The following is a 56,077-nucleotide window of genomic DNA, read 5'->3' as shown; positions in this document are numbered from 1 at the left end:
CCGATCACGTCGAGTCAAAATGGCAAGCGGATCGGCTACGTGCAGATCACGGACCACATGACCGCCTTTTACGCGACCATGCAGCGCATTTGGGAGCTGGTCGGTGCGCTGGCGGCGGCCGCCTTGCTGGTCTCCATGGCGCTGGGCTTCTTCTTGGCGTCGCGGTTCCTCAAGCCGATTCGCTCGATTACCAAGACCATTAACCAGATCAATGAAGAGCCGCAAAGCAGTGCGCGCATTCCTTCGCTGCACCGTAATGATGAACTGTCCGACTTGGTGGACGAATTTAACGACATGTTGGATCGCATCCAGCGGTTCATCGACCAGCAGGGCGAGTTCACCCAGGACGTGTCGCATGAGCTGCGGACGCCGGTTGCCGTGCTCGAAGGTCACCTGCAGCTGCTGAACCGGTGGGGTAAGGATGACCCCGAGGTGCTCAATGAGTCACTGGCGGCGAGCCTGCAGGAAGTGCAGCGGATGAAGAGCTTGATCCAGGAAATGCTGGAGCTGACCCGTGCGGATGCCGTTGATGTCCAGTTTCCCAATGCGACCGTGGATATCTGCGAAGTGATTGAGCAAGTTGTCAACGACATGCGGATGATCCATCCCGACTTTGCCATCACGCTCGATAACGACCTGGAAGGGCCAGTCTACGTGCGCATGTACCGGAACCACTTGGAGCAGATCCTGATCATTTTGCTGGATAACGGGGTCAAGTACTCGACCAAGCGCAAGGAGCTGCACGTTTCTGCTGCGCTGGATTCTGATGGCGTGGCGCTGGCGGTCCAAGACTTCGGTGAAGGCATCGCCCCCAAGGACCGGGAGCGGGTCTTCAACCGCTTCTACCGGGTCGATAAGGCCCGTAGCCGAGAAAAAGGGGGCAACGGTCTGGGGCTGTCGATTGCCCAACAGCTGATTGAGAATTATCACGGGACCATTTCGGTGGACTCGGCGCTGGGCTCAGGCTCGGTGTTTCGCATTCAGCTGCCGACCATCACGGCTGAGGCTGCGACCCGGCTTCAGGCGCAAGAAGCCGCGCGCACCCAGGATGCGCAAAGCAGCACCGAAATCAACAGCAATCTTTGAGGTTAGCCGTCGCGAGCAGTTCGCGGCGGCTGTTTTTTTTCAGGCAAATTGGTTGACATCCTGAGGCAAGTCGGGCAAAATGGCCATTATGTTAATGGCATTGACATTCATGGCTGTTAACAAAACTATTTTTTGGGGAAGTGGCTATTTGTGCTATCAGTCAAAAAACATGCACGATTTATCACTTTGATCGGGCTCGTCGTGGCGATCCCGCTGTTGTTGCTCTTTATTGCACTGCATTTTGTCAATTACGAGCAGGCGAACACCACGCGGCACATCAAGGTCGCGGTCGTTGATCAAGATCAGCCGGCCAAATTTCAAGGCGTAGCGGTTCACGCCGGCCGGGACGTCACGCAGAAGCTGCGGGAAAATCACGACGTGGACTGGCAGTTTGTTTCCGCTAAAACGGCGCGCAGTGGGCTGGCCAAGGGCACCTATCTCATGGCGGTGACCCTGCCGCAAGACTTTTCTGCGAATGTGACGACCGCGCTCAGTCCCGCACCAAAGCACAGCACACTGAAAGTGGCGCTGTCGCCGCACAACAATTTTGCCTCTCACCTCATCAACACGACGGTGGTGACAAAGTTGCAGTCGCAGGTCGTGCAGAATGTGCAGCAAGCGTATGACGGGGCGGCGCTGACGGCACTGAACTCGCTGGGCGACGGGGTCAGTCAGGCCCACGCCGCCACAGCGCAACTGGCTGACGGCTCCGGCCAAGTCCAGGACGGGCTGGTTCAACTCACCGCCAACAACCAGAAACTGACCAGTGGGGCAACGCAGGTTCAAGGCGCCATCGGCAAGCTGGTCGCTGGCAACGCGCAACTGCTGGCCGGCAATCGGCAGGTGACAAGCGGTGCCACGACGCTTGCCAATAGCCTGCAACAGGCGGCCGCGGAGATCCAGCAGCAGCTGAGCGCCGGCGCACCGGACCTGGCGCGGCTGGACCAGGCCCTGACGACCCTGACCAATGGGGTCAATGCGCTAGCCGCTGGCGTCAACGCGCCGGCAATGGTGACCTTGAACACCAATATTTCGACCAATGCGAAAAAGCTGGGAACCGATGCGTCTGCGATGCAGTCGGCGCTGGTCGCGATGAACGGTCAGCTGTTTGATAAGACCAACAGCAAATCCACCGCGGCTCAGTTGGCAAGCGCCGGCGCGAACTTCACCACCGCGGGCGACACGTTAAAGCAGTTGCAAAGCCAGCTGATGAAAGAACCCGCCGTGCTGGCGCTGGCGGCGAAGAATCCGGCACTCCTGCAGGAACTGCTGACGATTCAAAAAACCATGACGGCAGGCGGCGCAGCGCTGCAGGGCGCCGGCGATTCGCTGGCCCAAGGTGGGGCGTCTGCGACGAAGTTAAAGGTGGCGCTGACTGACACTGGCGCCACGCTGCCGAAACTGGGTAACGACCTGACGACGCTCAGCGGCAAGATGACTGACCTGAAAAACGGGGTCAACCAGCTTGCAAACAAAAAGCAAGGCGCACCGGCCTTGGCTGTTGGCGTTCGCCAGGCCATTGGCACGCTGCAAGGCGGTCTGAAGACGGTCCAAGCTGGTCTTACCCGCACCGGCAACACGCCTAGCACGATGGGCGCAGTTCAAGGCGCCGGCCAGCTGGCAAACGGTTCTGGACAGGTGCAAAGCGGGCTTGATCAGGTGCATTCCGGGTTGCAACAGGTGTACACCGGCCTAGCCGGCACGGCTCAAAATCCTGGCCTGATTGCTGGGCTCACCCAGTACACAGATGGAACCGCCAAGCTGGCCGATGGGAATCAGCAGGTGGCCGATGGCATGAGCAAGCTGAACGTGAAGCTGGGCAGTGGCGCCGGCCAAGTCGTCAACCTGAGCACCGGCAAGGCCAACGTGGCGCAGTTTGTCACCCCGGTCGCGACGCAGACCGCCAGCGATCCGCTGGCAATGCCGTTGGCCAACGTTCTGGCGCCGCTGGTGCTGCTGATGGTCAGCTTCATTGCCTCCTTGCTGACAGAGCTGGGCTTCGGCCGATACTCCAAGAGCTTCGCGGCGCAAAAATTGATCACCCGGATTGGGGTCGTTGGCCTCACGGTGGCCCTGCAGGCCGTTGGCATTGCACTCGTGGCCACGGGGCTGGGCGTTTCGATCACGCACCCGTTTACCTTGTTCCTGACGCTGCTGTCTTCAGGGGCGATCTTCACCATGATCATTTTTGCTTTCGATCGGTTCCTGGGCACCCTGGGCGTGCTTGCAACCCTCGCGATTCTGTTCGTTCAGCTGATTGTCTCCGGTGGGCTGCTGCCCAACGCGATGCTCTCTGGCTTCTATCAGGTAGTCGCGCACCTGGTGCCAGGCACCTATCTGATTGATCTGCTGAACCAAAGCCTGAATGGACTTCAGACCGGCAGTGTGCTGGATGTTCTCGCGCTTGTGCTCTTCGCTGTCCTCTTTGGTGCGCTGCTTTGGGCACCGCGTCACGCCAAGACACCCTCAGATGTGGTAGAGTAAAGTTAACAACATTTTGAGGAGGGCTTTTTGTGGCGGAGCGAGACTTGTTGGATGATTACATCGATGTGTACCTTTCCGGGTTCAAGTACGTCAGCGAACTTGTCTCGGTGCCGACCATGACCTATCACTTGTCCTTTGAACAGTTCTTGATCATGCGCGACGTGGCGGCAGGCAAACGGCTGTCACTGTCCGAGGTGGCTAAGCACCGGCACGTGACCCGCGCGGCAATTTCTCGTCAGCTCAAGTCCCTGCTGGAGGCCGGGTACATCATCCAGACCCCGGACCCGAAAGACCGGCGTCGTCTGTACCTTGACCTGACCGCTAGCGGCGAACAGGTGACGCTGAAAATCAACCAGGCGATCCACAAGCGCTTTTATGGCTGGGTCCAGGTGATTGGCGAAAAGGATGCGCGCGAGCTGCTGCGCATCATGCGCCGCGTGAGCGATGAAGTGATCAAAAACGACCGGTCCTCAGACTGAGTCAGCAATCAATGACGTCCCGGTGCAGCGTACCTGCCCCGGGACGTTTTGCGTCTCGAGGCCCCAGATGGGTGTCCGCAAGCGCAAAAAAATCCCCCAGCCAAAGCTGGGGGAGTCTGTCACTTAATGATCATCGCGGTGGTGCCGCTGCTTACCGGCGTTTCGGTTCTGTTTCGCCGTTGACGCTGGCGCCGGTTGGTCGTCGCCGGTCAGTTCAGCCACGGTCGTTGTCGTTTCGGTTTCCGGGGCTTGTTCATCGAAGGTGTGCTCGTCAACCACGATGACTGGTGGATTTTCGGCAATTTCAGCATCCATCCGCTTGCGGATGTTCGGCGTGATGATGTAAGTCACGATTGCCTGCTGGATCAGGACAATGATCCCACCGGCAAGGAAGTACAGCCCCAGGCCGGCGTTGTAAAACATACAGAAGAAGAACGTCATGATCGGGTTCAGCATGGCCGAGGTCTGCATCTGCTTGCGCTGCGCTTTCGGATACGCTTGCAGCATGATCATGCTTTGGGCAAAGTAGAGTAGCGTCGCGGCAATGGTGATCACCATGCTCGACTGGCCCAGGGCGATGCCGAAGAACTTGGAGCTGGAGATTTCAGGCGAGTAGGCGACCGCCTGGTACAGGCCAGAAAAGATCGGCAGCTGGATCAGCATCGTCAAACAGCCCATTGACGGGATCATTGACGTGCCGTTCTTCTTGTAGACTTCCTGCATCATCGCGTTGAGCCGCAGCGTTTCTTCCTGAGTGATGCCAGGCTTTTTCATCTGCTTTTGGATGATGTCCAATTGCGGCTTCAGGACACGCTGCTTTTCCTGCGACTCGGTCATGTTCTTCTGCTGGTTCAGCATTAGCGGGAGCAGGATCAGCCGCACCGCCAGTGTGATGACGATGATGGCGATACCGAAACCCGAGGCCGTTGACCCCCCGAAGAAGCCGGCGATCCAAACCATCAAGTGCTGAAGCGGTTTGCCGATCACGTTATAGAAGGCGCCGAAGAAACCAGTTGGCGGCTTCATTTGTGACGTTGTGGCTTGCCGTTTGCAGGCGGCCAAGAAAAGTGGGATCAGGGCTACACCGCTGAGGGCGAGCCACCGTTTGGTTTTGTGCATGAGTGAATTCCTTCCTAAACTTACTGCCGACTATCTTACTTGACCGCTAGTCGGCTTTCAACCAGTAACTCTGAACTTGTCATACGCCGGGATCGGGTCGAGCAGTTTTTCTTCATAAGAAGTGACTTTGCCGCTCGGCGTCGGGCTGGCCTTGACGGCGGCAGTGAAACGGGCCATCTCAGCCGGCGTACCGACCGCCTCGATGTAGACCGAGCCGTCCGCGTTGTTCTCGACTTTGCCCACGATGTGCAGCTGCTGGGCCACCATCTGCGTCATCCAGCGGAAGCCAACGCCTTGGACGCGGCCGTTGACCGTGATGCTTTTGGCAATTTTAACCATAGTATCCCCTCCGCAAAGTAAGATATCTCTATTAGTTTAGCATAAAAGGCGGGCCGGATATGTTAGACTTAAGCCCGAGGAGGATGATCATGGAATATATCTCATCTGCAAAAAACGACCACATTAAGGCCGCCAAGAAACTGACGGTCAAAAAATATCAAAAACAAGCCGGGGCTTACCTGCTGGAAGGGTGGCACTTGGTGCAAGAGGCCATCAACGCGGGTCAGCAGCCGCGGCGTATTTACGCGACCGAAAAATTCCTGAACGAGCGGGAGCTCAAGCCGTTTTACGACCAGACCACCGAAATCTCCCCGGACGTTGCCAAGCACCTGGCGGAAACCGAAACGCCGCAGGGCATTTTTGCGGTGCTACCCCTGGAAGAAGACAAACTGAGCGAGCCGCTGAGTGGCCAGTACCTGCTGCTGGACGCGATTCAAGATCCCGGCAATGTTGGCACCCTGGTGCGGACGGCTGATGCGGCGGGCGTTAAAACCGTCGTGTTTGGCGGCGGCACCGCCGATCCGTTTAACCCGAAAGTCCTGCGTGCGATGCAGGGCAGTCAGTTCCATGTCAAGATTGTGTCTACGCCTTTGCCGCGCTTGGTCGAGAACCTGAAGAAAGCCGGCATTCCAGTTTACGGTTCCGAGCTGAACGATGCGGCCAAGCCTTATCGGGAGGTCGCGCCCAGTGATCAGTTCGCGCTGATCGTGGGCAACGAAGGCAACGGCATGAGCCAGGACCTGCTTGCCGCGACTGACCAGAACTTGTACATTCCAATCAAGGGCCGCGCGGAATCTTTGAACGTCGCCATCGCCGCGGCGGTCATCCTGTTTCACCTGACCGCTTAAGAATGGGTTAATGCGCGCAATTTCCTTTTGGGACCTGTTATAATATAAGTGTGTTGGACAACAACACCATTATGGCGAGCGAAAAGGGGCCACTGAATGAGTCATCAAAAATGGTCGGACGATCAGGAGTATTTGAGCTACGTGCAGGATCTGCTGGATCAGCCGGCGGTGCAAAAGCTGGCGAACTACACGCAGCATCACCACTCGACGCGTCTTGATCACAGCATCAGTGTTTCTTACCGCAGCTACCTACTGGGTAAGAAATGGCATCTGAACGTTCGTGCCTTGGCACGAGCCGGTCTGTTGCACGACTTGTTCTACTACGACTGGCGGGTGACGAAGTTTTCACTGGGCACGCATGCCTATGTGCACCCGCGGATTGCTTTGCGCAATGCAGAGAAACTCACCGACTTGTCCGCAATGGAAAAAGACATCATCATCAAGCACATGTGGGGGGCGACCCTCGGCATGCCGAAATACAAGGAAACTGTGGTGGTGTCCCTAGTCGATGATTACGCCGCGGTGGATGAATACTTGATGCCCCAGTTGCACAAACTCGCGCATCCGTTTCACCGTTTAGAACACGCACATGAATAGGGAAGTCCGGCGCGCCTCCGGGCTTCTTTTTTTGTGGTCGCGCCTGGCGAGTAAAAAACTTGTAATTGATGGTAGATGGGTTATACTAATACTATCAATTTGTAAGCGTGAAAATACATATGAGGTGATTACATGGGAGAACAGGTAGCGGTGAAAGAGCCGAGTAAATCTGACTTAAGTTTGTGTCCGAAATTTACTCAGACCTTTGTCATTTTGGGTAAGAAATGGAACGGGCTGATTTTGGAGACTCTGCTTGAGCACGGGCCTTCCCGGTTCAAGGTCATCGCCGGCACCATCAAGAAGTGCTCCGACCGTGTCCTGGTTGAGCGCCTGAAGGAACTGGAGAGCCAGGGCCTGGTCGATCGGATCACGCATCCTGATTCCAGCCTGATCGAGTACGCGCTGACCGCCAAAGGCGCGGCGCTTTCGCCAGTCATGGCGGCAGCGCACACCTGGGGCGACACCTGGATCTCTGACGCTGAGTGCCAAAATTAACGCCGCGGTTTTCGGCGCACCTTGACGAATCGCAGTTTTTTGCTACACTTGAAGCATATATGACGCAAATACAGTGAGAGAAGCGCGAACCGGCGGCCCAGTCAGGAAAGGTGTTCAGTGACTGAAAGACACCGCAACGGCCAAAGGTTGGTTTTCACTTCTTGAGTAGACAGTCGAAAGGCTGCTCCGGTCCTGCCGTTATGAAGTTGAGTGCATGCCTATTTGGCGTGAACAAGGGTGGTACCGCGACGCTTCGTCCCTTTTAGGGGGCGAGGCGTTTTTGTATGCCCAGGCTAGATAATCGGGCGGGGCCTCGCCGAGCGCGACTAGGCCCCGCCAACCCATTAACCAGTAGTGACAGTGTTTGAAACGATTTGAAGGAGGATAATCATGGATCTTAAAACCAGGCTGGAACAGCTTCGGAGAGAGAACCAAAAGCGCATCAAGGACACCAATGACTTGGACGCACTGAATCAGATCCGCGTGAACCTGCTTGGGAAGAAAGGCCCAATCACGGAAGTTTTGCGCGGCATGAAGGACCTGAAGCCGGAAGAGCGGCCCAAGGTGGGGGCTTACGCCAACGAGATCAAGGCGGATCTGCAGGAAAACCTGCAAAACCGCAAAGACGCGCTTGAGCAGGCCGCGCTCACGGCCAAACTGGCAACAGAGACCATCGATGTCACGCTGCCAGGCGATCAGGTTGTCCAAGGCACACCGCATATTATCGACCAAATCATGGACGACATTGAGGAATTCTTTATCGGCCAGGGGTACCAAGTTGTGGACGGGCCCGAAGTCGAAGAAGATCACTACAACTTTGAAATGATGAACATCCCCAAGGACCATCCGGCCCGCGACATGCAAGACACCTTTTACATCGATGATCAGTTGCTGATGCGGTCTCAGACCAGTCCGGTCCAGGCCCGCACGCTTGAGGTGCACGACTTTAGCAAGGGTCCGCTGAAAATGATCAGCCCGGGCCGCGTTTACCGCCGCGACACGGATGATGCGACGCACTCTCACCAGTTCAACCAGATCGAGGGCTTGGTGATCGACAAGCACATCACCATGGCCGACTTGAAGGGCACGCTGCTTGCGCTGGCCCAGCACGTCTTCGGTAAGGATCGGCAGATTCGGCTACGGCCGAGTTACTTCCCGTTCACCGAACCCAGCGTTGAAGTTGATGTGTCCTGCTTCCGGTGCAACGGCAAGGGCTGCGCGATCTGCAAGTACAGCGGCTGGATTGAGGTGCTCGGCGCCGGCATGGTGCACCCGAACGTGCTGACGAACGCCGGCGTTGACGCCGACGTGTACGGCGGCTTTGCGTTTGGCCTGGGCCCGGATCGGTTTGCCATGCTCAAGTACGGCATCGACGACATCCGGAGCTTTTACCAAGGCGACGTCCGGTTCCTGTCACAGTTCAAGGAGGAGGGTTAAGCAATGAATGTTTCTTATGATTGGTTGAAAGAACTGGTCGACGTGCCCGCCACTCCCGAAGAATTGATGGACAAGGTGTCCCGGACCGGGATCGAAGTCGACTCCGTCTCGCGGATGGCAGACGGTCTGAAAAAGGTCGTGGTCGGCCGCGTGGTCACTTTGAAGATGCATCCGGATTCTGACCACCTGCGTGTGGCCATGGTCGACACCGGCGACGATGAGCCGCGGCAAATCGTTTGCGGCGCCCCCAACATTGAGCAAGGCCAAACGGTCATTGTGGCGCTGCCTGGTGCCCGGATCGGCGATAACGTCAAAATCAAGCGCGGCAAAATGCGCGGGGTCGAATCCGACGGCATGATCTGTGCGCTGCAGGAGCTCGGTTTTTCCAACGACATTGCGCCCAAGGCCTACGACGCCGGCATTTATGTCTTCGACCAGCCGCTTGAGCCAGGCAGCAACGCGCTCAAGGCGCTGGGCATGGAAGACGCTGTGCTGGACTTCGAAATCACGCCTAACCGCGCTGATGCGCTCGGCATGCGCGGCGTGGCCTGGGAAGTCGGCGCGACCTACGGCAACAAGCCGCACTTTGAGGACAAGCCAGTCGTTGAGACCGGCAAGCCGGTCGCGGACTATCTGAGTGCTCAGGTGGCCGACGAAAAGGATGCGCCGTCCTACCAGATGCGCGTTGTGGACAACATCACCATTAAGGACAGCCCGCTATGGCTGCAGCGGCGCCTGTGGAATGCAGGCATTCGCCCTATTAACAACATTGTCGACGTCACCAACCTGATCATGCTTGGCTACGGTCAGCCTCTTCACGCGTTTGACTACGCCAAGCTGGGCAGCAAGCAGATCTTGGTGCGGCGGGCCACTCAGGGTGAGCCACTGACGACGCTGGACGGGAATGCGCATGAGCTGACCCCGGACGACATTGTCATCACTAACGGGCAGAAGCCAATCGCTTTGGCCGGGGTGATGGGCGGTTTGAACTCGGAAATCACTCGTGGGACCACCACGGTGGCCATCGAGGCCGCGATGTTTGCGCGCACGCCGATCCGCAAGACGGCGCTGCGTTACAACCTTCGCTCGGAGGCATCGTCCCGCTTCGAAAAGGGCATCGACGTTGGCAGCATCAACAAGGCGCTCGATGAGGCCGCCCGGCTGATGGCCGAACTCGGCGGTGGCGAAGTGGCCACTGGGACGATCAGCGCCAGCCACGTTGACCCTGAACCGGTGGAGGTTGACATTTCACTGGACCGCATCAACCACATCCTTGGGACTGACCTGGATGCCGACACTGTGACTGGCCTGTTCGACCGCCTGGGTTTTGGCGTTTCAGAAGCGGATGGCTTGTTCTCTGTACTGGTGCCAACGCGGCGCTGGGACATTCACATCGAGGCGGACCTGATCGAAGAAGTGGCCCGCCTGTACGGCTTTGACAACCTGCCAAGCACGCTGCCGACAACCACCATGACGGTGGGTGAATTCACCGCGAGCCAGGCACGCCGCAAGCGCAGTCGCAAGCTGCTGGAAGGCCTGGGGCTGACCCAGATCATCTCGTACGCGCTGACGACGCCGGCCAAGGCCAAAGCATTTGCTCTGGAGACCTGCGAAGAGACGCACGTGGCCTTCCCAATGACGGAAGACCACCAGACGCTCCGGCGCAACCTAGTTTCCGGCTTGGTGGACGCGGTGGCCTACAACGTCGCGCGCAAGCAAACCGACCTCGCACTGTATGAGCAGGGCCGCATTTTCCCTCGCAGTGCGGGCCACACTCGGCCGCAGGAAGTCGAGTACATCGCCGGTGCTTTGAGCGGCAATGTGATTCAGGCCGGCTGGCACCAGCAGGCCAAACCCGTTGATTTTTATTACGTGAAGGGCATCGTTGACAGTCTGATTGCGGACTACCGGCTGGCCGGGCACGTTGAGTACCAGGCGCTGGTCGATGAGCCGGCGCTGCATCCGGGGCAAAGTGCCAAGCTGGTGCTCGATGGTGAAGTGATTGGCCTGATTGGGCGGTTGCACCCACAGTTTGAACGGACGCAAAAGATCAACGAAACGTTTGTGTTCGAACTGAACTTGGACGCGCTACTATCCGCCACGCGCACGACGATGACCGCTGTGCCGGCGCCGAAGTTCCCGGCGGTCACGCGCGACATTGCGATTCAAGTGACACGCAACATCACGAACGCCGAGATTCAGGCCGTGATCACCAATAACGGGGGTAAGTTCCTGCGCGACGCCCACCTGTTCGACGTATACAGTGGCAAGAAGCTGGCGCCGGGGCTGAAGAGTCTGGCCTACACGCTGACTTACCAGCGCAAGGACGCCACCCTCACTGACGACGAGGTCAACAAGGCCTTCGACAAGGTGGAAGCGGCACTGAAGTCGGAGCTTGGTGCGGTCATTCGTTAAATCCCGGTTACATTCTTGTAGTGAAGGCGAAAACCTGTCGCATTTTGCGGCGGGCTTTTGTATAATTCACTTAGTTTTCGGGCGTAAGCCGCTGCGATGAAGCAGCCCGGTTCTGGGCTGTTTTTTGTTGCGTGAGGCCAGACTGCTTTGGCCGAGCGTCCGGATTGGAGGAGAAACGTGGATCAACAGCCAAGTTCCAACCAGAGAAGGCGCCGCGATCAGCAAGTCGAGGCGGCTTCCAAGCACGTGGTCCGCTGGGTGATCGGGGTGGGGCTCACCCTCCTGATCCTAGCCGCTTTGATGGCCGGGGTGTTCGTGCACTCAGCACTGCAGCCCACGGATGTGAACGCGAAAGCACCCATTGTGGTGACGGTCAAAAGCGGTGAGACGACAGACGAAATCGGGGCCGTGCTGCAGCAAAAAGGGCTGATCAAGTCGGCCACAGTGTTCAAGTTTTATGTGAAGTTCCACAACGTGCCCAGCTATGAGGCCGGCCAGTACAGCTTCACCAAGGCAAACACCATGCAGGAGATGCTGGACACCCTGCGCGGCGGCAGCAGCACCACCGGCATTGGCACGGTGCTGGTCAAGGAAGGCGAAGGCGCTGAGGACGTGGCGGCTGCGGCGGCCAAACTGCGCAAGAAGGACCCGAAGCTGAGCCGCGCCAACTTCATGGCGGCGCTCAAGGACGAAGCTTTCTTCAAGCGCCTGCAGCAGGCATACCCACAGCTGCTGGGCAGTGCCGCGAAGGCCAAAGGCGTGCGCTACCGTCTGGAAGGGTACCTCTTCCCAGCGACTTACACCGTGACCGAAAACCAGTCCGCGGAGGCGCTGATCGCGCAGATGGTGGCCAAGACGAATGCGGTGATGACGCCGTACATGGCCACCATTCAAAAGCAAAAGCTCAGCGTGCAGGAGGTCCTCACCCTGGCCAGTCTGGTCGAGCGTGAAGGCGTCACCGATACGGACCGCGGTAAAATTGCCGGTGTCTTCTTTAACCGCCTTGACGCGGGGATGCCGCTGCAAACAGACGTCGCGGTCATGTACGCACTCAACACACACAAGACGCACCTGAGCAACAAGGATACCAGCGTGGATTCGCCGTATAACCTGTATCGTAACAAGGGTTATGGACCGGGGCCGGTCAACTCGCCTTCGGAGTCGGCCATCAAGGCAGTTTTGGCGCCGCTTCAGCGCTCGGCCGACTACCTGTACTTCGTGGCCAATCTGAAAACTGGTGAGATTCGCTACGCCCGCACGCTGGCGGAGCAAAATGTGAACACGGCGGCGTTTGCCGCGGACAACGGGCAGGGGGCCAAGTGATGAAGCAAAAACCAATTGTGATTGGGGTCACCGGCGGCTCTGCGAGCGGCAAGACCAGTGTCTCCCGGGCCATCTTCGACCAATTTTCCGGCCACTCGCTTCTGCTCCTGGCGCAGGACGCCTATTACAAGAAAAGCGACCTGCCGTTTGAGCAGCGCCGGAAGATCAATTACGACAACCCACTGGCCTTTGATACGCCGCTGCTCCATGATCAGCTTGAAGCGCTGATCGAAGGTCACGCCATCGACCGGCCGGTGTACGATTATAAGATCCACAATCGCGCCGAAGAAGTTGTGCACATGGAACCCAAGGACGTTATTATTGTTGAAGGCATCCTGATCCTGGCCGACGAAGAACTGCGCAAGTTGATGGACATTAAGGTGTACGTCGACACGGATGATGACATTCGCGTGATTCGCCGCATTCGCCGCGACATGCGCGAGCGCGGCCGGTCGCTGGATGACATCATCGACCAGTACTTGAAAACAGTGAAACCGTCTTACCACCAGTTCATCGAGCCGACCAAGCGCTACGCCGATATTGTGGTACCAGAAGGGGGCCACAACGCAGTGGCCATCGATTTGCTCACCACCAAGATCCGAGCGATCTTGGCTGCGCGCGGCCTGAGCGAGTGAATTGACAAATCCGCTAAATCCGTTACTATCAGCTTAGACAAAAGAATTGAGGAAAAAATATGGCAGACAAAACATATCCAATGACCAGTGAGGGCAAGAAAAAACTTGAGGACGAGCTGGAACGGCTGAAGACCGTCGAACGCCCGAAGGTGGTCCAGCGCATTAAGGTCGCCCGTGGCTTCGGCGACCTGTCCGAAAACTCGGAATACAGTGCGGCCAAGGACGAGCAGGCCACGCTTGAGACGCGAATCGTTCAAGTGCAGACCATGCTTCACTACGCCGAGATCATCGATTCCAACGAAGTGCCACAGGATGAGGTATCCCTGGGTAAGAAGGTCACGTTCGTGGAGGACGGCGACGACGAAGAAGAGACTTATGAAATCGTTGGCGAGGCTGAAGCAGACGCGTTCAATGGCAAGATTTCAAACGATAGTCCCATTGTGCAGGGCCTGATTGGCAAAAAGGTCGGCGACGAGGTCTCCATTGCCACCCCAGGCGGTTCCATGAAGGTCAAGATCGTCAAAGTTGAAGGGTAAACCCTCATTTTAAGTGCGGCGACGCACTTTTTTTTTGCTCAAATCGGCCTCGGGGCGGACTGCCGGGGCAAGAATATTGAGTATACTGAAGGGAAACAGAGGAGGTGGCACCGTGAAGCGACGCTGGCAATTATTTTGGATCATTGAGATTGCACTGACGATGGTGTTGGGCTATCAAATCGTGACCAACCCGGCCAGCTGGATCGGTGTTGTCACTGGGCTGGTCGCGCTGTTCATCGGTATCAAGGGGCATTTCTGGCGCAGTTTCTGGCTGGTGATCGGCGGGGTGCTGCTCGCGGTCGGGATTTTTATCAACCCGATGGTGTGGCTGATTTTGTTTGTGGGGTTGGTCGGCGCCTTGTTTGCCCTTTCCGGCAAGCATGGCGGTCGGCTGCCTTGGCAGCAGAAGCATTACACCGCCGTTCACGTGGTTGCGCCGACGCCCAAAAGCGGGACCACGACCCGGCATCCCTGGTTTGGGGATGCGACCATTGGGAGTTCGACCTACGAGTGGGACGATATCAACTTGACGGTCGCCGCTGGGGACACCATCATCGACTTGGGCAACACACTGCTGCCAGAGGGTGATTCCACCATTGTCGTGCGCAAAGGGGTCGGCAAGACGCGGATCCTGGTGCCGATTGGAGTCGGGGTCATGGTCGATCACTCGGCGTTGGCCGGGGTGTTGTCAGTTGACGGTGCAGAATGCGGCCTGCATAACCAAACGGTGCGGCAGTACAGCGATGATTACGACACGGCCACGAGGCGGGTGCACATCCTCACCAATGTCTTGATCGGTGATTTGGAGGTGCTCTCAGTATGAGGTTGAAGCAGATGAGCTGGACGTTTGCGACGCTCACGCTGGCGACTGGGGCCCTGGAGCTCGGGCTGGTCTTTCTGGTGAGCGTGGCGGCTGGCGGGCAATTTTTGACGCTGCTTTTCACCCAGGCCATGGGCATGCCGCTGTCGGCGTTTCTCATCACCGGTGCGGTGCTGATTGGTTTGATTGCGACCACGCTGCTGTCGGCCATTGATCAGTACCAGCACCGGCAGTTGACGCGGCGGCTGACCCAGCTGGTGGCCGGGCAAACGGATGCGCCGGTCCTGGCGCGGCAAAGCCAGGCCAAAGCCGCACTGGGCGAAGACGTTGCCGGTGAGCTTGAAGCGTTGCGGCAAAAAATGATACGCTTACAGCAGGAAATCGAACGGTATTCCAACGCGCCGGTGGTCCTTGACGGCCAAACGAAGGAGCAGATCCTGACTGAGGAGCGGCATCGTCTGGCGCGGGAGCTGCACGATTCCGTGTCTCAGCAGCTATTTGCTGCGATGATGATGCTGTCGGCGCTGCGCAGCGTGGTGGACCGCGATAATCCGGACGCACCGGAAGCCAAGCAAATCGAAACCATCGAAGGCGTGATCAACGAGGCGCAGTCCGAAATGCGGGCCTTGTTGCTGCACCTGCGGCCGACCAACCTGGCGGGCAAATCGCTCAAAGAGGGCATTATCAGCCTGCTTCAGGAGCTGCAAACCAAGATCAAAATCGCTATTTCCTGGGACCTGCAGGATATTCATTTGTCTCGCGGCAGTGAGGACAACCTTTTTCGCATTGTCCAGGAGCTACTGTCGAACACCCTGCGGCACGCGAAGGCCAAGCACTTGGAAGTGTACCTGAAGCAGGTCGAAGCCACTGTGGTGCTGCGGGTGGTGGATGATGGCGTCGGGTTCGACCCGAAGACAGAAAATACGACCGGCAGCTACGGGCTGTCGAACATCTCGGAACGCGCGGCCGCCATTGGGGGGACCGCCAAGGTGATCAGCGTGCCCAAGCAGGGCACCAGCGTTGAGATCCGCGTGCCGTTAACAAAGGAAGAAGCTCATGATTAAAGTATTGATCGTAGATGATCACGAAATGGTGCGCCTGGGAGTCTCCACGTACCTCGGCGTGCAAGATGACATTGAAGTCGTCGGTGAGGCCGCTGATGGCAAAGAAGGTTTGGATAAGGCGTTGGCGCTGCGGCCCGATGTCATTTTGATGGATCTAGTCATGCCGAACATGGACGGCATCGAGTCGACCAAGCGGATTTTAGCCGCTTGGCCAGAGGCTCGGATCATCATCCTGACCTCGTTCATCGACGACGAAAAGGTGTACCCGGCAATCGAGGCGGGGGCGGCCAGTTACATCCTGAAAACGGCGACGGCGGAAGAAATTGCCGCGGCGATCCGCAAAACCGCGGCCGGCGATTCCGCACTGGACCCGCAGGTGACCACCAAGATGATGAACCGCCTGACCAAGAAGCAGGAGCCGGAGCTGGCGGATGAGTTGACGAACCGCGAGCGGGAGGTGCTCATGCTGATCGCGCAGGGTAAGTCCAATCAGGAAATCGCAGATGAGCTGTTCATCACGCTGAAAACGGTGAAGACGCATGTCTCGAACATTCTGGCCAAGCTGGAAGTCGAGGACCGCACCCAGGCCGCGATTTATGCGTTTAAGCACGGATTGGTCAAGCAAAACGGTGAAGAAAATAATTGATCCGTTGTTTCCCGCGATCACACGAAAAATGCGTTGCTCAGGTTGTCAATGAGCAGCGCATTTTTAACGTCTTGAACGCAGCCGGCCCGGGTCAACGAGTTTGCCGCGAGGCGGGAACCGGACCCAGAGCAGCGTCAGCGCAAGCGCGAAAACGCTGATCAGCACCCCTGGCCAGAAGTACGGCGGGGTGTAAGCCATGGTGATGGTGTGTTCGCCCTTGCTCAGCGGAATCGCCATCAGAAAGCCCAAGGCCTTGCTTGGCTGGACCGCTTTGCCGTCCACTTTGGCGTGCCAGCCGGCTGCGTAAGGAATCGAAGTCATCAGGACCTGATGCTTCTTTGTCGCTGTGGCTTCTGCAGTCAGGCTGCGGTCACCGCGCTTGGTCAGGTGCCAAGAATTGGCCTTCAGCGCGTTGAGGCGGACGGCCGTGGCCGACATGTCCAGGGTGAACAGGCGAAGCTCCCCGAAGTCGGCGGAATCCTTGTTCAGCGTGAAGGTCAGGGTCTGCTTTTTTCCAGGGGCGCTTGGGGTCACATTCAGTAGCTCGCGGTCGCGGAAGGTGTCGTAAATTGGCACGTTGCGGCCGTTTTGCGTCAGGCTGACCAGGTTATCCGTGAAGTTCGCACCGATTTGCAGATAATACGGATCTGTCGTTTTCGCCGTGAAGGTGTAGGTGACCGTGGTCTGCTTAGCCACCGGCTTTTTCGTCACAATATTACCTGCCGCACTGCCGCCCTTCACGACCATGGGGCTGAGCGCAGCCGCCGCAAACAGGGTCGGTGCGCTTGAGTCCCCAGTCAGCCCGGCCATGATGCGCTCCTGATTGATCACCGGTTCTGAGGCCATCAGCTTGGTGTTTAGAATTTTGTTGGAGGAAACAAAGCCCAGGCCCAACGCGTAAGGATTATCATATAGCGTAAAAGCTTTAGTTTGGCCAATTTGGTTGTAGTTGAAAAGGTCAGGTCTTGCGGACACTTGCGGCAAAAAGGTATTCAGCGGCGCATCCAGGCGCGGCGTGATGAACCCCTTCAGGTCCAGCAGCGCATCGGTGATCACGGTGCCGTCGGTATAGGCGACAAAGCCGTCGCCTGCGCTTTGCCCAATTGCCCCAAAGAAGCGCGGCGCGGCCGGCTCCATCATCGAGGTGAACTGATCAGTGCCCAGGTAGCCGACCTGCATGGGGTCATTTTTCGAGCGCAGGGTGGTTTTCCCAATGCGGTCGTTTTCACCGATGTGCGCCTGCGTCGCGCTGATGCCGTCGCGCAGCGCCTCCGTGTAGGTGTGGTAATCGGAGTGGCTGATGTAGGACAGCTGGTTCAGGGTGAGCACGGCGTTGCTGCCGGCATCGACCACCATCAGGAGGCCGACACCGATGGCAAACGCGCGGCGGCCCTCCGAAAGCATCGCTAAGCCCACGAGGGCCAGCGCATCAAGGACGATAGTCAAACAAATGGTATTGGTCGTCAGGTAGGCGTACTGCGCGCGGCGCAGAAAGACGGTCAGATCCAGCGCAGCGAAGACGCTCACGCTGAGCAGCAGCTGAGGCACGGTGATGCCGTTTGGCCGCAGCCGCAGCGCGCGCCAGGCCAGCGCCATCAGCCAAAAACAGACGACAAACGAGAAGCGGTAAGGGTACCAAACGGGGTACTGCATGCCGTGCCACAGCAGGTCCAGCGGGGACCAGCTGAGCGACACCGCCAGAAAGGCTGAAAACACGAGCGCGTAAAGTTTTTCCTGCCACCGGATCTCCTTAGTGAAGAAGTACAGCAGGAATCCAATCAGCGCGACGCTGCCGACAAAAATGTTTGCCTGGCCGGATGGCATCTGGCCGTATGAAAAGGACCCGGCGAAAAACTTGCCGAGCTGCTGCAGCGGCGTGGTTTCGAAGTGCGTCCAGCGGATGTGCGTTTCCGTGTAGGTGCCCTTGCTTTGACCCAGCTGAAACAGCGTTGGCAGCAGGAGCCAGGCGGACAGGCCGCCAGCAAGCAGCCCGGCGCCGGCAAAGCGGCCGATGGCCCGCAGCGCCTGGCGCCACGGCAGCCGCGCCTCGACCAGCCGCAGCCCGAAGTATCCAACAATAAACAGCACGGTCATGTAAGCCATGTAGTAATTGCTGATGATGGCGAGCAGCAGCCAGCCCAGAAACGGCCACGGGCGCCGGCGCGCGATCAGGGTGTCGACCCCCAGCGCGATCAGCGGTAAAAATACGGCCGCGTCCAGCCACATCAAGTTGAGCTGATTGGCCAAGGCCCAGCCGGACAGGGCGTAGGCGGTGCCAAAGCCGACGATCCAAGGCAGGCTGCCGCGGTAGCGCTTGACGTACAGACCCATCGTGGCCCCGGCTGCGGCGTATTTGAGCAGTGTCATCACGGTGATAGCCAGGTCGAGCGCAGACTGTGGGAACAGCAGCAGGATCAGGTTGAAGGGACTCATCAGGTAATAGGCCCAGGTGCCCAGCGCATCCCCGCCAAGGTCCTTGTTGAACGTGAAGAAGAACTGACCAGGGTGGCCAAAAAGGGTCTGGCGATAATAGCTGTAAAAGTCAATGTATTGCTGGCCCATGTCAACAGTCATGATCGAGTTATTGCCGAACGGCCAGACCTTAGTGGCGATGTAGTAGCCGGCCATGATCAACGCCGGCACCGCGGCGGCCAGGACCAGTGGGTGTTTTTGCAGCCAGTGAATGAGGCGCATGGCAGGCTCCCTTCTTGCGCGCTTACAAAAGAGTAAACTTTGGCGGGTTCGGCGCGCGAATTTGCTTGTTCCATAGTAACATGAAAGCCAGCAAGGCGTGGCAGAGCCGGCTGGTTTTTGCTACACTTGAAGGGTTACTTAAAGGAGAGAGACCGTGAAATACATTCGTACGCCAAAGCCGAAGCGGGAGCGCTCGCACATTCCCGCGCGGCTCAACATATTATTCTTCTTCGTGTTCTTGCTGCTGGCAGCGCTGGTGGCGCAGCTGGCCTACCTGCAAATCATGAACGGGTCGAAGTTTCGCGCGGATGTCGACTCGACGGATTCAGCCGTGGTCACCAGCGCGGTGCCACGTGGCCAGATCTATGACTCCGAAGGCCGACTGCTGGTGGCCAATTCCGCCAACAGTGCCATTGTGTACACCAAGAGTGTTGGCGTGGCGGCGGCCACCATGCGCAAGACGGCCGACGAGCTGGCGAAGTACGTCACGATCGACGAGTCGGGGATGCGCAAACGTGATTATGCGGATTATTACCTTGCCGACAAGGATAACGAAAAGGCGGTGATCGCTCAGCTGCCCAAGGCCCTGCAAACCACGACCGATACCAGCAAGCAGTACAAGGCGGAAGTCGCGTATGCGGTCAAGCACCTGCCGGACTACTCCGACCGGGAGAAAACGGCGGCGGCCTTTTACAAGAAAATGAACGGCGCCGCGCAGCTGACCACCGTGTACCTGAAGGACCGCGACGTGACGCGGGACGAGGTGGCGCAGGTCGGTGAGCACCTGACTTCGATGCCTGGGATCAACCTTGGCACTGACTGGGACCGCTCATACCCGAATGGCAAGTCCATGCTGAGTATCATCGGGACGGTGTCCTCGGAAAAAACCGGGCTTCCGGCCGAAACCGTCAACGAGTACCTGGCCAATGGGTACGCCCGCAATGATCGCGTCGGCACCTCTTACCTGGAAAAGGAGTACGAGAACGTCCTGAAGGGCGCCAAGTCACGCACCAAAGTCGGCATTGGCAGCAATAACAACATTGTCAGCCAAACCACCGAGTTCAAAGGCGAGCAGGGGGCCAACCTCAACCTGACCATTAACTCGGCCTACCAGAAAAAGGTGGACGCCGACGTTCAGCGGGTCTTCAACCAGGCCCGGTCCGCGGGGATGACCAATGTTTCCGACGGGGCGTACGCCGTGGCGATGAACCCGCACACCGGTGCGATCCTCGCCATTTCCGGGCTGCACCAAGATGACAAGACCCACACGATCACCAATGACTCGCTAGGGGTCTTAAACCGCTCGTTTGCGATGGGGTCCATTGTCAAGCCGGCGATGGTCCTGGGCGCCTTGCAGGATGGGGTCATCACCGTCAACAACAACACGCAGGCCGACACGGCGATCTACCTGAAAAACACCCCGGTCAAGAAGTCCGATTACGGGATCAACACTTTTAGTTCCCTGAATGCGACGAAAGCCCTGGAAGTCTCCTCAAACACCTACATGATGCACTTGGCGATGAAGGAAGGTAATGCTGATTACGTGCCGAACTCCCATTTGATCATGAATAAGGATATCTTTACGAAGATGCGCGGCTACTTCAATCAGTTTGGACTCGGTCAGAAAACCGGCGTCGACCTGCCAGGAGAAATCACCGGCCAGGAAGGGCCCACGACCATGGACGGGCTGTTCCAAGTCGGCTCGGCGCTGGACTTGTCTTACGGGAACTTCGATACCTACACGCTGATCCAGGCGATCCAGTACGTCAGCACGCTAGCCAACAACGGCTATCGCATGAAGCCATACATCGTGAAGAGTATTAGCCAAACGCTCAGCAACGGCAGTCAGGGACCCGTGCTGGACACCACCACGCCCACGGTCCTGTCCAAGATCAAGAATAATCAGGCTCAGCTCAATCTGGTCAAACAAGGTATGTGGCAGGTGGTTCACGGGACCTCCGGCTATGCGACCGGGACCGCGCTGCAATCGCTGAATCCTGGCGTGGCCGGGAAGACCGGGACGGCGCAGACCTTCACGCCGGATCCGACCAACCCGAACGGCAAACCGATCGAGGCCATCACGCAAAGCTTCATCGGCTACGCGCCGGCAAAAAATCCGCAAGTGGCCGTCGCGGTGGTCGTCCCGAACTTGGGTAAAATGTCCAGCTACGCGTACGACATCGCCAAGCTCATGTTCCAGGACTACTACAGTTTGTACAATGTCCCCAAGGAGAAAAATTACAACGCCAAGGCGGCCAATCCCGGTTAACGGCCGCTCGCTGGCGCCACAGCTAGGAAAAGTCAGGCAAAGATGCTAAACTATTGAATGAGCTTGGGAGCGTTTTTTCCGATCACTTGTGGCAACCGGCAGCGGGCTCACCCGGTGCCGGTTTGTTGTGTGAAGCCTCAGGAAGGAGCCGTGCGGTTGCAATATCGATTGAGACAACTGAAAAATTCACCTTACATCACGTACGCGTTGTTTGGACTGACGGTGCTCGTGTTTCTGCTCGAAACCGTTAACGGCGGGTCGACCAATAATTACGTCCTTGTCCGGTTTGGGGCGCGGTGGAACCCGCTGATCGAAGCCGGCCAGTGGTGGCGACTGATCACGCCGATTTTTGTCCACATCGGTTTGATGCACATCTTGGTCAACGGGGTCACCCTGTTTTACCTGGGCGGCATCACCGAGCTGATTTTCGGCCACTGGCGGTTTTTGGTGCTGTACCTGGTGTCCGGGTTTACCGGTAATTTGGCCAGCGCGGCATTTAACCCGACAGGCCTGGCGGCAGGGGCGTCCACGGCGCTGTTCGGGATGATGGGTGCGTACCTGATGCTGTACGACGGGTATCGCGAGAATTCCGGGATCCGGGCGATTTCACGGCAGTTCGTGATGCTCGCGGCTTTGAACATCGTCTTCGATCTTTTCATGCCCGGGGTCGATATTTACGGCCACATCGGCGGGTTTCTTGGCGGCTTTCTGATTGCGTACGCGCTGGGTGCCCCGAAATTGGGCGAGACGTCAATGCCGCGGCGGGTCGGTTCTCTCTTTGCCTTGGTGGCCGCGAGTGCGGCACTACTGATTTTTGCGTTTGGAAGTGCGCTATGAAGACTTTTTACGATGTGTTGCAACTGCTTGAACGGTACGGGACCTACATTCACGTCGGTAAGCGGCTCTGGGATATTGAGCTGGCTGCCGTGGAAGTGGATCGCTTGCACGAGTCTAAGCTGATCGATGACCGCACGTACGCTTCGGCGAAGATCATTTTGCGCCACGAGCACGAACAGGAAGAAAAGCATCCCTTGATTAATGATGATGGAGGAAAAAGTAATGGCTGACAAAAAATTGATGGGGGTCGACCTTGGCGGTACGACCTGCAAGTTTGCAATCCTGACCGAAGACGGCGAGATCCAGCAGCGCTGGAGCATTGACACCAATATTCTGGATGAGGGCAGTCACATCATCCCTGACATTATTGCCTCGATTCAGGATCACCTGAAGCTGTACAACATGACGGCCGCCGACTTTGATGGGATCGGCATGGGCACTCCAGGAACCGTCGATCCGGCTCAGGGTACGGTCATCGGTGCGTACAACCTGAACTGGAAGACCATGCAGTACCCGAAGCGTGAGATTGAGGCGGCCACGGGCATCCCGTTTGCCATTGATAACGACGTCAACGTCGCGGCGATGGGCGAGCAATGGAAAGGCGCCGGTGACAAGTCAGACAATGTGACCCTGGTCGCCTTGGGCACCGGTATCGGCGCCGGTATCGTGTCTGATGGCATTCTGCTGCACGGCGTGGCCGGTTCTGCCGGCGAGGTCGGCCATGTGACCGTTGAGCCGAACGGGTACATGTGCACCTGCGGCAAGCGCGGCTGCCTGGAAACCGTTGCCTCCGCGACTGGCATTGTGCATGTCGCGCGGGACATGGCGGAAGAGTACGCCGGGGATTCCAAGCTGAAGCAGATCCTTGACGACGGGGATGACATTTCCTCAAAAATCGTCTTTGACTGCGCGCAGGCTGGCGACAAGCTGGCGCTGATGATCGTAGACAAGGTGTGCTACTACCTGGGATTGGGCCTTGGTAACCTCGGCAACATCCTGAACCCCGAGTACCTGCTGATCGGCGGCGGCGTTTCCGCGGCCGGCGACTTCCTGCTGACCCGGGTCCAGAAGTACTTTGACCAGTTCACGTTCCCGAACGTCCGCAACACGACCCACCTGCGTCTGGCAACGCTGGGCAACACGGCCGGCGTGGTGGGTGCAGCCAGCTTGGCTCGGCCGTAATCGGATTTTAAGCAAAAGCGCAAGCCTCGGGTCTATACCTGAGGCTTTTGTGATAAACTAGAAGTAACATGCGCCGTCCACAGACGACGCTTTGAAAGGACGTTTTTGGTTATGGGGAATTTTTTGCTGGTGTTGGTTGGCTTGGGCCTGCTGGTCTGGGCGGCTAATTGGCTTCTGACGCAGTGGCAGAAGTCACGCTTGAAGTCAGTCGGTGGGGAGATCACGCCGGATGTGTTTGAAGCGAACATGCGTAAGGCGCAGATCATTGATTTGCGTGAAAAAAAGGATTTTGACGCTGGTCACATTCTCGGCGCCCGCGACTTGCCGTATACCCAACTCAAGCAGCGCATGATCGAGCTGCGCAAGGACTTGCCAGTTTACATGTACGATTTGACCGGTGCGGTGTCTGTCAAGGCGGCGCGGCGCATGAAAAAAGCCGGCTTTGAGCACCTGTACTTCCTCAAAGGCGGCTATGACAATTGGTCTGGCAAAACAAAGAAAGCTAAGCAGTTTGAAGACTGATTCAAAAAGCCCCTGCAATCGCAGGGGTTTTCTTGTGCTTAGCCTTGGTGAGAGGCATGTTGCTTCCGGTTGGCCTTGCGCCGGTTCTCATTGATCTCGTCAACCTTGGTTTCTACGGGTTCGATGTAAGACTTCTTGAATGCAAATACGGAGCTGGCCACGGCGCCTGCCGACGCGACAACGCCGACCAGGAACCCCTTTAAAAATTTGTGCTTCATGAAAATCCCTCCCTCTGGAACTTTAGGTGCTAATTTCATTATACTAGATGACATGACAGAAAGTGAGCAAAATCCATTGAAAACTCGAGTGTTGATGATCGGCGGGCCCACCGCGACCGGCAAAAGCGCGCTGGGCGTGCAGCTGGCCCGGCAGTTCAACGGTGAAGTAATCAACGGGGACGCGTTTCAAATCTACCGCGGGATGGACATCGGCACTGCTAAGGTCACGCCAGCGGAAATGGCTGGCATTCCCCATCACCTGATCGACATCAAGGATCCCGGCGAAAGTTTCTCGGCCGCCCAGTTTCAGCGGCTTGCCGAGTCGGCGATCAAAGACCTGACGAGGCGGGGCAAGCTGCCAATCGTGGTGGGGGGCACCGGCTTTTACCTGAACGCGTTGCGGCTGGCCTTGCCATTGGGCGAGCACGCGGCCAGTCCGGTGCGGACCAAGTGGCAGCAGGCGCTGGCCGAGCACGGGCCAGACTGGCTGTGGGGCCAGCTGGGCGCCCAGGACCCGGAGGCGGCCAGTCGTATCCCGGTGGGCAATTCTCGGCGCGTGATCCGTGCGCTGGAGGTGATCGAAACCACCGGGCGCAAATTTTCGGCGCAGGCAGTTCCAGTCCCGGTGTACGACACCTTGGTCCTCGGCCTGACCACGGACCGGCCGGCACTGTACGCGCGCATCGATCAGCGCGTCGATCAAATGGTGGAAAGTGGGCTGGAGGCTGAAGTGCGGCGCGTGCTGCAAAACACGGCCCCAAGCGCCCAGGCACTGAAGGCCATTGGGTACAAGGAGTGGCTGCCGTATTTTGCCGGGCAGGCGACTTTAGCGGAAACGGTCGGCCTGATCAAAAAAAATTCGCGCCATTACGCCAAGCGGCAGCTGACGTATTTTCGCCACCAGCTGCCGACGCACTGGTTGGATATGATCGCGGATCCTGAAGGCGGGTTGGCGCAAGCACAAGCACTCGTCGCAAATTGGTTAGACTAGGCTTTTGAAAAGAAAATTGACGTTATGTCAGTTTTTCTGACATCAACAGTTGACGCCTTTTTGCCAAATTGGTATGGTTGTCTGCGTGAAGGAGGGACTGCCGATGCCAGAGATCAGTGATATTCGCACGCGGGCGGTGCTGCCAATCAGCACAGTGATCGCGCTCACCGACCTTTCGGCGCGGCAGATCCGTTATTACGAGGCGCAGGGGCTGCTTCACCCACTCCGCACGCCTGGCAATCACCGGATGTACTCCTTGAAGGACGTGGACGACTTGGTTGAGATCCACAGCCAGCTGGCGGCAGGGTTTTCGCTGGCCGAGCTGAGGGATGCCCAAAAGCAGCCGAAGTCGAAGACGAAGCTTTCCGACGAGGAAGTACGGGCGGCGCTTCGCTCGGAGTTGTTGAATCAGGGTAGGTTGAACCCGCGTGGGGATAGCCCGACGCAGGGATTTGGTTTCAGACCGTAGGATAATTGCAGAAGGAGTGGCTCATGGCTAAAGAACCGATTACTGCCGACATGATCCGGCAGAGTGTTAAGGATCAAAACGTTGAATTTTTGCGACTGATGTTTACTGACATCAACGGCATTAACAAGAATGTCGAAGTGCCGGTCTCCCAGCTGGAGAAGGTATTGGCCAACAAAATTACCTTCGACGGCAGCTCGATCGACGGCTTTGTCCGCATCGAGGAATCTGACATGCTGCTGTATCCGGACCTCGACACTTGGCTGCTGTTCCCGTGGGAAAATGACGGGGGCAAGATTGCGCGGCTGATCTGCAGCGTGCACACGCCGGACGGTAAGCCGTTCATGGGCGATCCCCGGAACAACCTGATCCGCGTGATGGAAGACGCCCACAAGGCCGGCTACACGGCTTTCAACATTGGACCGGAGCCGGAATTTTTCCTGTTCAAGTTGGATGAGAACGGAGACCCGTCGCTGAAGCTGAACGACAAGGGTTCCTACTTCGACTTTGCCCCGCTGGACATGGGTGAGAATTGCCGCCGCGACATTGTGCTTGAACTCGAAAAAATGAACTTCGAAGTTGAAGCCTCTCACCACGAGGTTGCCCCGGGTCAGCACGAAATCGACTTCAAGTACGCCGATACCGTCAACGCTGCGGACAACATCCAGACCTTCAAGCTGGTCGTTAAGACCATTGCCCGCAAGCACGGGCTGTACGCGACCTTCATGCCAAAGCCGATCCACGGGATCAACGGGTCGGGGATGCACATCAACATGTCGCTGTTCAACAAAGACGGTAACGCGTTCTACGACGCCGGCACTGATGACCAGCTGTCGAGCACCGCGATGCACTTCCTGGCCGGCCTGCTGGCCCACGCGCGCGGCTTGACCGCCATCAACAACCCGACGGTCAACTCTTACAAGCGCCTGGTGCCAGGCTTTGAAGCGCCGGTTTACATCGCCTGGTCTGGCACGAACCGCAGTCCGCTGATCCGGGTTCCGCAGTCCCGCAAGCTTGGGACGCGCTTGGAAATGCGCTCAGTCGATGCCACGGCTAACCCTTATCTGGCGATCGCGGCGATTCTTGAGGCCGGACTCGATGGCGTCCGCAATCAGTTGGATCCAGAGGAAGCGGTCGATCGCAACATTTACAAGATGCAGGACACCGAGCGCAAGGCCAACCACATTCAAGACCTGCCATCGACGCTGCACAATGCCCTGAAGGCCCTTGAAAGCGATCCAGTCGTCAGCGCTGCGCTTGGCGATCACCTGTACCACAGCTTTGTGGACTCCAAGGATCTCGAGTGGGCAGCATACCGTCAGAGCGTTTCCGAGTGGGAACGGGACCAGTACCTCGAGCTTTACTAAGCGGTCCGGCGTTAGACGCGCGGGCGTTGTCGGCGCAAAGCCCGATTCTGCAGAAAATATTGGCATCACGCCATAAAAAAAGCACGCAACTGAGAAAATCAGTCGCGTGCTTTTGTCTTACTTGCGGTAGCGCAGGGTCAGTGTGCTTTGCGCCAAATCGATGTGGAAGTTGACCACGGTTTCGGTACGCTGCGTTTGGGCCATGTCGGCGCCGTGAATGATCAGCGCCAGGTGCCGGCCAGCAGGCAGGTGCAGGTGCGTCGGCTGCAGGTCAAAGTCAACCGTGAATGGTTTCCCTGGGGTGACTGGCGCATTTTCGTAGGCGTTCTTTTGGTTCTGAACGTTGACATGACCGAAGGAGACCAGCTTGCTGGCCGTTTCTTTGGCCGGCTTGAACTCCTGAATGCTGACGGTCTTGTAGTCGTAGCCAAGGTTCCAGCCTCCGGCATCGACGACTCCGGCCACTGGGGCAAAGCGCTTGGCTTCGCCGACGTCGACCAGGCGCGCCGAGAGAATCGCGGTTGGCTGGTCGATCCACAGGCGCAGCTTGAGGTGGGGGATACCTTCCAGCGTCACGTCTTTGGTTTCGGCAGGCAGGTCGAGCCACAGCCGGGCGCCATCATACTTGGAGTGCGGCTTGATGATCTCAGCCTCAAACCCATCGGAGTCCTCCTTGTCTTCCTTGAAAATCGCGGTGGCATTATCAGGGAAGCCGGCGCGCTTGCTGGCCATGTCGTTCTGGAGGTTGTAAGGCTTATCGGTATGCTTAGCGTCGGCCGTACCGAACTCATCGTAGGTGTGCCACGTCTCAGGTTCCACGTTGTCCTGAACTGTGACGTTCGGCAAGGCCGCCGGGGCGCCATTTTGCACGCCGAGCAGCTCGTAGGACAGCCACAGGTTTAACTGGTCGACAAAGTCGAGGGACCGAATGTTGTCGAGGTACGTGTGCTGGCCTTGATGCAGGAACAGCTTCTTGTTGATGGGCAGGTCCTGAATGCCATTCCAGTAGCGGATCGCATTGGCCGGTTTGACGTTCCAGTCGTTGAGGCCGTGCTCGATGATGACGTCGGCTTTGATGTTTTTCAGGTTGTTGCGATAGTTGCGTTCATCCCACCACTTGGTGTAATCGCCGAACTCGCGGTCCTGGTCCTTTGTGATGGCGGCCAGGGTCTTGTCCCATTCCGCCTGAATCTTAAGCATGTCACCGGCCTGCTTTTGCCGAGAAAAAGTGTCTACGGCGAGCACGTCGGCGTCTTCACCTTGGAAGCCGCCAGGGGCCACGACCAGGCCATTTTCGCGGTAATAGTCGTACCAGCTGGAAATCGCGGATTCGGAAATGACCGTTTTCAGCCCGGCAACGCCGCTGGTCGCCGCCGCGATCGACAGGGTGCCAAGGTACGACTTACCGGTCATCGCGACCTTACCGTTGCACCACCAGGCCTTGATCTCAATGCCATCGGTGCGGTTGGTAAACGCGCGGCGCTTGCCGGTGAGCCATTCGATCACTGCGACTGCCGAGTCGGTTTCGCTGGTGCCGCCAGTTGAGCGCACGCCATCCGAGCCGCGGGTGCCAACTCCGCCGGAATACACGGTGACAAAGCCGCGGCCAAGCATGTAGTCGTTGAACATATAGCTGCCGCCTTGGTCGGAGTAGACCTCGGCGGTTCGACTTTCGCCGGTGACTGGCTGGTGCGGCAGTTCAGCTGGGGTCGTGGGGGTGTACGTGACCTCATCTTTGGTGTAGGAATGCGTCTTGACTGCTAGTTTAGGGTCTGGTTTGTGCGTGATCCAATCCACATCGTTGGTCCCGTGGAAGTACGGGTTGGCGGTGAACAGGACCGGCATCTTTACCCCGGCGTCGGTTTCTTGCGGCCGAAAAATGGTGGTTTCCAGCATGTCGCGCTTGCCATCGTGGTCGGTGTCCATGTCGGATTCAATCCAGACGACTTCGCGGTGAATTTTCCGCGCGTCAAAGACATTTTGTGCCTTGCCATTGAAGAAGAGATACTCCGGCGTCTTCTTGCCGGCTTGGAAATCCCGGTAAAAGCCGCGTGCGGCCAAGGCGTCAAGGAGGGTCACCAGGTGCTTGGTGCGCGTGCAGAGCAGCAGGTACATGGCCGACCAGAAATCAGCGGTGGTGGCGATGTCTGCGTTAACCACCGGCAGCTTGGTCTCGGCCATGAACTTGAGGCTATCCGCGAGCTGATAGTCGGTCTTAGGCTCAAAGCCCAGCAGTTGCAGCGCGACGGCGTAGAAGTCCGTCCGGGAAATCTGCGTGGGCTGTGAGGCAAGAAATTGGTTCAGGTCCTGCTCGCCGTTGACCGCAACCGAGGCCAGGGCCTGCTGTTTCGCAGTTTCACTAAAGGCTTCCGGGAAAAGCTTGCGAAAGGCGGCATTGGCCGCATCGCTGAGTGATTGATCAAGGTCGGGCGTGAAGCCGACGGCGGTCAGTTCGTTGAGCTGAGTCGCCTGGTCGGCTTGAATCCGGCCGTTTTGGTTGAGTTTCAAATCGATTCCTCATTTCTTTTTCATTTAATAGGTTCAGTTTAGCCGAGCAGCGGCTCGCATTCAAGCCAGCGCGCGATTGACAGGCCAAGCGGCGCATCCGTATAATGAACAGGTTCAATGTGCTAGTAGCTCAGTTGGATAGAGCAATGGTCTTCTAAACCATTTGTCCCGGGTTCGAGCCCCGGCTGGCACACTAAAGCCGCATTCCTAGTCAGGGAGTGCGGCTCTTTGTTTACTGTCTTGCTTTTTCTAGCACGCGGCGGACCAGTTGTAGCTCAGCCCTGGAAAGGGGTTGGCCTTGATATTGGACGGCTGGCTGGTCGTCAGCGAGGTCGACTGCGGTGGTACCAGTTTGGACATAGCGGGGGTCGATCGCGCCTTTGTTCACGCCAAAGAAGCTGGCGAGTTTCGCAACGTTGGTCGCGTTAGGAGTCGTGGTGCCTTTGAAGTAGCCGGTGAGGGTGCTGCGGGGAATGTGCGTGTCATCGCTGAGCTTGGCCTGGGTGGTGTGGTTCGCCAGTAGCAACCTGTTCAGGCGCTGTTTGATGATGGCCTTATTTTCTCTGTCCTGCGGCGTCTCCGGATTTCTTGCCAATGAAAATCACCTCCTCATCACTCTTGGAAACAAAAACGCGCCACCCAGCAGGCGGCGCGACGTTGTTAAAATTTCAGATCGTCTTGCTCACCCAAGATTTTAGCCTTCTGCTGGTCAAATTCTTCTTGGGTGATGGCGCCTTCGTCCAGCAACTGCTTGAATTCGCGAATCCGGTCGGCGGCTTCTGCCTGGGCTTGGTCTTTTTTGGCTTGCGCATCCGCCGCTGCCTTGTCCTCAGTCTGCTTGCGGTGGTAATAGTACCAGACTGCAAAGCCGATCAACCCAATGGCCACAAACACGTACCAGTAGGTGATCAGAACTGAAAAGAGCAGCAACAGGATGAAAGCCCCGCCGCAGCCGATTTTATTTTCCTTCTTCATGAGTGTCGCTCCTGTTATCGGCGATGATCTGACCGGCTGCGGTCACGATTTTCGTCGTGCCATCGGCGGCTTCAACTACGAACTGAATCGGTGCCGAAATGGCGACCGTTCCGCTGACGGTGTGCCACCCAAGGTCTCCGAGCTGAGCCGTCAGCATGGTCTCGGCGTCTTGCGCGGACTGAACTGGTTCCCAGTCAAGCGGCTGGAAGTGGTTGGCCGTTTCTGCGGCGGAAATATCGCGGCGGTTAACAGGATGGTTGTCCTTGGTGGGAATGTGGGTGAGGATGTGCCAGGTGATCCAGCCGCCAAGCACGAGCGTGAGAGCCCCCCAGACCCACTGGTGGGCGATGAAGAGCAAGATCACCATAATCCCGACCACAACGCCAGTGATGATGGCGCCGCGAACATCGACGAATTTGCGGGCAGTGCGTTTTGTTTCCATAGTTGACCTCTGTTTCGGTATGATAATTATATCTTCGCACAACGATGGGTGATAGACACGCCTTTTCACTAAAGTATTCAGCAATCAGACTAAAGACTGATTTTAGCTCGCAAGGAATGACAGCGCTTGACATGCTTACATAAGTATAGTAAAATAATAGATAGTCGCAATTGAAACAACCCATTCATGTGCGATACGAATGGAGGTAATTGATATGAAATATCGGATCCAATTAGATACCCAGACGCAACAGTTTATTGCGATCGACCCAAGCAACCAAAACCACATTGGTCGCGGCGCTACGATCGAGCAAGCCGTTGCGCAACTTAATCGGTAATTAAGGTGCCAAGCCTGAAGCCATCGTGCTTCAGGCTTTTTATTTTGCCGTTGACGCGCAAACACTTTCTCGGGGTCAAAGACACATGTTATACTTAATGTCCTTGGCAGGGGCGGGTCCGCGCATTCAGCGGGCCTTTTTCTCTGCTCGCAGGTAAGCTCGCAGCATGAGCAGGCCAGCGACAATGCCAATCATCCACAGAATATAAAAGACGCTGAACCATCCCCAGCCGTATATCTTTGTTGCCAGCGTGGCCAAGGTCAGGATCACGAGGCCGGTCACGATAAAGTTGATGGGCTGGTGCAGCCGGGCGGTGGTGGTGGCGACCAGGCCGCCGGTGATCAGAAAAATTAAGCTGTTCAATGCAATCGTCATGGGCCTCAACTCCTCGTCATTAGTATAGTCGAGGGGGCGGCTGCCAACAATGATATTTCCCCGTGAGGCTGGCAAGGCTTTTTCCTTGACGGGTACGCAGATTCTGCTTGCGTCAGGGGCTGCAATCTGATAAACTCGTTACGTTGTATTTGTCACCCCTCATCTGCAACCGCACAACGTCAGGTATCAAAGCCTAGCACCTGGCTTGGCGAGTCTTCAGGGGAAAAAGCCTACGGGCAACAGGAGGTGCACAAGATGTACGCAATTATCAAAACCGGCGGCAAGCAGTACAAAGCCGAAGTCGGGGAAGCACTTTACGTCGAAAAGCTCGATGTTGAAGAAGGCAAGACTGTCACGTTTGACCAGGTGATCCTGGTCGGCGGCGAAGGCGATGCCAAAATCGGCACGCCAACGATCGATGGTGCGACCGTCACTGGTAAAGTTGAGAAGCAAGGGCGCGAAAAGAAGGTTGTTACCTACAAGTACAAGCCTAAGAAGCATCAACACCAGAAGAAGGGTCACCGTCAGCCTTACACGAAAGTTGTTATCGACGCGATCAACGCCTAACGGGGTGAACGCATGATCAAAGCACGCTTTCAGCGGGATGCACGCGGTGACATTGTTCATTTTAACCTGACCGGCCATGCCGACTCAGGGGATTATGGGCATGACATCGTTTGCGCAGCGGTCTCTGCAGTCTCAATCGGCGCCGTCAACGGCATTGAGGCCTTGGCTGGGTTTGAACCCAACGTCAAAGCCGATGAAGTTAACGGGGGCCACTTGGAGCTGACGCTAGATCAACCCGAGGATGGGGAGCAGGCACACATCGCACAGATTCTCCTGGAGAATTTGTTGTTGTCCCTGCAAAGCATCGAGGAAAGCTACGGCGATTATCTCTCGATTTCAACCAAACAAGCCTAATTCAATACTCGGAGGTGTACACAATGTTGAAAATGAATCTTCAGTTCTTCTCTCACCATAAGGGGGGCGGCTCGACTTCTAACGGCCGTAACTCCGCAGGTCGGCGCCTTGGCAGCAAGCGCGCTGATGGCCAATTCGTTTTGGCTGGGAACATCTTGTACCGCCAGCGCGGCACTAAGATCCACCCAGGTGTAAACGTCGGCCGTGGCGGCGACGATACGCTCTTTGCTACAGCTGATGGCGTCGTTAAGTTCGAACGCCTTGGCCGCGATAAGAAGCAAGTATCCGTTTATCCAGCAGAAGCAAAAGCTGAATAATCCAGTAGCGCTCCGGTGACGGGGCGCTTTTTGTATGGTGCGTAGGCCAGCGCACTTAGCCCGACGGCTAGCCTAGCTGAGCACATTGCCGCTGCTTTTAGCGGCGAGGCGCTCAGCGTAGCGAGACGCTCGGGCGTTGCTGGCCGAAGCCCGATTACGTCAAGGTGCGAACCCGAAGCCCGATTACGCCCGGTGCGAAGAGCCTGGGTGTTGTCAGCCCGTCGCCTGTTTAAGTTTCCGAATTTCACTTCTTCAAGGAGGTCATCACATGTCTCGTTTGCAAAACCTGCAGGCTGAGTTGCCTGCACTGAAAGTTGACGCGCTGCTGGTCACAGATCCGGTCAACGTCACGTACCTGACCGGTTTCACTGGCAATGAAAGTGCCCTGCTGGTGGCGAAAGACCACGCCTGGTTCATCACCGATTCTCGCTTCACGGAACAGGTCAAAGTCGAGGTCGACAACGCCGAGCTGGTGCTGCACACGCACGGGCTGTTAGGTGAGGCAGGGGTGATCGCTCAGGCCCACGGGTTAAAGACGGTGGGTTTTGAGGGCGATGTGATGACCTACGCCGATTTTCAGAAGTTGCCTAAGCAGGTTGCTTGGCAGGCCACGACCAACGTGGTTCCGGCACTGCGCGAAGTGAAGGACGACCAGGAGCTTAAGCTGATCGAGAAGGCGATTCAAATCGCCGAGGCCGGCTATCAGCACGTTTTGGACACGATCAAACCCGGCCAGACGGAGCTGCAGGTCGCCACTGACCTGGACTTTTACATGCGGTCCCTGGGCGCCAGTGGCACGTCGTTTGAAACCATTGTGGCCTCCGGTAAACGTGCCGCGATGCCTCACGGCGCTGCGACCGATAAGAAGATCGAAGACGGCGATGTCATCACTCTGGATTGGGGCTGTGTGTATCAGGGTTACGTGTCCGACATCACGCGGACGTTTGCGGTGGGTGAACCGGATGCGAAGCTCAAGGCTGTCTACAAGATCGTTTACGACTGCAACAAGGCCACAGCGGCGATGATGGCACCAGGCGTGCTCGGTAAAACGATCAACGGGTTTGCCCACCAGTACATCGAGGACAAGGGCTATGGCCAGTACTTTGGCCACGGCACTGGTCACGGCATCGGCCTGTCGATTCACGAAGGCCCCGGTGCTTGGGGGCCGTATGCGAACACGCCGCAAGCGGAAGGCAACGTCGAAACCGACGAGCCTGGCATTTACATTCCGGACCTGGGTGGGGTGCGAGTCGAAGATGACCTTTTGATCACGAAAAGTGGGGCCAAGTACCTGACCACGCCAGCCCCTAGTGAGTTGCTAGTGGTGCCGGTTCGTAAGTAACACGCCGCCTTTTCCTTGCAAGGGCTTTTGGCGATTGATATAGTTAAGGTTAGCGAAAGAAGATAGGTGGAGGAAATACATGATTTCTGTTAACGATTTTAAAAACGGTTTGACCATCGAAGTTGATGGCGACCTGTGGCGCATTGTCGAATTCCAGCACGTGAAGCCAGGCAAGGGCTCCGCGTTTGTCCGGTCGACGCTGAAGAACCTGCGCACAGGGGCCGTTCAAGAAAAAACCTTCCGGGCGACGGAAAAAGTGCAGAAGGCGCAGATCGATACGAAAACCATGCAGTACTTGTACGCTGACGGGGATTCCTATGTCTTCATGGACACGACCACGTACGAACAGTTGACACTGCCGGCCGAAGAGCTGACGGATGCGCTGAAGTACATGAAGGAAAACATGGAAGTGAAGATCATGATGCACGGCAACGAAACGCTGGGTGTCGAGGTGCCAAACACCGTTGATCTGAAAGTCACCGCGACCGAACCTGGTGTTCGTGGCAACACGAGTTCAGGCGGCTCCAAGCCGGCGACCCTGGAAACGGGCCTGGTCGTTCAGGTGCCGTTCTTCATCAATGAGGGCGACGTTTTGTCAATCAATACGCAAGATGGGACATATATCTCCCGCGCGTAATTTTTTAGGAGGCAGCTCATGGCTGAAGATTCGAACATCATTCTGGCAAACCGGACTGACGCGCAGGGCACCATTGAAATCGTGCCTGAAGTGCTTGAAGTGATCCTGGGGATTGCCGCAGTTTCGGTGGACGGCGTCTATCAAATGCGTGGCACAATGGCCAGCACGATCAATTCTTGGTTCGGCCGGGCCAATCACGGTAAAGGGGTTGACCTGACGGTGGATGGCAAGCGCCTCACGGCCGACGTGTACGTTTACCTTGACTACGGCGTTTCGGTGCCGAAGGTCGCGATGGCGATGCAATCAACGCTGCGCGAACAGCTGCTGTTCATGACGGATCTGACGCTCGACGAGGTCAACGTGCACGTGGTTGGCGTGGTCCCGGAAAAAGCACCAAAGCTTGATCCCGACAATTTGTTCGCAGATGATGCGGATGACGACAACCCAGAGGAAGACAAGTAATGCTAGACAGACATGATACCCGGGCAGCGGCTTTTAAGGCACTCTTTGCTCTAGTCAGCAACCCCGAGGCGAACCGCAGTGACGTGTACGAAGAGGCCTTGCCGGCGCATGAAGAGGCTCCGGCCTACTTAACCACCTTGGTCGATGGCGTTTTGGCCCACCAGGATGAATTGGACGCGCAGATTAGTGCCAAGTTAAAAAAGGGTTGGACGCTGCAGAGGTTGAGCAAAACCGACCTCATTTTGCTGCGCTTGGGTCTGTTTGAGCTTCAATTCGTCCCAGACGTGCCAGACAAGGTCGCGGTCAACGAAGCGCTTGAGCTGGCGAAAACGTATGGTGACGACGCAGACGCGAAGTTTATCAACGGCATCTTGGGGCACTTTGTCAAAGCCTGAATGAGCGCTGGCTGCCGCGACTGCGGCAGCCTTTTTTAGTAATCTGGTAGGATTCCGATGAGAAGCATGGACGCCCCTCGCGTAATCTAGGTAGAATGGTGAGGTTCAATGCGCTTTGGCGCGATCAAAAAGGGGGAACGACCATGACCACGATTCTTGACGGCAAGCGAACATCTAACGCGTTAATGGCTGACCTACAGACAGAAGTTTCAGCACTTAAAAAACAAGGCGTGACACCGGGGCTGGCGGTGGTGCTGGTCGGCAATGACCCGGCCAGCGCGATATACGTCCGTAACAAGCAGCGACGGGCCGATCAGCTCGGGATTCATTCGGTCATGCGCACGCTGCCAAGTACGGCGATGCAGGCCGAGGTCCTAGCGGTGGTGGCGGAGCTGAATGCTGATGAGTCAATCGATGGCATTTTAGTTCAACTGCCGCTTCCCAAGCAGGTCGATCCCGATGCGGTGGTGGCGGCAATCAATCCGGCGAAGGACGTCGACGGGTTTCACGCCAACAATGTCGGCCGCTTGTGGGAAAATAATCCCGGGGTGGTCGCCTCAACGCCGTTTGGCATTATGGCGCTGCTCAAGCACTACGGCATTGAAGTGGCGGGCAAGCGCGCCGTGATCATCGGCCGTTCCAACATTGTTGGGCGGCCCATGGCGGCACTGCTGCTGAACGTGGACGCGACCGTGACCATTACGCACAGCAAGACCCGCGATTTGTTCGCGGTCACGCGCGAGGCTGACATCCTGGTGGTGGCCATCGGCCGCGCCAAGTTCGTCACCGCAGATGCAGTCAAACCCGGCGCGGTGGTGATCGACGTGGGCATGGACCGCGATGCGGCGGGCAAGCTCGTCGGGGACGTCGATTTTGACAGTGTGTCAAAGGTGGCGTCGGCAATCACGCCGGTGCCGGGTGGTGTTGGCCCGATGACCATTGCGGCGCTCATGATCCAGACGGTAGAACTAGCAAAGAGGCATCATCATGGCTGAACCCGAGTATCTGACGGTCAGTTTGCTGACCGAATATCTGCGTCGCAAATTCGACCTCGACCCATATTTGAGCAAGGTCTATTTGACGGGCGAAATCACGAATTTTCGCAAGCGGCCTGGTCACCAGTACTTTTCCCTGAAGGACGAGCACGCTAAGATCAACGTGGTGATGTTTAAAAGCGCCTTTGCCCGGCTCAAATTCGAACCCAAGGAAGGCGACACCGTCCGCGTCGTTGGGCGTGTCACCTTGTATCCGGCCAGCGGCCAGTACCAGATTGTCATTGAACAAATGGCCCCAGAAGGCGTCGGCGAACTCTACCTCGCGTACGAGCAGCTGAAAAAGAAATTGTCTGACGAAGGCTTGTTCGCTAAGAACCAGCGGCCGCTGCGCCTGTTTCCGAAGCGCGTGGCGGTGATCACCAGTCCCAGTGGGGCCGTCATTCAGGACATCATGACCACCGTGGCCCGGCGGTACCCGATCCTGCAGATTGTGCTGTTCCCGGCGCAGGTCCAAGGCAACCAGGCCGCGGCCACGATTGTCACCCAGCTGCGGCGCGTGAAGGCCATGGGTGGGTTTGACGCTTTGATCATTGGGCGCGGCGGCGGCTCGATTGAAGACCTGTGGCCGTTCAACGAGGAAAGCGTCGCGCGCGCCTTGGCCGACATGCCGATGCCCATCGTCAGCTCGGTTGGCCACGAAACGGATACGACCATCACCGATTTTGTCGCGGATCACCGGGCCGCCACGCCGACGGCTGCCGCCGAGCTCGTCACGTCGGTCAAGCTGACCGACGGCATTACGCGGCTCCAAGAGGACCAGCTGCGCATTCGGCAAGCGATGCAAAACCGCATCCAGGCCGCTCGTGACCGGCTGAACCGCTCTGCGCAATCCGTTGTGCTCACGCAGCCCGGCCGGTTGTACGATCAGTACCTGCAGCAGGTCGACCAGTTAAAAGTGCGGCTGCAGACCGCCGAGCAGAATCAGCTCACGGCACTGGCCCAGCGGGTGCGCCTGGCCGAGACCAGCTTGAACCCCAGGCAGCTGAGTGTCCGCGTGGCAAATACCCGGCAGACAGTGGTCAATGATCGCCGGCGGCTGCAAAGTGCCGCGCAGGTGATCATCAAAAGTCAGCGCCAGCGCTTCGACCTGGCGAACGATGCGCTGGATCATTTGGGGCCAGACCAGATCCTCGGCCGCGGCTACAGTTATGTCACCAGTCCGCGCGGTAAGGCCCTGACTAAAGTTGGAGACTTTAAACCTGGCGCGAAGGCGCTGATCCACGTTGAAGACGGCACCGTGCCAGTCGTGGTTGAAGAAAGGAAGCAGAAGAATGGCTGATTCAAAGGAACCGACGTTTGAGGAAAAATTGCAGCAACTAGAAACCATTGTTAATCAGCTCGAACAGGGCCAAGTGCCGCTTGAAGAGGCGCTGAAGCAGTACAAGGCTGGCATCAAGCTGTCCAGTGAGCTGGAGGCCACCTTAAAGAACGCAGAGCAAACCGTCACCCAAATGGTCAAGGATGATGGCACGGTCGAAGCATTCGACCCTAAGGCAGCAAACAAAAATGCTTAAGGAAACCGCTGCTTGGCTCAAACCCGTTCAGCAGACGCTTGACGATTATTTGGCCACGGTCAACAATCCGCACCTCCAGGCCGCCATGGCCTACTCGGTTGACGCCGGTGGCAAGCGGCTGCGGCCACTGCTGTTGCTGGCGGTCGTCACCACGTTTGGCGGCGATGGTGAGCAAGCACTGCCGGCTGCCGCGGCGCTGGAGCTGCTGCACACCTATTCGTTGATCCACGATGATTTGCCGGCCATGGATAACGATGACCTGCGGCGCGGGAAGAAAACAAGCCACAAGCAGTTTGACGAGGCCACAGCGATCCTCGCCGGGGATGCCCTGCAAAGCGCGGCGTTTGAGCTGCTGGCTCAAACCAAAGTGGCACCGGCCACGCTGGTTGGCCTCGTGCAGACGTTTGCCCGTGCCGTTGGTCCTAACGGCATGGTCGGCGGGCAGGTCATGGACATGGATGCCCAGGGCCACCAGATCGACTTGCAAACGCTACTGCAGCTGCAGGCGGAGAAAACCGGTGCCTTGCTGACGGCCGCGGCGGATATGGGTGCGCAACTTGCCCATGTCAGCGCCAGCGATGCCCGCGGCGTGCACGTGTTTGCCGCGGCGTTCGGGCGGGCGTTTCAGATTCAAGACGACATTAACGATGTCACTGAAACCGCGGCCCAGCTGGGCAAAACCCCGAACAAGGACGTGGCGGAAGGCAAGGCCACTTACCCCAGCTTGCTGGGGCTGGCTGCAACGCGCCAAGTGTTAGCCGAAGAAGTGGTCAAGGCCCAAGCGGCCGCCAGTGACTTGAGTGTCCCGGCGCCGCAACTGAAGGCACTGCTGGATTATTTTGAAACGGAGAAGCAATGAGTAAAGAACGAGTCGATGTCCTGCTGGTTGAGCAGGGGCTGTTTGAATCACGCGAGCAGGCCAAGCGCGCGGTCATGGCAGGTGAAGTCTATGATCAAAATAACGAGCGGCAGGACAAGCCAGGGGTGAAGATCGCTGGTGATTCCGTGCTGCACGTGAAAGGCAAGAAGATGCCTTACGTCAGCCGCGGTGGCCTCAAGCTGGCCAAGGCGCTCAAGGTCTTTGACCTCGACCTGAAGGGCAAAACCGTGCTCGACATCGGGTCCTCGACTGGCGGTTTCACCGATGTGGCGTTGCAAAATGGCGCCAAGCTGGGGTACGCGCTGGACGTTGGCACTAATCAGCTCGCCTGGAAGATTCGGGAAGACCCACGCGTGGTTGTGATGGAGCAGACCAATTTTCGCTACAGTAAGCCGGAGGACTTCACCCACGGACCGGTCGAGTTTGCCATGACCGACGTGTCTTTCATTTCGCTGAAGCTGATTTTGCCACCGCTGCACGCGATTTTGCAGCCAGGCGGGCACGCCGTCGCGCTGATCAAGCCGCAGTTCGAGGCAGGCCGCAAGCACGTCGGTAAAAAAGGCATCGTGCGCGATCCCGCTGTGCACAAGGCCGTCCTGCAAACAATTGTGGATTTTGCCTTAGGCGCCGGCTACAACGTGCTGGGGCTCGACTTTTCGCCCATCACCGGCGGCGAGGGCAACATCGAGTTTTTGATTCATTTGCAAAACGCTGAGATTCCGGGAGTGAAGGCACCAGACGTTGATGTTGACCAGACGCTGGCGGCCGCATACGCCGAGCTTAAGCCTGCACACGTTAAGCATTAGTGAATATCTATTCATTTGTTTTTAGACTTTATGCACGGTGTTGTATAATTAAGGGCGAAAGCAGGTGAGTGGATGCAAAAGAATGAACGTCAGGCTCAGATCAGAGCCTTAGTGGAAAGCACCCCGATCGAGCGCCAAGGCGATTTTGTCGCGGCGCTGGCTGGGCGCGGGATCAAAGTGACCCAGGCGACGATTTCTCGCGACATCAAGGAGATGCAGCTGGTCAAAGTGCCAATGACCAACGGCCATTATCGCTACTCGCTGCCGCCGGAACGCCAACTTGCCCCTCAGGACAAACTGCGCCGCACGCTTCAGGCCGCCTACTTGCGCGGGGACGTGATGGACCAGTTTGTCTATCTTGTGATGTCACCAGGCACGGCGCCGGCGGTTGGGAGCCTGATCGAACGGTTGGATGATGCGCGCATTTTTGCGACGATTGCCGGGGATGCCTCGATCCTGTTGGTCTGCCGCGGGGCGGCCGAAGCTAAATTGGTCCTGAAAATGCTGGACGAAATGGTGTGAGCGAATGCTGCAAGAATTAGTGATCCATGACTTTGCCATCATTGAAGACCTTGAGCTGAGCTTTGAGGCGGGCATGACGACCCTGACCGGGGAAACCGGCGCCGGCAAGTCGATCATCATCGACGCGGTGGGGCTTTTGGCTGGCAGTCGGGGGTCGGCAGATTTTGTGCGCACCGGTGCCAACAAGGCGACCCTGCAGGGGTTGTTTGATGCCACTGCCAACCCGCGGACGCCGGAAGTGATGGCCCAGTTCGGCCTCGCACCGGACGACGGGATGGTGCTGCTGCAGCGCGAGCTTTACGCGTCAGGGCGTAACCTCTGCCGGGTCAACGGCGAGTTGGTGAACACCGCCACACTGCGGGCGATTGGCGAGACGCTGGTCGATATTCACGGTCAAAATGAGCATCAGCAGTTGGTGCATCCGGAGACTCACCTCGGGCTGCTGGATCAGTTTGCCGGCGCTAAGGTGGGCAAGCTGCTGGCCGCTTATCAGGCGCAGTATGCGACCTATCAAAAGGACCAGGTGACGCTGACGAAAAAGCACCAAAACGAGCGCGAGTGGGCCCAGCGACTGGACATGTTGAAGTTCCAAGTCAACGAGATTCAAAGCGCCGAGCTGAAGCCCACTGAGGAAGACGAGCTGATTGCCGAGCGCGACCGGTTGGCTAATTTTCAAAAAATCTCCGACGCGCTGACGCAAAGCTATGAGCTGTTGACCGAGTCCGAGGTTAGCCCGCTGGATCAAATCGGTGAGATCATGGGCAACTTGCAAAGTATTGCCGATCTGGACCCCTCATACGCCAAGTTGGCAGACTCGATTCAGTCGGTGTACTACGGGTTGCAGGACGTTCAAGGCGACTTGTCGCGGCAGGTGGACACGCTGGAGTACGACGACGGGCGCCTGGATGAGGTCGAAAAGCGGCTTGAGTTGATCTCACAACTGGAGCGCAAGTACGGGGCCGACCTCAAAGCGGTCATTGCTTACGGCGCAAAGGCCGATGCTGAGCTGGCCTCGATGACGGCTAACGATGCGGATGAGGAAGGCCTGGAAAAGCGCGTGACTGCCGAGCACCAGGCGCTGCTGAAGCTGGGGGCGCAGCTGCGTTCTGCCCGTAAACACGCGGCAAATCAGCTCATCAGTGCGATCCACGGTCAGCTCAAGGCCCTGTACATGGAAAAAACTGTCTTTTCGGTGCGGTTTAGCAAGCTGCCGGCTGACACGCTGCGGTCGGATGGCATTGACAACGTGGAGTTTTACATTCAGACCAACCCAGGCGAGGCCGCTAAGCCATTAGCCAAAATTGCCAGTGGCGGTGAACTGTCCCGCATCATGCTGGCGCTGAAGACCATTTTTGCCGAAACGGACGGCGTGACCTCGATCATTTTCGATGAGGTCGACACCGGCGTTTCAGGCCGGGTCGCACAGGCAATCGCCAACAAAATTTCGGCCATTGCGCGCCACTCGCAGGTGCTGTGCATCAGTCACCTGCCGCAGGTGGCGGCAATGTCGGACCACGAGTTTCTGATCCAAAAGCAGGTCGCCAAGGGCCGCACCACGACCAGCGTCACGAAGTTAGACCACGCAGGCCGGGTTCAAGAAATCGCGCGGATGCTTGCGGGCGAACAGGTCACCAAATTATCGGTGGCGCACGCGTCTGAGATGCTGAAGCTGGCCGAAGAGGCGAAGCAGCAGTAGGCGCCGAAATCGGATCACAAACAGGCTTAGACAAAATTAGCCTAGTCGCGTTCCACAAAGCAACGCCCAGACACACAAACGTCCCTGCATCGCGATTCGAAGTGCGAATCGTGATGCAGGGACGCCTGCGTTTTGGGCTAAAACCGCTTTGTGTCTCAGCCTTGCGCATTAACTTCAGGCTCGCTGTAAATAAGAGACCTGCGTGAGATTAACGACACGGTACACGTTACTGCGGTATGCTTGAAGGAGATACCGATCACCGCTGAGCCGGCGGGTGAGATGGCCGACCACGGCCTCGTCTTCGCCCTTGAAGTTTAGCGCGACGCGATAGTGCCGGGTGAACGCCTGGGCCGCAAACTGGTTGACCTGCTTGCCCGGCATGACCACTGCCGGTTCGGTGAGGGCAAAAAACTCACGCGTAGATTTGATTAGCTGATGTGAAACAGACTGCAGTGCACTCGTTTTGTTTTCCATAATGGCGCCTCCGAACACTCGTTCTATTTAGTAACTTCATTATGCAAACAATTGTTCGATTTGTCAATCACTTCGACAAAATATTTTTCGAAAGGGGAAATGTTGATGACACTTGGATTGGTTCTGGGCGGCGGTGGCGCGCGCGGCGCGTTTCAGGCCGGGGCGCTGGCCGCGCTGGCGACAAGTCAACTGCAACCAGACTTCGTGCTTGGCACCTCGATTGGGGCGATCAACGCACTGGGCACGACGAAGTTGCCGGCGGCGGAGCTTGTGCAATGGTGGTTGACAAAAGTGCCGAGAAACATGTTTTTTCGCCGCAACGGTGAGGTGCCATACGCGAGTTTGCTCCGTGATTTAGTGGCTCGGCCCACCATTCATGCGTGGCCTGTGTTGATTTTGACGGCTGCGCTGCCAACCATGCGCCAGCACGTTGTCACGTTGACGGGCAAGCCAGAAGAGGTGCAGCTGCAGTGGTTACTGGCCAGTTCGGCGATCCCACGTGTCTACCCGAAGGTGACCATTGCCGCGACTCACTATGTCGATGGGGGCATGGTCAATGATTTGCCGGTCGACGTGGCGCGAGATTTAGGTGCGACCCAGATCATCAGCATCGGTGCCGGCGGGCTGGGCCCAAAGCCCGAAATGACGGCCCGGTTGCACCTGGACGTGCCCAAGTGGGCGCCCAACATCTTGGACTTTCGGCAAAAGCCCCGTCCGCGCTTGCTGCAGGCCGGTTGGCAGATGGCGGAAAAAATGATGAAAACCCCGGAATTTAAGGCTTTGCTCCCCAACCGGACTTGATATTTGACGGGGCAAAATGCATAATGTTTTTAACACTAATGACGAAAGAGGTTAAATCATGCATGAACGGGGAATGCTGATCGTTTTGTCGGGACCAAGTGGGGTCGGCAAGGGGACGGTCCGGCAGGCCATGCTCGCTGATGACTTTCGCGATTTTCAGTACTCGGTCTCGATGACGACGAGAAAACCGCGGCCAGGCGAACAAGACGGGGTCGATTATTATTTTCGGACTAAAGAACAATTCGAGGCCGAAATCGCGGCCGGGCAGATGCTCGAGTACGCGAAATACGTCGACAATTATTACGGCACTCCGTTGAAGTATGTGAATAAGACGCTCGATAGCGGCCGCGATGTGCTACTGGAGATTGAGGTCAACGGCGCCATGCAGGTGCGGGAAAAGTGCCCGGATGGCGTGTTTATTTTTCTGACGCCGCCGGATCTGATGGAGCTCAAGCACCGGCTGATCGGCCGCGGCACGGATTCTGAAGACGTGATCAACAAGCGCGTCAAGCAGGCCGCGCAAGAGATCAAGATGATGGAAAACTACGATTACGCGGTCGTCAACGACGAAGTGCCCAAGGCGTGCAAGCGCATCGAGCGGATCATCGAAAGCGAGCACCTGCGCGTCCCGCGCGTTATCGATAAGTACCGGAATATGGTAAACTAGACCAGAGTGCCGAGCTAGCTGCTCGGGCGTTGGCCAGTGGAACAAGCTTATGACCAGTTGTGCAGCCAGCCCCACTGAGCCTGGCGGCGCACGTGTACGGGCGAGAACGCCCGCACCATAGGCTTGCCCTGACATGATTAAGGAGAAGATTAACATGATTATTTACCCATCAATTGATACCCTGCTGGACCGGATCCCGTCTCGTTATTCTCTGGCAGTGCTTGCGGCAAAGCGCGCACATGAGCTGGAACAAGGTGGCATCAAAATGTTGCCTGAGTACAAGTCGTTGAAAAAAGTCGGCCAGGCGCTTGAAGAAATCGCGGCCGGTGATGTGATCATCGATCCGGACTCGAAGCTGAAGGAACGCGACGCGGAAAAGTTGGACCACAAAGAAGACTAAACAGGCAGTGGGTGAACGTAATCGCGTTTGCCTTTTTCTTTGCTGTGGCCAGCATTCCCACTGCAGAATTTTCCTCCCCATTTTTCGGCAAGGGGCCTATAATTAGGCTTATGGTTTGAACGCTGCCGCTCTTTCGAAAGGATTGTCGAGTGTTTTGCGGTTTGTGTGAGCTTAAAGGTATGTATAAAACTGTGAATGTAGAAGTCCGAGCAACCAAAACCTCACTTCGTGTCAGGGGGCATGGGGGGCAGTCATGTCAGCGCAAGCGTTAGCATGGCTGTTTTTTTGTGGCCTGCAGCCATGTCTGGTGCCCATACCAGCCAGGTCAAAACTTCTCGGTGGTGAATGTTTGCTATAATGAAGGACGAAACGGAGGGTGACACATGGCAAAGAAAATCGGGGTATTCGTGACAGGTGGGATCGCCGCTTACAAGACGCCGAACCTGGTTCGCCTTCTGATCAAGGCAGGGTTCGAAGTGCGGGTGGCGATGACGCCTGCCGCGGCAAATTTTGTGACAGTGCAGAGCCTGGCCACGGTCAGCAAACACGCCGTTTTAACGGATGCCGCGGAGTTCGCTGTGCCTGAACACGTCGCGCACGTTGAGCTGGCCCGCTGGATGGACCTGGCCATAGTGGTGCCGGCAACGGCGAACACCTTGGCCAAAATGGCGATGGGGCTGGCCGACAATGTGGTCACCACCACACTGTTGGCGTTTGCTGGGCTGAAGCTGGTCGCCCCGGCGATGAACGATAAAATGTGGGCCAATCCGCAGACCCAGGCGAACCTGGCGCATTTGCAGCAGCAAGGCGTCCAGGTACTGCCGCCTGCCACTGGCTTTCTCGCAGAAGGATACAGCGGCAAGGGCCGCCTGCCCGACGAGGCGGAAATCGTCTTGTTTGCGCAGCTGGCAACCACGGATCAATATTTGGCCCACACCCGGGTAGTGGTGACGGCAGGCGGCACGCGTGAGCGCCTGGATCCAGTCCGTTATTTGACCAACGATTCTTCGGGGAAGATGGGCACGGCACTGGCCAACGCGGCGGCTGCAGCAGGTGCCGAAGTGACCTTGGTGACGGCGGCGCACCAGGTCACGCTGCCGGGCGTCACCGTGGTGCCCGTGACGACTGCCAAGGACATGAACACTGCGGTCCAAGCGCGGTTTGCGGAGACAGACATTGTGATCATGGCGGCGGCCGTGGCAGATTTTCGGCCAAGCGAAACGGCGAATCATAAGCTGAAGAAAACCGGCGACCAGGGGCTGGCGCTCAACTTAGTGCAAAACCCTGACATCTTAGCAACGCTGGGCACGCAAAGAACGCATCAGTTCGTGGCGGGGTTTGCGGCTGAAACGGACAAGTTGCTGGTCAATGCTGAAGCCAAGCTGGCGCGCAAGCACGTTGATATGCTGATTGCCAACCAGGTCGGCAAGGGCCAGGGCTTCAATCAGGACGACAACGCGGTGACCCTCCTGCAGCCGGGACAACCGCCGGTCAGCCTGCCGCGGGCGGCTAAACTTGTGCTTGCGCAGCAGATCTTACGTTACATTCAGGAGGCGCGTGCATGAAGGTAGCCAAAGTTATTGTTGACGTGCCGACCATGCAAACGGACCGGCCATTTGATTACGCCATTCCGCAGGCGCTTGAGGAGCGCATCCAGCCGGGGATGCGCGTGTGGGTCCAGTTTGGTCAGGGCAAGCGTGAAGTTTCGGGCATGGTCGTCGCCCTGGCGGATCACGCCGACTTTGATGGTGAGCTCAAGCCGATTCTTGCTGCACTCGATTACGCGCCGGTGATGAATCAGGAGACGCTGGCCTTGTCTCACTGGCTGGCGCAAACCACGTACGCGTTTTGGATCACATGTATTCAAACCATGCTGCCGGCGATGCTGAAAGTTGATACCATCAAAAGCGTGTCACTGAGCGCCAACCCCACGGCGGAGGCGCAGGCGCTGCTGGCCGGTCAGGACCGCCTGGTGCTGGACAGCCACACCGAGGCGAGCGTGTCGGCACAAGTGATGCGGCTGATCGACCAGGGAGCCTTGACGCTGCACTATGCGCGTAAGGACCGGGCCAAGGTCAAAACGGAACAGTATATCGTTCCGCTGAAAACTGCGTCTGAGTACGCCGCCTTGCGCCAAAGCGTCCGCGCCAATGCGACCAAGCAGCTCCAAGTGATCACGGCGCTGCGCACATGGGTCAACGGCGGCACAGAGCCGGCCTTGACCGCAGCCGTCAACAATGGCGACGTTGACCGCGCGGCGGTTCACGCGGCCGCCAAGAAGGGCTGGCTGCGTTTGGACGCGCGTGAAGTCTACCGTGCGCCTTACGATGATCTCGATCACGGCGAGCGGACTCAGCCGCTGACGCTCACACCTGACCAAGCCAAAGTGGTCAAGACGGTGGACGCTGCGGTCACCAGCAAGCAGCCCACCACTTTTCTGCTTGAAGGGGTCACCGGTTCGGGCAAAACTGAGGTGTACCTTCAAGTCATCGCTCAGGCGCTCAAGGAAGGCCGCAACGCGATGATGCTGGTGCCTGAAATCGCGCTGACACCGCAAATGGTCCACCGCGTCAAGGGCCGCTTTGGCCGCGAAGTGGCGGTCATGCACTCGGGTCTTTCCGAAGGCGAGAAGTTTGATGAGTGGCGGCGCATTCAGCGCGGCGAGGCGCAGGTCGTCGTGGGCGCACGGTCGGCCGCGTTTGCGCCGTTGACCAACATCGGTGTGTTCATCATTGACGAGGAGCACGAAACCTCCTACAAACAGGATGATGCGCCGCGCTACCATGCCCGCGACGTGATCTTACACCGCGCCGCAACGTTTGGGGCGCCAGTGGTGCTGGGGTCGGCCACGCCAAGCTTGGAATCGCGTGCTCGCGCCGAAAAAGGCGTGTATACTTTGCTGAGGCTGCCAAGCCGGATCAATCGTCAGCCGCTGCCGCAAGTGCACATTGTGGACATGCGTGAGGCGTACAAGCAGGGGGGCAAGGACGATTTTTCCAAGGCTTTGCTTGATGCCTTGCAGCTGCGACTTGATCGCCACGAGCAAAGCGTGCTGCTGCTCAACAAACGGGGCTTTTCCAGCTTTGTGATGTGCCGCGAATGTGGCTACCGGGTGCAGTGTCCCAACTGCGACATCAGCCTGACGCTGCACATGGACACGCACACGCTGCGCTGCCACTACTGCGGCCACGAGGAACCGATCCCGACCGTCTGCCCGAGCTGCGGGTCGCGCAAGATCCGTTACTACGGCACGGGTACCGAAAAGGTCGAGGCCAGTCTGAATCAGCTCTTGCCGGCCGCGCGGGTGCTGCGCATGGACGTTGACACCACGCGCCGCAAGGGTGGCCACGAAAAAATCCTTGCGGCGTTTGGCGCACACGAGGCCGACATTCTGCTCGGCACCCAGATGATCGCCAAGGGGCTGGACTTTCCTGACGTCACGCTGGTTGGCGTCATCAACGCCGACACCGGCCTGGGCATGCCGGATTTTCGCGCCAGCGAGCGCACGTTCGACTTGCTGACGCAGGTCTCCGGCCGGGCCGGTCGGGCCGACAAGCCGGGGGAGGTGTTCGTTCAAACCTTCAACCCCGACCATTACGCGATTCAGTACGCACAGGCGCAAAACTACGAGGGCTTCTTCCGTCAAGAGATGGCGATCCGCCACCGCGGCGATTACCCGCCGTACTACTTCACCACCAAGGTGACGGTCAGCCACCAGCAGGAGGAGGCCGCGGCCAAGCTGATCTACCAACTTGCCAAGCAGCTGACCGACACGCTGTCCGCGTCCGCGGTCCTGCTGGGGCCGACGCCGGGGCCAATCGCCCGGCTCAAGAACCGTTACATTTACCAACTGGTGATCAAGTATAAACAAGAGCCGCAGCTCGACCAGACGCTAACCAAGATTTTGGACGAAACTCAGGTCGGGACGCGCAACGGCTATTTTGTCGGCATCGACAAAGAGCCGCTGACATTCATTTAAGGAGACTATATGACTAGTGTAATTTTTATGGGCACGCCGCAGTTTGCCGTGCCGATCTTAGAAGCCGTCGCCAAGGACTATGATGTTCTGGCCGTCGTCACCCAGCCGGATCGTCCCGTGGGCCGCAAGCAGAAGCTGACCCAGTCGCCGGTGAAGCAAGCCGCCGTCAAGTTGGGCGTGAAAGTCCTGCAGCCGAAAAAGCTTGGGGGCAGTCCCGAGCTGGCCGAAGCAATCGCGCTTGCGCCGGATCTGATCATCACTGCGGCATACGGCCAGTTCTTGCCGACCAAGTTCCTGAACGCGGCCAAGATCACGGCCGTCAACGTCCATGGCTCACTGCTGCCCAAGTATCGCGGTGGCGCGCCGATTCAGTACAGCATCATCAACGGCGACAAAGAAACCGGCGTCACGCTGATCCAGATGGTCAAGAAAATGGATGCCGGGGGCATGTGGGCGCAAACGGCCATTCCGCTGACGCGCGCGGACGACACTGGCACCGTGTTTGATAAGCTCAGCCTGGTCGGCCGGGACCTGTTGATGAAAAAACTGCCGGCCATCATTGCCGGTGAACAGCCGATTCCGCAAGACGAAGCGCAAGTCACGTTCTCGCCGACCATCAGCAAGGACCAGGAGCACCTGGATATCACTTTAACCGCGGATCAGCTCGACAACTGGGTGCGCGCACTGCGGCCTGAAATCGGCGGCTGGGTGACGCTGATGGGCGAGCGCGTGAAGCTGTGGGCGATCACGCCGCTGGCTTCGACCACTGACGCCCAGCCCGGCATCGTGGTCGAACGCAGCAAAAAACGCCTAGTCGTGGCGGCCGGTGCGGGGACGACGTTTGCCATCAATCAGCTGCAGCCGGCGGGCAAGGGCAAGCAACCCATCGCCGCGTTTTTAAACGGGGCTGGCCGCAGCATTCAAGAAGGAGACCAAATCATTGCCGAAAACTGATCCGCGTACCGTCGCCGTTAACATTCTGACCCGCGTCACCACCAAGGGCAGTTACGCCAATCTGGCGCTGGACGCGCAGCTGAAGAAAAGTGACCTCAGCGAGCGCGATGCGGCGCTCACGACCAACATTGTCTACGGGGTCATCCAGCATGGGATCACGCTGGATTACTACCTCAAGCCCTTCGTGCGCGATCGCAAGCTCGACCCGTGGGTCCACGTCCTGCTCCAAACCGCTGTTTACCAGCTCGTCTATCTGGACCGGATCCCGGCGCGCGCCATTTTCAACGAGTCGACCAAGATCGCTAAGAAAATGGGCAATCTCGGCATCGGTCAGTACGTCACGGCGATTTTGCGGCACTTACAACGCAGCGAGGTCCCGGACCTGACCAAAATCGAGCCGGTCGCTAAGCGCCTGTCGATCACGTACAGCGTGCCGGAGTGGCTGACGGCCAAGCTGATCTGCCAGCTGGGGGCGGAGAAAACCGAGTCGATTTTTAAGACGATCGATCAGCCGGCCGGCGCATCGCTGCGTGTCAACACCACGAAGGCGACCCCGGCAGCAGTTGCCGAAGCCCTGGAACCCGAGTTTCCGAGTATTCGCGAAAGCGCGCTGACGCCGGTTGGCCTCGTAGCCGACGGCGGGCACCTGGCTGGCACTGCTGAGTTTGCGGACGGGCTGTACACGATTCAGGACGAAAGCTCCATGCTTGTGGCGCCGAGTCTCGACGTGCAGCCGAGCAGCCGCGTGCTGGACGCCTGCGCGGCCCCAGGCGGCAAAACCACGCACATCGCGCAGTACCTAGATCCCGCCCAGGGCGGTGAGGTCGTGGCGCTCGATCTGCATCCCCATAAGGTGCGCCTGATCGAGCAAAACGCCAAGCGCCTGGGCCTTGAAGACCGCGTGCACGCAACGCAGATGGACGCACGCGAAGCCGGTGCCCATTTTGCGGCGGCAAGCTTTGACCGCATCTTGGTCGATGCGCCATGCTCAGGGCTAGGCCTGCTGCGGCGCAAACCGGAGATTCGCTACAGCAAGCACCCTGAGGACCTGGTGAACCTACCCAAGATCCAGTTGGCGCTGCTGAGCGCGGTTGCACCTTTACTAAAAGTGAATGGACGCTTGACCTACAGTACGTGTACCATGGTGACAGAGGAAAACCAGGGCGTGGTCGAAAGCTTTTTGGCCGCGCACCCGGAGTACGTGCAGGTGCCGGTCAAAGTTGACCGGCCGCTTGACCGGGCGCACAACGCGCCGGCCCTGCAACTTTTTCCCGACGATTACGGCACGGACGGCTTTTTCATTGCCAGCTTCGTGCGAAAGTAGGACGATCTTATGGAATACACCTATCGGACAGACATCGGCCGGAAGCGGCCAAATAATCAGGACTACGTGGGGCTGTTTGCGAACACTGCCGGCGTAACGCTGGCGATTGTTGCCGACGGCATGGGCGGCCACCAAGGCGGCGATGTCGCCTCGGAAATGGCCGTCTCTCACCTAGGTCACGCCTTTGAAGCCACGCAGAACACTGATGTGGAAAAAATTGTGCGGTGGCTCATTTTTGAGCTGCAGCAGGAAAACTCGGTGATCCTGGAAAAGGCGCAGCACTTTGCCGATCTCACGGGGATGGGCACGACGCTGGTCGCCGTCATCATCTCAGGCTCGCGCTTTGTGGTCGCCAACATTGGCGATTCACGGGCTTATTTGTATCGCCACGACCGCCTCATTCAGATCACCGAGGATCACTCGCTGGTCAATGAATTGGTGCGCCGCGGCGAGCTGACGCGCGAGGAAGCCGAAAAATTTCCTCAGCGCAACGTCATCACGCGCAGCCTTGGCGTGTTCGAAGACGTCGATGCCGATGTGACGATCTACGACATGGAGTACGACGATTATCTGCTGCTGTGCTCCGATGGGCTGACGAAACAGGTCAAAGACGCCGCAATCGCCAAGGTGATCGGCGGCAGCCAGCCGCTCGGGGCAAAAGCCCAGCAGCTGATCGACATGGCCAACGCAGCCGGTGGGCCCGATAACATCTCCGCTTTGATCATTCATCAGGATTGGAGGGAGCAGCCGTGATCGAACCTGGCTACATTTTGAACGAGCGTTACAAGCTGCTCAAAACTCTGGGCGAAGGGGGCATGGCCAATGTTTACCTGGCGCATGACCTGATTTTGGACCGCGACGTGGCCGTCAAGGTGCTGCGCCTCGACCTGCAAAATGATCCCGACACCAAGCGCCGCTTCCAGCGCGAGGCGATGGCGACCACCGAGCTGGTCCACCCGAACATTGTGTCGATTTACGATGTCGGCGAAAGCAACGACCAGCAGTACTTGGTCATGGAATACGTCCGCGGCTCTGACCTGAAAAAGTACATCGTCGAGCATTTTCCCATTCCGTACCAGCGCGTGATCGACATCATGGAACAGATCCTCGCCGGCATTCAGGTGGCGCATGATCACAACATCATTCACCGCGATCTGAAGCCGCAAAACATCATGATCGACCAGGACGGCAACGCAAAAATCACTGATTTTGGTATTGCCGTGGCGCTGTCGGACAACTCGATGACTCAAACCAACTCGCTCCTGGGCTCCGTGCATTACCTGAGCCCGGAGCAGGCCCGCGGCAGCATGCCGACCAAGCAAAGCGACATCTACGCGCTGGGGATCATCTTATTCGAGATGCTGACCGGCACCGTGCCGTTTGAAGGCGACTCGGCGGTGTCCATCGCCCTTAAGCACTTCCAAGAGGACATGCCGAGTGTTCGCGAGTTTGACCCGCGCATTCCCCAAGCCTTGGAGAACGTGGTGCTGAAAGCCACCGCCAAGGACCCGGCCAATCGTTACACCTCGGCTGACGCCATGGCGGCCGACCTGAAGACCTCGCTGTCCCCGGCGCGCGCCCATGAGGAAAAGTTTGTGCCGGACGCAACCGACCTTGACGAGACCAAGGTCATGCCGATGGTCGGCTCGACTGCAGCCGAGCAGCAGGTGCAGGCGGCCACGACGGCGCCGACCACGCGGGAAACCGCATCGCCTGATGACAGCAGCCAGAAACGGCCCAAGCAGGCGGGCAAGCACGGCTGGCGGAAGTACTGGCCGTTTGTGCTGGCCGGGGTCATTGTGGCGGCAATCATCTTGTTTGTCGTCCTGTCCCTGACCGGTGGCAGCAAAGAGGCCACCGTGCCCATGCTCAGTGGGATGAGTCGCACCCAGGCTGAAAGTGCCCTTGAAGCGGCCAACCTGGAGCTGGGCAAGGAGACCAAGCGTGCCTCCAGCAAGGTCGCCAAGAACCGGGTCATTGAATCCGACCCGGACGCCGGCAGCACGGTCAAAGCCGGCAGTAGCGTGGACATTGTGGTCAGTTCCGGCGATAAAAAGTATCAACTTGAGGATTACGTCGGGGATGAGTACGCGACCATTAAAGCGCGGCTGGAGAAGGCCGGCTTCACGGTCAAGCGTAAGCGCCGGACCAGTGTCGATATCCCTGCAGGGGAAATCATGGCGCAGAGTTTGGATGCTGGCACCAGTGTGGTCCCAAGCGGACAAACGATCACCTTCACGGTTTCCAGTGGTTCCGCGACGTTCGCCATGCCCGACTTTTCTGGGCAAACTGAAGATCAGGTCAGTGCATGGGCCAGCACTCATGGCATGGTGCTGAAAATCGACACGGCCTACAACGACAGTGTGGCTTCCGGTCAGCTGATCAGTCAGGATCCTCAGGCAGGCAGCGACCTGCACCGTGGGGACACGCTCAATGTGACCTTCTCGAAGGGCAAAGACCCGGCCAGTGCGTCCAGTTCGAGCAGCGCGTCGAGTGACACCACTAAGACGGCGACCCGGACAGTGGCGCTGGAGTACGTGCCATCGGCCACTAGCACCTCGGACAGTGACTCATCAAGCAGTGACACTGCCAATAAGATCACCATTTACTTGCAGGACAGCACGCACAGCCTAGGGTCGGTTTACAAGACCATGACCATCACTGCCAACCAAAGCATCACGCTGAACTTCACGCTGAAGAACGGCCAAACGGGCGCGTACCGGATCGAAAATAACGGCAGCGTCGTGCAATCGGAGGATAATATCAGTGGCGACTAACGAAAAAACCGGGCGCATTATCCGGCAGGTGAGCGGCTTTTACGACATCGCCGTTGACGGCACCGTGTACCGCACTCGCGGTCGCGGCAACCTGCGTAACCAAAAAATTTCCCCGCTGGTCGGAGATTTTGCCGAATTTGCGCCAGGGGTCGGCACCGATGACGAAGGCTACTTGCTGCGGTTAAAGCCGCGGCTGAACGCGTTGGTGCGCCCGCCGGTGGCGAATATCGATCAGGCGATCCTAGTCGTGGCCGCCGCTCAGCCGGATTTTTCGTTGAACCTGCTGGACCGTTTTCTCGTGTACCTAGAAGGCAAACAGATCCATGCCGAGATTTACCTGACAAAAACCGATCTGGTGGCCCCAGCGCGGCTGGAAGAAATTCAGGCAGCGCTGGCGGGCTATGAACAGATCGGGTACGCGACGTTTGCGAGTGTGCCGCCGTTTGAAGCCGCGACACTGGCGGCGGTGCGCGCCTCATTCAAGGATAAGCTGACCATTTTTACTGGCCAAACCGGAGCTGGCAAGTCGACGCTGATCAACCACCTTGTGCCAGGGCTCAAGCTGGCCACGGGGGAGATCTCCCAGGCACTGAATCGGGGCAAGCACACGACCCGTACCACCGAGCTGTTTATTGCGGACGGTGGGCTGGTCGCCGACACGCCAGGCTTTTCCTCACTTGGCCTGCTGGATGTCACCCTCGATGAGTTGCGCGACCGGTTCCCAGAGTTTGTGCAACTGGCTGATCAGTGCAAGTTTCGGTCTTGCCAGCACGCCAAGGAGCCGGGCTGCGCGGTGAAGACGGCAGTTGCGGCGGGCACCATCATGCAAAGCCGCTACGATGACTACATGCAGTTTCGGGCTGAACTTGAGGGCAAACGGCCCATCTACCAGAAGAATTAGAAAGGGAGTTTTGGCGATGAAAATTGCACCCTCTATTTTGAGTGCAGACTTTGCCAACCTGGCGCGGGATATCCGCACCGTACAGGAAGGCGGCGCCGACATGATCCACATCGACGTGATGGACGGGCATTTCGTGCCGAATTTGACGTTTGGGCCGGGGATGGTTGCGGCCATTCGACCAGTGACCTCGCTGCCGCTCGATGTGCACATGATGGTCGATAATCCGGAGGCCTGGATCCCGGCGTTTGCTAAGGCCGGTGCCGATACGCTCCTGGTCCACGTCGAAGCCACATCGCACATTTACCGGGCCATGCAGCTGATCCACGACCACGGGGTCAAGGCCGGCGTGGTCGTTAACCCCGGCACCAGTTTGAGCGCAGTCGAAGAAGTGCTGCCGATTGTTGACCAGGTGCTGATCATGACGGTTAATCCCGGCTTTGGTGGCCAGGCCTTTTTGCCCGCAATGGCGGACAAGGTGGCGCGGCTGGCTAAGCTGCGGACTGAACGCAACTTAGCTTTCACCATCGAGGTCGACGGCGGAATCAGTGACCAGACCATCAGTGCCGTTGCCAAGGCCGGCGCGGATATTTTTGTCGCAGGGTCGTTCGTCTTTTCTGAAGGCGAGTCGCCGGCCAAGCAGATCAGCAAGCTGCGGGCGGCCGGCAAATGACGCTGATGAATCTGATGGTCGGCGGGCCGGTGGGCTTGCTGCCGCACGACTGGCAAAAGTTAGCCGGCACTTGGGTCGGCGTTGACCGTGGGACCCTGCACTTGCTTCAGGCCGGCATCACGCCGCAGTTTGCCGTTGGGGATTTTGATTCGCTGACGGCGTCTGAATTTGGCCAGGTCAAACGTCGCGTGGCTGAGCTGCACACTGCTAAACCCGAGAAGGATGAGACGGATACGGAAATGGCCGTGCGTCTGGCGTTTAAGGCTGGTGCCGCTCGGGTGCGGCTGATTGGCGCCACGGGGGGCCGGCTGGACCATTTTCTTTCCAACTTGTTTCTGCCGACCGAGCTCCGGTTTCAAAACTGGACGGAGCAGATTGAAATGCTTGATGCACAGAATTGGGTCCAGTTCTACCGCGGCGGCACGCATGAGCTGCCCGCCCAGCCGGATTACCCGTACCTGGGCATTGTGCCGCTGACGGGGATCGAACGGCTGAACATTGCCGGCGCCAAGTATCCGCTCAAGGACTGGTCGAGCATGACACCGTTTTCCTGGGCGTCCAACGAATTTCTGGGCCAACAACCCGTGACGATCAGTTGGCAGTCCGGCATCGTGGCGGTAGTATACAGCCGTGATCGAAACGGGCAGCAGACCGACAACTAAAAATATGAATCATGTTTAATTGCCCACCTGAGGAATGCTCAGGTGGGCTTTTGATGTACAGTCAGGGATTGGTTGAGGGCTGATCAACCACTATATGGATAAAAGCGGCAACAAATGGTTCACCTATTTAATTAAATGGTATGATAATTGTGTATTTGAATCTTGGAGGAGGCAATTGTGATGGAAAAGAACAGGATGGTAGGGCTTGCTGGGGCTGCTTTGCTTGCTGGGGCCGTTGGTCTTGCAGCACCGGCGCAAGGGGTCTCAGTGGATGCTGCCACAACGGCGAAGACGCAACAACCGCAACCTGCACCGAAAAGCTTGACACCAGCGGATGCGCAAGCCGCGGTGAAAACAGCGCCTCAATTTTCAAGTCAAGTGCAACGATGATAACGAATCCTTGATAGTGGTCTAG

General features: G+C 57.7%; 60 protein-coding genes, 1 tRNA gene and 1 other annotated feature (1 of these 62 cut by a window edge). Of the genes, 50 read left to right on the top strand and 11 right to left on the bottom strand.

All coding sequences use genetic code 11. The annotated features are described in order from the left end of the window. From FC75_RS04110 to FC75_RS04100, 3 genes are all read left to right on the top strand, one after another. On the top strand, positions 1–1,086 hold the 3' portion of the coding sequence (locus FC75_RS04110; RefSeq protein WP_056989208.1) for a HAMP domain-containing sensor histidine kinase. 483 nt of this gene lie to the left of the window's left edge; 1,086 of the gene's 1,569 nt are visible here — the last part of the coding sequence; its start codon lies off the left edge, out of view; its stop codon occupies positions 1,084–1,086. A gap of 150 nt (positions 1,087–1,236) precedes the next feature. Next, a complete protein-coding gene (locus FC75_RS04105; protein WP_056989207.1) occupies positions 1,237–3,570 on the top strand; it encodes a YhgE/Pip family protein in 2,334 nt (777 codons plus the stop codon). A gap of 29 nt (positions 3,571–3,599) precedes the next feature. Further along, positions 3,600–4,049, top strand: a complete 450-nt coding sequence (locus FC75_RS04100; protein WP_235808697.1) for a MarR family winged helix-turn-helix transcriptional regulator — start codon at positions 3,600–3,602, stop codon at positions 4,047–4,049. A 123-nt stretch (positions 4,050–4,172) separates the two neighbouring features. Here FC75_RS04100 and yidC read toward each other — a convergent pair whose 3' ends face one another. Continuing rightward, the gene (gene yidC, locus FC75_RS04095; protein WP_056989206.1) at positions 4,173–5,168 is read right to left on the bottom strand and encodes a membrane protein insertase YidC; all 996 of its coding nucleotides are present in this window, start codon (positions 5,166–5,168) and stop codon (positions 4,173–4,175) included. A 57-nt stretch (positions 5,169–5,225) separates the two neighbouring features. Then, positions 5,226–5,507, bottom strand: coding sequence for an acylphosphatase (locus FC75_RS04090; protein WP_054664397.1), 282 nt, complete (start codon positions 5,505–5,507; stop codon positions 5,226–5,228). An 89-nt stretch (positions 5,508–5,596) separates the two neighbouring features. Here FC75_RS04090 and FC75_RS04085 point away from each other — a divergent pair, with 89 nt between their 5' ends. The 11 genes from FC75_RS04085 to FC75_RS04035 all read left to right on the top strand — a co-directional run bounded on the left by FC75_RS04085 (position 5,597) and on the right by FC75_RS04035 (position 16,323). Next, positions 5,597–6,355, top strand: coding sequence for a TrmH family RNA methyltransferase (locus tag FC75_RS04085; protein ID WP_056989205.1), 759 nt, complete (start codon positions 5,597–5,599; stop codon positions 6,353–6,355). Between the two features lie 96 nt (positions 6,356–6,451). Next, the gene (locus tag FC75_RS04080) at positions 6,452–6,952 is read left to right on the top strand and encodes an HD domain-containing protein (RefSeq protein WP_056989204.1); all 501 of its coding nucleotides are present in this window, start codon (positions 6,452–6,454) and stop codon (positions 6,950–6,952) included. Positions 6,953–7,084: 132 nt separating this feature from the next. Next, entirely contained in the window at positions 7,085–7,447 is a 363-nt protein-coding gene (locus FC75_RS04075; RefSeq protein ID WP_054664394.1) for a winged helix-turn-helix transcriptional regulator, read from the top strand. Positions 7,448–7,837: 390 nt separating this feature from the next. Then, positions 7,838–8,884, top strand: a complete 1,047-nt coding sequence (pheS, locus tag FC75_RS04070) for a phenylalanine--tRNA ligase subunit alpha (RefSeq protein ID WP_056989203.1) — start codon at positions 7,838–7,840, stop codon at positions 8,882–8,884. A gap of 3 nt (positions 8,885–8,887) precedes the next feature. Continuing rightward, positions 8,888–11,299 (top strand): phenylalanine--tRNA ligase subunit beta, encoded by a 2,412-nt coding sequence (pheT, locus tag FC75_RS04065; RefSeq protein WP_056989202.1) that lies wholly within the window; start codon positions 8,888–8,890, stop codon positions 11,297–11,299. 177 nt (positions 11,300–11,476) lie between these two features. Further along, the gene (mltG, locus tag FC75_RS04060) at positions 11,477–12,622 is read left to right on the top strand and encodes an endolytic transglycosylase MltG (RefSeq protein ID WP_056989201.1); all 1,146 of its coding nucleotides are present in this window, start codon (positions 11,477–11,479) and stop codon (positions 12,620–12,622) included. Next, entirely contained in the window at positions 12,619–13,257 is a 639-nt protein-coding gene (udk, locus tag FC75_RS04055; protein ID WP_056989200.1) for a uridine kinase, read from the top strand. The genes mltG and udk overlap by 4 nt, the downstream gene beginning before the upstream one ends. Positions 13,258–13,316: 59 nt before the next feature. Continuing rightward, positions 13,317–13,793: a transcription elongation factor GreA gene (greA, locus tag FC75_RS04050; RefSeq protein WP_054664388.1), complete on the top strand. Its 477-nt coding sequence runs from the start codon at positions 13,317–13,319 to the stop codon at positions 13,791–13,793. Positions 13,794–13,905: 112 nt separating this feature from the next. After that, positions 13,906–14,616, top strand: a complete 711-nt coding sequence (gene liaF / locus FC75_RS04045) for a cell wall-active antibiotics response protein LiaF (protein ID WP_225350795.1) — start codon at positions 13,906–13,908, stop codon at positions 14,614–14,616. Beyond that, a complete protein-coding gene (locus tag FC75_RS04040; RefSeq protein WP_054664383.1) occupies positions 14,613–15,677 on the top strand; it encodes a sensor histidine kinase in 1,065 nt (354 codons plus the stop codon). Before liaF ends, FC75_RS04040 begins: the two co-directional genes overlap by 4 nt. Then, a complete protein-coding gene (locus FC75_RS04035) occupies positions 15,670–16,323 on the top strand; it encodes a response regulator (RefSeq protein ID WP_054664380.1) in 654 nt (217 codons plus the stop codon). The genes FC75_RS04040 and FC75_RS04035 overlap by 8 nt, the downstream gene beginning before the upstream one ends. A 63-nt stretch (positions 16,324–16,386) precedes the next feature. Here the strand turns inward: FC75_RS04035 and FC75_RS04030 are convergent, their stop codons facing one another. Further along, complete coding sequence (locus FC75_RS04030) at positions 16,387–19,017, bottom strand: YfhO family protein (protein WP_056989199.1); 2,631 nt, start codon at positions 19,015–19,017, stop codon at positions 16,387–16,389. Positions 19,018–19,171: 154 nt separating this feature from the next. Between FC75_RS04030 and FC75_RS04025 the strand changes: the two genes are divergently transcribed. From FC75_RS04025 to FC75_RS04005, 5 genes are all read left to right on the top strand, one after another. Beyond that, positions 19,172–21,286 (top strand): peptidoglycan D,D-transpeptidase FtsI family protein, encoded by a 2,115-nt coding sequence (locus FC75_RS04025; RefSeq protein WP_056989198.1) that lies wholly within the window; start codon positions 19,172–19,174, stop codon positions 21,284–21,286. Between the two features lie 156 nt (positions 21,287–21,442). Further along, positions 21,443–22,123 (top strand): rhomboid family intramembrane serine protease, encoded by a 681-nt coding sequence (locus tag FC75_RS04020; protein WP_056989197.1) that lies wholly within the window; start codon positions 21,443–21,445, stop codon positions 22,121–22,123. After that, complete coding sequence (locus FC75_RS04015; protein WP_054666298.1) at positions 22,120–22,353, top strand: YqgQ family protein; 234 nt, start codon at positions 22,120–22,122, stop codon at positions 22,351–22,353. Before FC75_RS04020 ends, FC75_RS04015 begins: the two co-directional genes overlap by 4 nt. Continuing rightward, the gene (locus tag FC75_RS04010; protein WP_056989196.1) at positions 22,346–23,305 is read left to right on the top strand and encodes an ROK family glucokinase; all 960 of its coding nucleotides are present in this window, start codon (positions 22,346–22,348) and stop codon (positions 23,303–23,305) included. Before FC75_RS04015 ends, FC75_RS04010 begins: the two co-directional genes overlap by 8 nt. Positions 23,306–23,416: 111 nt before the next feature. Continuing rightward, a complete protein-coding gene (locus FC75_RS04005) occupies positions 23,417–23,827 on the top strand; it encodes a rhodanese-like domain-containing protein (RefSeq protein WP_056989195.1) in 411 nt (136 codons plus the stop codon). Positions 23,828–23,865: 38 nt separating this feature from the next. Here the strand turns inward: FC75_RS04005 and FC75_RS04000 are convergent, their stop codons facing one another. Then, on the bottom strand, positions 23,866–24,045 hold the full coding sequence (locus FC75_RS04000; RefSeq protein WP_056989194.1) for a DUF3042 family protein: 180 nt from the start codon (positions 24,043–24,045) through the stop codon (positions 23,866–23,868). 52 nt (positions 24,046–24,097) lie between these two features. Here FC75_RS04000 and miaA point away from each other — a divergent pair, with 52 nt between their 5' ends. From miaA to glnA, 3 genes are all read left to right on the top strand, one after another. After that, the gene (gene miaA / locus FC75_RS03995) at positions 24,098–25,036 is read left to right on the top strand and encodes a tRNA (adenosine(37)-N6)-dimethylallyltransferase MiaA (protein WP_056989193.1); all 939 of its coding nucleotides are present in this window, start codon (positions 24,098–24,100) and stop codon (positions 25,034–25,036) included. Positions 25,037–25,139: 103 nt separating this feature from the next. Continuing rightward, positions 25,140–25,505, top strand: a complete 366-nt coding sequence (locus FC75_RS03990) for a MerR family transcriptional regulator (RefSeq protein WP_056989192.1) — start codon at positions 25,140–25,142, stop codon at positions 25,503–25,505. A 23-nt stretch (positions 25,506–25,528) separates the two neighbouring features. Continuing rightward, the gene (gene glnA / locus FC75_RS03985) at positions 25,529–26,869 is read left to right on the top strand and encodes a type I glutamate--ammonia ligase (protein ID WP_056989191.1); all 1,341 of its coding nucleotides are present in this window, start codon (positions 25,529–25,531) and stop codon (positions 26,867–26,869) included. 117 nt (positions 26,870–26,986) lie between these two features. Here glnA and FC75_RS03980 read toward each other — a convergent pair whose 3' ends face one another. Next, positions 26,987–29,377, bottom strand: coding sequence for a Xaa-Pro dipeptidyl-peptidase (locus tag FC75_RS03980; RefSeq protein WP_056989190.1), 2,391 nt, complete (start codon positions 29,375–29,377; stop codon positions 26,987–26,989). A 119-nt stretch (positions 29,378–29,496) separates the two neighbouring features. Here FC75_RS03980 and FC75_RS03975 point away from each other — a divergent pair. Beyond that, a tRNA-Arg gene (locus FC75_RS03975) sits at positions 29,497–29,570 on the top strand. Between the two features lie 39 nt (positions 29,571–29,609). On the opposite strand, the gene FC75_RS03970 is transcribed toward FC75_RS03975, so the two are convergent. The 3 genes from FC75_RS03970 to FC75_RS03960 form a co-directional block, all read right to left on the bottom strand. Next, positions 29,610–29,972, bottom strand: coding sequence for a helix-turn-helix domain-containing protein (locus tag FC75_RS03970; RefSeq protein WP_056989189.1), 363 nt, complete (start codon positions 29,970–29,972; stop codon positions 29,610–29,612). Positions 29,973–30,037: 65 nt separating this feature from the next. Next, positions 30,038–30,352 carry an SHOCT domain-containing protein gene (locus FC75_RS03965; RefSeq protein WP_056989188.1) on the bottom strand — a complete coding sequence of 105 codons (315 nt, stop codon included), beginning with the start codon at positions 30,350–30,352 and terminating at the stop codon, positions 30,038–30,040. Then, positions 30,336–30,794 (bottom strand): hypothetical protein, encoded by a 459-nt coding sequence (locus tag FC75_RS03960; RefSeq protein ID WP_054663483.1) that lies wholly within the window; start codon positions 30,792–30,794, stop codon positions 30,336–30,338. The genes FC75_RS03965 and FC75_RS03960 overlap by 17 nt, the downstream gene beginning before the upstream one ends. A gap of 214 nt (positions 30,795–31,008) precedes the next feature. Between FC75_RS03960 and FC75_RS13115 the strand changes: the two genes are divergently transcribed. Beyond that, positions 31,009–31,131, top strand: coding sequence for a hypothetical protein (locus tag FC75_RS13115; protein WP_255533311.1), 123 nt, complete (start codon positions 31,009–31,011; stop codon positions 31,129–31,131). A 126-nt stretch (positions 31,132–31,257) separates the two neighbouring features. Here FC75_RS13115 and FC75_RS03955 read toward each other — a convergent pair whose 3' ends face one another. Then, positions 31,258–31,506 carry a hypothetical protein gene (locus FC75_RS03955; protein ID WP_056989187.1) on the bottom strand — a complete coding sequence of 83 codons (249 nt, stop codon included), beginning with the start codon at positions 31,504–31,506 and terminating at the stop codon, positions 31,258–31,260. 157 nt (positions 31,507–31,663) lie between these two features. Further along, positions 31,664–31,732 (top strand) — a sequence feature (ribosomal protein L21 leader region). A 29-nt stretch (positions 31,733–31,761) separates the two neighbouring features. On the opposite strand from FC75_RS03955, the gene rplU reads away from it, so the two are divergent. The 14 genes from rplU to recN all read left to right on the top strand — a co-directional run bounded on the left by rplU (position 31,762) and on the right by recN (position 42,053). After that, positions 31,762–32,073, top strand: a complete 312-nt coding sequence (gene rplU, locus FC75_RS03950) for a 50S ribosomal protein L21 (protein WP_054663477.1) — start codon at positions 31,762–31,764, stop codon at positions 32,071–32,073. Positions 32,074–32,085: 12 nt separating this feature from the next. Beyond that, on the top strand, positions 32,086–32,427 hold the full coding sequence (locus FC75_RS03945) for a ribosomal-processing cysteine protease Prp (protein WP_054663474.1): 342 nt from the start codon (positions 32,086–32,088) through the stop codon (positions 32,425–32,427). Positions 32,428–32,450: 23 nt separating this feature from the next. Continuing rightward, complete coding sequence (gene rpmA / locus FC75_RS03940) at positions 32,451–32,744, top strand: 50S ribosomal protein L27 (RefSeq protein ID WP_054663471.1); 294 nt, start codon at positions 32,451–32,453, stop codon at positions 32,742–32,744. 268 nt (positions 32,745–33,012) lie between these two features. After that, positions 33,013–34,086, top strand: coding sequence for a M24 family metallopeptidase (locus FC75_RS03935; RefSeq protein WP_056989186.1), 1,074 nt, complete (start codon positions 33,013–33,015; stop codon positions 34,084–34,086). Positions 34,087–34,165: 79 nt separating this feature from the next. Beyond that, on the top strand, positions 34,166–34,723 hold the full coding sequence (gene efp, locus FC75_RS03930) for an elongation factor P (protein ID WP_056989185.1): 558 nt from the start codon (positions 34,166–34,168) through the stop codon (positions 34,721–34,723). An 18-nt stretch (positions 34,724–34,741) separates the two neighbouring features. Then, on the top strand, positions 34,742–35,185 hold the full coding sequence (locus FC75_RS03925; RefSeq protein WP_056989184.1) for an Asp23/Gls24 family envelope stress response protein: 444 nt from the start codon (positions 34,742–34,744) through the stop codon (positions 35,183–35,185). After that, on the top strand, positions 35,185–35,580 hold the full coding sequence (nusB, locus tag FC75_RS03920) for a transcription antitermination factor NusB (RefSeq protein ID WP_054663468.1): 396 nt from the start codon (positions 35,185–35,187) through the stop codon (positions 35,578–35,580). The genes FC75_RS03925 and nusB overlap by 1 nt, the downstream gene beginning before the upstream one ends. 143 nt (positions 35,581–35,723) lie before the next feature. Beyond that, on the top strand, positions 35,724–36,575 hold the full coding sequence (gene folD / locus FC75_RS03915) for a bifunctional methylenetetrahydrofolate dehydrogenase/methenyltetrahydrofolate cyclohydrolase FolD (RefSeq protein WP_056989183.1): 852 nt from the start codon (positions 35,724–35,726) through the stop codon (positions 36,573–36,575). Then, positions 36,565–37,914, top strand: a complete 1,350-nt coding sequence (xseA, locus tag FC75_RS03910) for an exodeoxyribonuclease VII large subunit (RefSeq protein WP_082623097.1) — start codon at positions 36,565–36,567, stop codon at positions 37,912–37,914. Before folD ends, xseA begins: the two co-directional genes overlap by 11 nt. Then, positions 37,907–38,149: an exodeoxyribonuclease VII small subunit gene (locus tag FC75_RS03905; RefSeq protein ID WP_054663465.1), complete on the top strand. Its 243-nt coding sequence runs from the start codon at positions 37,907–37,909 to the stop codon at positions 38,147–38,149. Before xseA ends, FC75_RS03905 begins: the two co-directional genes overlap by 8 nt. Continuing rightward, the gene (locus tag FC75_RS03900) at positions 38,142–39,008 is read left to right on the top strand and encodes a polyprenyl synthetase family protein (RefSeq protein WP_054663462.1); all 867 of its coding nucleotides are present in this window, start codon (positions 38,142–38,144) and stop codon (positions 39,006–39,008) included. The genes FC75_RS03905 and FC75_RS03900 overlap by 8 nt, the downstream gene beginning before the upstream one ends. Further along, positions 39,005–39,835 (top strand): TlyA family RNA methyltransferase, encoded by an 831-nt coding sequence (locus FC75_RS03895; protein WP_054663459.1) that lies wholly within the window; start codon positions 39,005–39,007, stop codon positions 39,833–39,835. Before FC75_RS03900 ends, FC75_RS03895 begins: the two co-directional genes overlap by 4 nt. Before the next feature lie 72 nt (positions 39,836–39,907). Further along, on the top strand, positions 39,908–40,357 hold the full coding sequence (locus tag FC75_RS03890; RefSeq protein ID WP_054663456.1) for an arginine repressor: 450 nt from the start codon (positions 39,908–39,910) through the stop codon (positions 40,355–40,357). A gap of 4 nt (positions 40,358–40,361) precedes the next feature. Next, entirely contained in the window at positions 40,362–42,053 is a 1,692-nt protein-coding gene (gene recN / locus FC75_RS03885) for a DNA repair protein RecN (protein WP_056989181.1), read from the top strand. Between the two features lie 174 nt (positions 42,054–42,227). Here recN and FC75_RS03880 read toward each other — a convergent pair whose 3' ends face one another. After that, complete coding sequence (locus FC75_RS03880; protein WP_054663453.1) at positions 42,228–42,527, bottom strand: hypothetical protein; 300 nt, start codon at positions 42,525–42,527, stop codon at positions 42,228–42,230. Positions 42,528–42,632: 105 nt separating this feature from the next. Here FC75_RS03880 and FC75_RS03875 point away from each other — a divergent pair, with 105 nt between their 5' ends. The 12 genes from FC75_RS03875 (at position 42,633) to FC75_RS03820 (ending at position 55,662) form a co-directional block, all read left to right on the top strand. Then, positions 42,633–43,328, top strand: a complete 696-nt coding sequence (locus FC75_RS03875; RefSeq protein ID WP_056989180.1) for a patatin-like phospholipase family protein — start codon at positions 42,633–42,635, stop codon at positions 43,326–43,328. A 58-nt stretch (positions 43,329–43,386) separates the two neighbouring features. Beyond that, a complete protein-coding gene (gene gmk, locus FC75_RS03870; RefSeq protein WP_054663439.1) occupies positions 43,387–43,995 on the top strand; it encodes a guanylate kinase in 609 nt (202 codons plus the stop codon). A 154-nt stretch (positions 43,996–44,149) separates the two neighbouring features. Continuing rightward, positions 44,150–44,395: a DNA-directed RNA polymerase subunit omega gene (gene rpoZ / locus FC75_RS03865; RefSeq protein ID WP_056989179.1), complete on the top strand. Its 246-nt coding sequence runs from the start codon at positions 44,150–44,152 to the stop codon at positions 44,393–44,395. 383 nt (positions 44,396–44,778) lie between these two features. Then, positions 44,779–45,960 carry a bifunctional phosphopantothenoylcysteine decarboxylase/phosphopantothenate--cysteine ligase CoaBC gene (gene coaBC / locus FC75_RS03860; RefSeq protein WP_054663436.1) on the top strand — a complete coding sequence of 394 codons (1,182 nt, stop codon included), beginning with the start codon at positions 44,779–44,781 and terminating at the stop codon, positions 45,958–45,960. After that, the gene (gene priA / locus FC75_RS03855) at positions 45,957–48,374 is read left to right on the top strand and encodes a primosomal protein N' (protein ID WP_056989178.1); all 2,418 of its coding nucleotides are present in this window, start codon (positions 45,957–45,959) and stop codon (positions 48,372–48,374) included. Before coaBC ends, priA begins: the two co-directional genes overlap by 4 nt. Before the next feature lie 9 nt (positions 48,375–48,383). After that, on the top strand, positions 48,384–49,328 hold the full coding sequence (gene fmt, locus FC75_RS03850; RefSeq protein ID WP_056989177.1) for a methionyl-tRNA formyltransferase: 945 nt from the start codon (positions 48,384–48,386) through the stop codon (positions 49,326–49,328). After that, positions 49,315–50,652 (top strand): 16S rRNA (cytosine(967)-C(5))-methyltransferase RsmB, encoded by a 1,338-nt coding sequence (rsmB, locus tag FC75_RS03845; RefSeq protein ID WP_056989176.1) that lies wholly within the window; start codon positions 49,315–49,317, stop codon positions 50,650–50,652. Before fmt ends, rsmB begins: the two co-directional genes overlap by 14 nt. Before the next feature lie 9 nt (positions 50,653–50,661). Beyond that, a complete protein-coding gene (locus FC75_RS03840) occupies positions 50,662–51,405 on the top strand; it encodes a Stp1/IreP family PP2C-type Ser/Thr phosphatase (RefSeq protein ID WP_056989175.1) in 744 nt (247 codons plus the stop codon). Further along, positions 51,402–53,429 (top strand): Stk1 family PASTA domain-containing Ser/Thr kinase, encoded by a 2,028-nt coding sequence (gene pknB, locus FC75_RS03835; protein ID WP_056989174.1) that lies wholly within the window; start codon positions 51,402–51,404, stop codon positions 53,427–53,429. The genes FC75_RS03840 and pknB overlap by 4 nt, the downstream gene beginning before the upstream one ends. Then, positions 53,419–54,330 (top strand): ribosome small subunit-dependent GTPase A, encoded by a 912-nt coding sequence (gene rsgA / locus FC75_RS03830; protein WP_056989173.1) that lies wholly within the window; start codon positions 53,419–53,421, stop codon positions 54,328–54,330. Before pknB ends, rsgA begins: the two co-directional genes overlap by 11 nt. Before the next feature lie 16 nt (positions 54,331–54,346). Then, complete coding sequence (gene rpe, locus FC75_RS03825) at positions 54,347–55,000, top strand: ribulose-phosphate 3-epimerase (protein WP_056989172.1); 654 nt, start codon at positions 54,347–54,349, stop codon at positions 54,998–55,000. Next, entirely contained in the window at positions 54,997–55,662 is a 666-nt protein-coding gene (locus tag FC75_RS03820; RefSeq protein WP_056989171.1) for a thiamine diphosphokinase, read from the top strand. Before rpe ends, FC75_RS03820 begins: the two co-directional genes overlap by 4 nt. Positions 55,663–55,789: 127 nt before the next feature. Here the strand turns inward: FC75_RS03820 and FC75_RS12980 are convergent. Next, positions 55,790–56,077: hypothetical protein (locus FC75_RS12980; RefSeq protein ID WP_235808696.1), on the bottom strand; the 288-nt coding region annotated here is incomplete at its 5' end.

The sequence above is a fragment of the Lacticaseibacillus camelliae DSM 22697 = JCM 13995 genome (genome assembly GCF_001436615.1).
Classification (GTDB): domain Bacteria; phylum Bacillota; class Bacilli; order Lactobacillales; family Lactobacillaceae; genus Lacticaseibacillus; species Lacticaseibacillus camelliae.
The sequence above is the reverse complement of the archived record's forward strand: the minus strand, read 5'-3'. Positions and strand labels throughout refer to the sequence as shown.

What these genes read in the sequence shown, in the direction of transcription:
- FC75_RS03895 (WP_054663459.1), top strand. Translation starts at nt 39,005, where the DNA reads ATGAGTAAAGAACGAGTCGATGTCCTGCTGGTTGAGCAGGGGCTGTTT.
- FC75_RS03875 (WP_056989180.1), top strand. Translation starts at nt 42,633, where the DNA reads ATGACACTTGGATTGGTTCTGGGCGGCGGTGGCGCGCGCGGCGCGTTT.
- FC75_RS04090 (WP_054664397.1), bottom strand. Translation starts at nt 5,507, where the DNA reads ATGGTTAAAATTGCCAAAAGCATCACGGTCAACGGCCGCGTCCAAGGC.
- FC75_RS03925 (WP_056989184.1), top strand. Translation starts at nt 34,742, where the DNA reads ATGGCTGAAGATTCGAACATCATTCTGGCAAACCGGACTGACGCGCAG.
- coaBC (WP_054663436.1), top strand. Translation starts at nt 44,779, where the DNA reads ATGGCAAAGAAAATCGGGGTATTCGTGACAGGTGGGATCGCCGCTTAC.
- FC75_RS03840 (WP_056989175.1), top strand. Translation starts at nt 50,662, where the DNA reads ATGGAATACACCTATCGGACAGACATCGGCCGGAAGCGGCCAAATAAT.
- FC75_RS04030 (WP_056989199.1), bottom strand. Translation starts at nt 19,017, where the DNA reads ATGCGCCTCATTCACTGGCTGCAAAAACACCCACTGGTCCTGGCCGCC.
- priA (WP_056989178.1), top strand. Translation starts at nt 45,957, where the DNA reads ATGAAGGTAGCCAAAGTTATTGTTGACGTGCCGACCATGCAAACGGAC.
- FC75_RS03890 (WP_054663456.1), top strand. Translation starts at nt 39,908, where the DNA reads ATGCAAAAGAATGAACGTCAGGCTCAGATCAGAGCCTTAGTGGAAAGC.
- FC75_RS03955 (WP_056989187.1), bottom strand. Translation starts at nt 31,506, where the DNA reads ATGACGATTGCATTGAACAGCTTAATTTTTCTGATCACCGGCGGCCTG.
- FC75_RS04005 (WP_056989195.1), top strand. Translation starts at nt 23,417, where the DNA reads ATGGGGAATTTTTTGCTGGTGTTGGTTGGCTTGGGCCTGCTGGTCTGG.
- rpmA (WP_054663471.1), top strand. Translation starts at nt 32,451, where the DNA reads ATGTTGAAAATGAATCTTCAGTTCTTCTCTCACCATAAGGGGGGCGGC.
- FC75_RS04080 (WP_056989204.1), top strand. Translation starts at nt 6,452, where the DNA reads ATGAGTCATCAAAAATGGTCGGACGATCAGGAGTATTTGAGCTACGTG.
- pheT (WP_056989202.1), top strand. Translation starts at nt 8,888, where the DNA reads ATGAATGTTTCTTATGATTGGTTGAAAGAACTGGTCGACGTGCCCGCC.
- greA (WP_054664388.1), top strand. Translation starts at nt 13,317, where the DNA reads ATGGCAGACAAAACATATCCAATGACCAGTGAGGGCAAGAAAAAACTT.
- pheS (WP_056989203.1), top strand. Translation starts at nt 7,838, where the DNA reads ATGGATCTTAAAACCAGGCTGGAACAGCTTCGGAGAGAGAACCAAAAG.
- fmt (WP_056989177.1), top strand. Translation starts at nt 48,384, where the DNA reads ATGACTAGTGTAATTTTTATGGGCACGCCGCAGTTTGCCGTGCCGATC.
- FC75_RS03900 (WP_054663462.1), top strand. Translation starts at nt 38,142, where the DNA reads ATGCTTAAGGAAACCGCTGCTTGGCTCAAACCCGTTCAGCAGACGCTT.
- FC75_RS04075 (WP_054664394.1), top strand. Translation starts at nt 7,085, where the DNA reads ATGGGAGAACAGGTAGCGGTGAAAGAGCCGAGTAAATCTGACTTAAGT.
- FC75_RS13115 (WP_255533311.1), top strand. Translation starts at nt 31,009, where the DNA reads ATGAAATATCGGATCCAATTAGATACCCAGACGCAACAGTTTATTGCG.
- miaA (WP_056989193.1), top strand. Translation starts at nt 24,098, where the DNA reads ATGACAGAAAGTGAGCAAAATCCATTGAAAACTCGAGTGTTGATGATC.
- rpoZ (WP_056989179.1), top strand. Translation starts at nt 44,150, where the DNA reads ATGATTATTTACCCATCAATTGATACCCTGCTGGACCGGATCCCGTCT.
- recN (WP_056989181.1), top strand. Translation starts at nt 40,362, where the DNA reads ATGCTGCAAGAATTAGTGATCCATGACTTTGCCATCATTGAAGACCTT.
- FC75_RS03820 (WP_056989171.1), top strand. Translation starts at nt 54,997, where the DNA reads ATGACGCTGATGAATCTGATGGTCGGCGGGCCGGTGGGCTTGCTGCCG.
- FC75_RS03945 (WP_054663474.1), top strand. Translation starts at nt 32,086, where the DNA reads ATGATCAAAGCACGCTTTCAGCGGGATGCACGCGGTGACATTGTTCAT.
- FC75_RS04040 (WP_054664383.1), top strand. Translation starts at nt 14,613, where the DNA reads ATGAGGTTGAAGCAGATGAGCTGGACGTTTGCGACGCTCACGCTGGCG.
- FC75_RS04015 (WP_054666298.1), top strand. Translation starts at nt 22,120, where the DNA reads ATGAAGACTTTTTACGATGTGTTGCAACTGCTTGAACGGTACGGGACC.
- yidC (WP_056989206.1), bottom strand. Translation starts at nt 5,168, where the DNA reads ATGCACAAAACCAAACGGTGGCTCGCCCTCAGCGGTGTAGCCCTGATC.
- FC75_RS03965 (WP_056989188.1), bottom strand. Translation starts at nt 30,352, where the DNA reads ATGAAGAAGGAAAATAAAATCGGCTGCGGCGGGGCTTTCATCCTGTTG.
- FC75_RS04085 (WP_056989205.1), top strand. Translation starts at nt 5,597, where the DNA reads ATGGAATATATCTCATCTGCAAAAAACGACCACATTAAGGCCGCCAAG.
- glnA (WP_056989191.1), top strand. Translation starts at nt 25,529, where the DNA reads ATGGCTAAAGAACCGATTACTGCCGACATGATCCGGCAGAGTGTTAAG.
- FC75_RS03960 (WP_054663483.1), bottom strand. Translation starts at nt 30,794, where the DNA reads ATGGAAACAAAACGCACTGCCCGCAAATTCGTCGATGTTCGCGGCGCC.
- rpe (WP_056989172.1), top strand. Translation starts at nt 54,347, where the DNA reads ATGAAAATTGCACCCTCTATTTTGAGTGCAGACTTTGCCAACCTGGCG.
- rplU (WP_054663477.1), top strand. Translation starts at nt 31,762, where the DNA reads ATGTACGCAATTATCAAAACCGGCGGCAAGCAGTACAAAGCCGAAGTC.
- FC75_RS03990 (WP_056989192.1), top strand. Translation starts at nt 25,140, where the DNA reads ATGCCAGAGATCAGTGATATTCGCACGCGGGCGGTGCTGCCAATCAGC.
- FC75_RS03935 (WP_056989186.1), top strand. Translation starts at nt 33,013, where the DNA reads ATGTCTCGTTTGCAAAACCTGCAGGCTGAGTTGCCTGCACTGAAAGTT.
- FC75_RS03905 (WP_054663465.1), top strand. Translation starts at nt 37,907, where the DNA reads ATGGCTGATTCAAAGGAACCGACGTTTGAGGAAAAATTGCAGCAACTA.
- efp (WP_056989185.1), top strand. Translation starts at nt 34,166, where the DNA reads ATGATTTCTGTTAACGATTTTAAAAACGGTTTGACCATCGAAGTTGAT.
- FC75_RS04035 (WP_054664380.1), top strand. Translation starts at nt 15,670, where the DNA reads ATGATTAAAGTATTGATCGTAGATGATCACGAAATGGTGCGCCTGGGA.
- FC75_RS04000 (WP_056989194.1), bottom strand. Translation starts at nt 24,045, where the DNA reads ATGAAGCACAAATTTTTAAAGGGGTTCCTGGTCGGCGTTGTCGCGTCG.
- FC75_RS03880 (WP_054663453.1), bottom strand. Translation starts at nt 42,527, where the DNA reads ATGGAAAACAAAACGAGTGCACTGCAGTCTGTTTCACATCAGCTAATC.
- folD (WP_056989183.1), top strand. Translation starts at nt 35,724, where the DNA reads ATGACCACGATTCTTGACGGCAAGCGAACATCTAACGCGTTAATGGCT.
- gmk (WP_054663439.1), top strand. Translation starts at nt 43,387, where the DNA reads ATGCATGAACGGGGAATGCTGATCGTTTTGTCGGGACCAAGTGGGGTC.
- FC75_RS04010 (WP_056989196.1), top strand. Translation starts at nt 22,346, where the DNA reads ATGGCTGACAAAAAATTGATGGGGGTCGACCTTGGCGGTACGACCTGC.
- nusB (WP_054663468.1), top strand. Translation starts at nt 35,185, where the DNA reads ATGCTAGACAGACATGATACCCGGGCAGCGGCTTTTAAGGCACTCTTT.